This is a genomic window from Endozoicomonas sp. (genome assembly GCF_965196975.1).
Lineage (GTDB): Bacteria > Pseudomonadota > Gammaproteobacteria > Pseudomonadales > Endozoicomonadaceae > Endozoicomonas.
The window spans coordinates 346,027-403,697 of the sequence record NZ_OZ239981.1 but is presented as its reverse complement, the minus strand read 5'-3'; the positions used below and the strand labels follow the sequence as shown (position 1 = coordinate 403,697).

The window sequence follows — 57,671 nt, the reverse complement described above, 5'->3', positions numbered from 1 at the left end:
TAGGCAGCCTGGTTGTTCAGAGTAATGGAGACTATGTTTTCAGGGCACATGACTCCCTGAAAAATAACCCTGACCCAATCGCATTTACTTTTGACTATTCCGTACAAGACAGCAGTGGTGATACTGCTACGGCGACAGCCGTCATCGATATTCTGGATGGTGCTGCCCCAACAGGCGGTAAAGATGCCACTCTGATCATTACTGAAGCCAACCTCAGCCACCCTCCGTTTTACCCGGAGTATAAGACCACTGGCATTTATACCCTGAAAGGTGATGGATCTGATCCCGTCGCTCCCGGTAGCCTTCACTTTGACCTTCCCCATGGTGCGCTGGACAACATTCTCACTTCAACTGGGCTTCCAGTCACCTTTCAACGAGAGAACCATGTACTTAAAGGCATAGTTAGTCCTCCAGGCCTGCAACCGATTCCTGTGATTGATTTCAAAATCGCCTCGGTATCACCTGTTGGTAAAGACCTGCAGGTGCAAATCAAGGGTGAACTCTTTCGACCGCTGGACCATATCAATAAAGCCACAGGCTCAGAGTTCATCGATATTACCGATCATAAAATCACCTTAAAACTTCCCTATTCCTTTAGCGATCATGATGGAACACCTGCCCTGAAGGAAGGTACGTTCACCACCACCATTATTGACGGTTCCCCACCCTTTCTTGCCCATATAGCCACCGTAACGTTGGAAGAGGTGAATTTTCCCGTCAGTCGTACCGGGGAAATGATTACCAGTCCATCGTCTGACACAATTGTTCCATCAAGTTGGCAGTTCCTATCAGCTCAACCAGGCCTTGAAGGGCTTTTTTCAAATGGTCACCCACTGGCATACACAGTCAATGGTAGGGCGATACATATTTTTGAAGAAAATGTGCCCAGTCAGGAAGTATTAACCATTGAGCTGACGAATGAACCCAGCCCAGAGCACATCACAGCACTTTTCTACCGAGTAACACTCAAGCAGGCCATGGATCAGGACAAAGGGACATGGCCTTTGAAAGTGCTGACTGAAGTTCAGGATTATGATGGCGATATCACGCAGCACAACCTGATCGTCAACGTCATTGATAGAGACGATAACCTCAGTATTGATATCGCCCTGGATGATATGGGGCTGATTGAACCTCTCTACCAGGGAGCTCCGGTGAGTGAAAGCAGCCAGGTCAGCATTGATGCGGGCACGGATGCGGTTCGTGAGGTTTACTTCCTGAAGCCTGCAGTAGATACACAGGATTATGCGATTGAAAATGATGGGCAGCAGCTCAAGGCCGATGGCAAACCACTGAAGTATTTTTATGGCCCGGATGGTTCCTGGGAAGCCTGGTCAATGGATTCCGGTACCCAGCATGCAAAAATATTCAAATTATCATCGATTCCTCCCGACAGCACTCCCATCGTCATTGATCCCAATACAACAGGAACCACCCGGCTTCAGATTACCTGGTATCACTACCTTGATCACTTAACAGCGGCCGGTGAAAACAAAGAGCTGATCCCCATAACCTTGACGGTTCAAGCTAAAGACAGTGATGGCACTACGGTAGAAGACCAGTTCACCCTGAAGCTATTTGATGGTGCGCTGCCGTTGCCTGGTGAAATAGTGAACCCACCCCAGGTCATTGATATTAACTGGGGCGAACATAATAGCTCAGAAGGTACTATTTTCTTCACGGCTGGATCAGACAAACCAGTACCAACGTTTGATCTCGATACCATTAAAACAGCCTTTTCAGGCATCCAGTCGGATGCTCAACCTCTGGATAAGTTTGAGCTGATCAATACGCCAGACACTCAGCTAACCATCAGTCGTCAGGACGGACATCCGGTTTTACGCTTTTCCATAAAAAATGTGCAAGCCGACCAGGCAACGGTACTGTTTGAGCAACTGGACAACCTCGACCACCCAAAGGAGCCTGGAGACCAGGATGACCTCATTGAGTTATGCATTCCGATACTTCTGGGAGACAGCGACAAAGAAATTGTCACCAAAAGCATGGACCTGATATTCCGTGTTATTGATACTAACCCAACCGCTCATCCGGATCATTTCTACAAAGGGTATGCCATCGCAGAAGAAGGCACTCTCCTTAATGCTTCACCAGAAAGAAACCTGTTGATTAATGACGAGTTGAAGGCTGACGCTGACCCGGCCCATATTCATGCATTGGAATATAACAACAATATCTTCCCCCTTGGCTGGAGCAATATGGTCACCGTCGATACGGATATCGGAGAGCTGTCACTCCATTTTGATGGTGAATGGTCTCTGCAAACTCTACCCCATATAGATCATAGTCAGGGTGAAAATTTTACGGCGGTTCTCAACGCGGCAATTATTGATGGGGATGGTGATACCTCTAATGCCCCTTTTACCATTACGATCTCAGATCAGCAGGCCCGGTTTGAGAATATCAAAAGTGCAGATGGTCTTGAGGATCCACCGGAGCCTTTGCCTTTCGTCTTTCAGCTGAATCTAGGCGATCTGGATCGTCATGAAAGCATCAGCAAACTATCCATTGACGTCAGTGATCTTCAGGGAGGAACCCTGACACTGAATAGGCTTCCTGTCACGGACACTGCCGGTGAAGTACTGATCCCTCCAGACAGCCTGGAAGTCAAGGATGTCAATGGCGACAGAATCTACACCAGCAGAAATCTGGGCTACATCCCTGCTGAGGATGCCTCTGACTATACCTTCACTGATCACCAGATAACCCTTAACCTGAAGGCTCATATCACCAAGACACCGGGCCCGGATCAAGACCTCAGCTCCCCAGTAGTTATCCATGTTAAAGGCATAGCGGCCCCCCCAATCTGGCCCGAACAGATACCGGCAGTCACCGGCGAAGAGGATCAGAACATTCCACTGGGCAGCAGTATAAAAGCAGAGCTAAAAGACAAGGATGGATCAGAAGTCCTCTCATACGAGATAACGCAATTACCCGATAGCATGAAGCTGTTTTCTCATGGACGGGAAATTGATGCAGGGGCCACGCTGACTCCAGAACAGTTTGAACAGCTGGTTGTTCAATCTGATGAACGAGTGGCAGGCTGGAAATCAAGGTTGACGCCATTGCTACAGAGCAGGGTTATTTTGCGGTTGAAACCGCACGATCACCGGCTACCATTGTCGTCAATGTTCAACCTGTGGCAGACCCTCCAACACTGGTGGTCATGCCTGCCGGTGCAGACCCCGATACGGTTAAGATAACCGGGAATGAAGATGAGCGCATTGCCATTGGCAGCCACATCAAGGCTGCCCTTGTGGATACGGACGGATCTGAAAGCCTTTTCCTGAAAGTCACACCATTGGTTAAACCCGGAGAAGATATTGGCCAACTGTGGGTTCAGCAGGGAAGTATCTGGACAGAAATAAAGCCAGGCCCAACAAATAGTTTTGAAGCAACTGGGCCGGATATTGACCACCTTTATTATCAACCCGGAAAAGATCGAAGCTCAGCAAACTTTGATGATGTCCGTTTGCAGGTTAATGCCATCAGCCGTGAGTCGGCTCAGGATGGTGTTGCACCAGCAGCTGGAAAAGAAGAAGCCCTATCACCAGACCGGTTTATTCAAATAAGTATTAAAGGGGTTCCAGATATTCCAGAAGTGACGCCTAATGATACCTGGACCATGAACCCGGACGATGCCTATGAGTTGATTGGCCATGGCAAAGAAGACCAGCGACTGCCACTGGTATTTGATCTTCACTCAACGGATATCGATGGTTCCGAAAGTCTTAACTCCGTTGTGGCACTGGAAGATAGCCGGTTTCGTCTGGAAGATAACCACGGGCGACAGCCTCCCATTGCTTATGTTGTCAATGGGAAACCGCTGTACCAGATAACGCCAGCCGACCTTATCTCTGGTAAATATCTGCTGAAACCACCGTTGGACTATGCCGGTGAGCTGCTGGTGCCCATGAAGATTCTGGTAACAGAGCTGGACGGAGCCTATGCCATTTTTGACTACCAGCTTCGAGCCATCTTTGAGCCGGTGGTGGATACCCGGGATCAATCCATCGAGCCCATCCAGGGTAATGAAGTTGAACTGAACCGAGCCGGTAAATTTCTCTCGGGTGGTGCACCACTTGCCCTTACTGGGTTCACCCTGGGTGACAGTGATGGCAGTGAGTCCATTACCGATATTACCGGCTTCAATTTGCCTGCCGGCTTCCAACTGATGGTAAATGGCGTATTGATGGACAACCAGTGTGGTTCACTGGCTGAACATCTGGGCGGTCTGGAAGCGCTGAAAAGGACGCTTGCTGAGGGGAGTATCCGCATTGTACCCGTCCATCCCGATGGAACGATTGACAGTGATTACCCAACACCCACCAGCCAGAGTAGCGACTTCAGTTTTACCGTAGAAATCACGGATCAGCAGAATGGATTAACGGCGAAAAAAGAGGTAGCTGTCAGTGGACATATCGACTGGCGGGGTGAAGTTGATGGTGAACAGCCACCAGCTACACCATTCAATCCGGATAAAAACACCCAGGTAACCATCGATAATCCCGGGCCTCTTACAGGAAATGACTTTTCACTGGAAGCATTAAAGCTTGTCTCCACTGATAAAGATGACAGTGAGCGGATAAAAGACGACAAACGACCTCAATATGAGATCGCTGTTTATGATCCAGCGGGAAACAAGGTAACAGGAGACTGGCATCTTCAAACCTCTGGAGGGCAGGAGCTGATCTTTGATAATGACGAGTGGCTGATCCAAAGTGGTGGACTCGATGGCGTATCGGTTCATTTTACCGAGAAGGGCACGTACTTTATCCACACGAAAGTCATTGTTGAAGACATTGGGGACGAAGAAGCTCGCTATGCCCGGATGCAGGTCATTGTCGAAGATAATACGGGTGGCCCAGATGAACCGACGCCACCGGAGAACATCGTTGTCTGCTCAGAACCGGTAGAAGGAAAAGAGGATTACTACTTCTCCATTCCAGACCATTGCATCAACCTGGACCAGACCCACACCTCGACCGAGGAAGAAACCACATTCCGCATAACGGTGGCGGATCTTCACGGATGGAGTCTTAAAGGTTTCACAACGGTGTACTGGAATAACGATGGTGAGGTCACCGAATACATAACCAAGCCGGAAGACGTCGGAAACCTTCAATTCCGCCCACCCAGGGACTTTTCCGGAGAGGACAGCATCACCTATCACATATTGAAGAGAAATATCGATTCCGATCAGACCAGCAAAACAGACTTCAAGATCTCATTCAGGGTACTTCCGGTTGTGGAAAACTCACCGGATGAGCCACCGGAAGATTCGGTATATGACTTGAGAGCCTGGACAGAACCGGCTGCCGAAGCCGATGAGTGGAAGGATGCGGATCATCCCGAGCTCATGCATCTGCAGTTAAGAACCACCGATATTGATGGCTCGGAAACCATCGAAAAAGTTGTTTTTAAACCGCCCGAAAATATCGTCATCAGTGGTAATGGACTTCAACCAGACAACTCGGTCTATCGGCAAGTATCCGAAACAGAAGCGCAGTTTGAGCAACGGATAGCTGGCTTCACCTTCACTCCCGGACCGGGGCTACCCGCCGGAACCTATTCCATGCCACTTGAGGTGGAAGTACTGGATACCGCTCCGGGAACGGGAGATACCGACAGAAAAGTATTTACCAAATCGATCGACCTGATTGTCAAACCGGTCAACCACTGTGCAACCCTGACTGCACAAAATCAGGAAGGTTATGAAGACTCAGATATTCCTATCACCGGGCTGATTGCTGCACTGAACGATAATGATGGTTCTGAGGTCATCTCTGTTGTGCTCTCCGGTGTCCCTGACGGTGCAGTGATCAAGGACAGTTCTGGAACCCCTCTGCCCTTTAACGGCAATGGAAAATGGCAGATTCCAGAATATTTGATGGATAACACCGGCCATATACAGCCACTGTCATTCAGGCCAGTAAAAGACTTCAGTGGTGTTGTTGAACTGACCCTGAACAGCCACAGCCACGAACAGAGTTTGAGTACGGTTTGCAGTAATGAGCAGGCATTTCAGGTTACGGTACAGCCCGTAGGTGACCCAATCACACTGGATCAAATTCCCAAATCGCTGACGGGTGATGAAAACATACCCATCGTCTTTCATCTGAATGCTAAAACTACGGACAGCCATGACCATCCGGAAGGCCTTCAGGCAACGTTTACGATTTTACCAGGTAGCGCTGCCACACTGATGCCTCCAGAGCCGGAGGCCATCAAGCCCAGCCTTATCATTCCAGGCATCACACCCGCAACGTTCTCTCCCAATACCTCAGGTGGTTACACCGCAACCATAGAAACACCAGATGCTACATTACCCAATCTGGAATTTAATCCGGGTGATGGTCATGGAACACTGCTGATGTCTTTAGCCGTACGCTCTGTGGATAAAACCGATGGACTGATAACAGCCTATGGGCCTGAAGTGGTGATGGACAGCACCATTACCATTGCGCCAAAGTCCGACAAACCCTCGCTGCAGATTGATCGCAAAAACATTATCACCGCTGTAGAAACACCGGCACCTCTGTTTATTCAGGCTTCAGTCGTCAATCCAGCTGTGGCTGCCAACAACCTGGTTGGTACTGAGCTCTATACCCTTGTTCAGGGACTTCCCAGCAGTGCATCACTGGTTAATCATGCTGGAACATCAACAGGTACTCCGTCCTCCAGCCCTTCGAGTATTGCTCTGGTCAACAATGAACTTCAAGACCTGTATCTTAAAGATCATCAAACTGGGAGATATATCCTGGATGTGGAAGCCATTTCTGATGTCGGTGATGGAGATAAGCAGAACAGTGATGTCATACCCCTGAACGTTGTGGTGGTTGAAAGAAGCCAAAACATCAGTGGCACACCAAACAACGATATTATTGTCTCCGATGGAACTGCACCGAAGATCTCCGCAGGCAATGGGGATGACCTCATTTCCGGGGGCAGAGGTGAAAACCAGATGCTCCCCGGCCCAGGTAACAATACGGTCTGGGGGGGAGAGTACTCAGGCTCTGGTGATGGCCTACGTGATGCGTTCCTCTTTGAGGCTGGCGATACAGGCACAACTGCTATTCAGGACTTCGAGCCCGGCGTGGATGTGATTGATTTAAGCAAGCTACTTAGCCTCGACAATGTATGGTCCAGCAGCGATCTGGCAAAGCTGGTCACTGTTGATGAAATGGATGGAAAAGCGCGAATTACCGCACTTTCCGAGGTTATTACACTGGATACCATACCACTGGAAACGCTATTGCCGGGTGGAAGCGCAATGGATCCCGCAGAACGTTTAAGCTCGCTGGTTGAACAGGGTCAGCTGATCGTCTCCCATCAGTTTGGCCACGAAGGAAAAGACACCCTGTATGCACCACCAGCTGCTGAACTGAAAGGCGATGGCATTGTGAATGCCGGTGCTGGAGATGATCACCTGTATGCCAACAATGAGGGCAGCAAACTGAGAGGTGGGCCTGGCAACGATATTCTGGAGCTCAGCCCAACCACCCATGCAATGGATACGCTCTACTGGCTGAAAGAAGACGCTGGCAGTGAAGCAACACCCGCTTATGACCGGGTACTTAATTTCCACGATGCAGAGGACGTTATCGATATCACGGGTTTCCTGCCTGCAGAAGCCAGCGCTCAGCCTTATGATTACATGGAGCTGAACGCCAATGGCAGCAGCACTAACCTGAATCTTGCCAGTGCAACAGCCCATCAATGGAGCAATACTATTGAACTCTCGGGTGTTGACTGGTTACAGGGCAGCAGTTCGGAAGATGCTCTGAAATATCAGCTGGAACAGGGTTACCTGATCACCGGGTTTACCATTTAAAGGTTCCAGTAGGGGTAGTTACGGTTACCCTTTCACATATTCAGACTTGCCAAATCACTGCTTCGGGTACGACACTATGCAGTTTTGATCAGCCACTGCAGCCCTCAATGACGACATCCGTACATCAAGAAAGAGCCAACACTGAAGACTTCCTGTCTATTTTTCTTCAGGACATCCCGTTGATGGATGTTCGTGCCCCTGTAGAGTTTGCCAAAGGCAGCTTCCCTACCGCTACGAACGCCCCCATCCTGAACGACCGGCAGCGAGAGCTGATTGGCACCTGCTACAAGAAAGAAGGGCCTGAAGCGGCTGTAGCAATGGGCTATAAGCTGGCTACTGATGATGTTCGGGCACAGCGACTCGAAGACTGGCAATCATTTATTAATAAACATCCAGAGGGCTATCTGTTCTGCTTTCGCGGTGGACAGCGCTCCCATATTACCCAGCAGTGGCTGAAAGAGTCAGGCTACCCTTATCCATTAGTCAAAGGTGGCTATAAAGCGTTGAGGCGCTTTCTGATTGATGAGCTGGAACGCTCCATTAAAGACATTCCGTTCATTATCCTCAGTGGCAAAACCGGTACCGGAAAAACCTACCTTATTCAACAGCTGCCCTACAGCATTGACCTGGAAGGCCTCGCCAACCATAGAGGCTCAAGCTTTGGCCGACGATATGGAGGCCAGCCCAGTCAGATCGATTTCGAAAATCGTCTGTCCATCGCACTGTTAAAGCATCGTCATAAACATCCCGGCATGCCTGTTCTGTTGGAAGACGAAAGTAAACTGATTGGCCGCTGCAGCCTACCACAGGAGATGCGGGACAAAATGCAGCAATCCCCGCTAATTTTGCTCGAAGAGACCATGGAGGAACGGGTGACAATTGGTCTTAAGGAGTATGTTACCGACAATCTTGCTGAGTTTATTGCTGCTTATGGTGAACAACAGGGTTTTGAGCAGTTTGCTGAAGGCCTCTCTGGCAGCCTTTACCGCATTCGCCGCCGACTGGGTGGAGAGCGCTATCAGCAATTAACCGATATTCTGGAAAATGCCATTCAACAACATAAAACGGATGGTGTAATAGAAGGCTATAGCCCTCTGATCAGTGACCTGCTCAGCAATTATTATGACCCCATGTATGACTATCAGCTGGAACAGAAGGAAGGTGACATTATCTTCCGGGGGGATCGAAAGAAGATCCAGGAAAGCTACAGCACTTTGCTGACAAATAACGATACAATAGCGCCAGCCTGAGCGTTGATAACATACTCAGCCTCACAGGGGAGTTTGAGGCTGTGTTTATAAAGCAACACATCTTAATAGAAAAACGACGATAACAGGATAAAGCAGTGAGCATCGATTTCGATAAAGTGGTAGATCGAACCAAGACCTCCAGTCTTAAATGGGGACGCTTCAGCCCTGACGTTCTCCCCATGTGGGTAGCGGATATGGATTTTCAATCAGCACCTGAAATCATCGAAGCACTGCACCAGCGTGTCGACCATGGGGTTTTTGGTTACACCGAGCCCGACAGTGAGCTGGAGCAACTGGTAGTTGAGCGCTGTCGCAACCTTTATCACTGGGATATTGAGCCGGAGTGGATTGTCTGGACACCAGGCCTGGTGTCTGCACTGAATGTCTGCGTTCGTGCTTATGCCGGTAAAAGAGAGGGTGTAATCTCCCCTGTTCCTGTCTATTACCCATTTCTGATGGCACCAAAGCTGGCAGGACGTGAACTTATTGGTGTGGAATGGATTAAAAAGAACGGAGAATGGATTCTTGATCTCGAAAGCCTGGAGCAGAAAATCACGCCGAGCACTAAGCTGCTGATGCTGTGCAACCCTCAGAATCCGAATGGTCGGGTATTTACTCGGGCAGAGCTGGAAAAGCTTGAGCAGCTCTGTAAAACGCATGGCCTTGTCGTCTGCTCAGATGAAGTGCATTGCGACCTGATTCTTGATCGCCATGCCGAACATATTCCCTATGCCTCCATCAGCGAATTTGCCAGAGACAACTCAGTCACCCTGATGTCACCGTCCAAAACCTTCAACTTGGCCGGTTTCGGCTGTGCATTTGCCATTATTCCCAATAATCAGTTACGCCATCAGTTCAACCGGGTTCGTACCGGAATTGTACCGTCAACGGACAGCACTCTGATTGGTTACACTGCAGCAAAAGCGGCCTATCGTCATGGTGAACCCTGGCGGCAGTCATTACTGGATTATCTGCGTAGTAACCATGATTACCTGCTGGAAGCCATCAATAACATCCCGGGCCTTTCCATGGAACCACTGCAGGCAACCTATCTGGCCTGGATTGATGTCAGCGAACTGGGACTGGAAGACCCACACCAATTCTTTGAACAGGCCGGTGTCGGCCTCTCGCCAGGAAAACAGTTTGGTGATGAAAATTACCTGAGGCTGAACTTTGGCTGCAGCCGATCACTGCTGGAAGAAGGCGTTAAGCGAATTGCCAAAGCCGTTGCACAGCTGTAAATAGCTAAAAGACTTTCACCACAAAGGCACAGAGACACAAAGAAAAATGTACTATTGAACTTTGTGTCTCTGTGCCTTTGTGGTTACACAACATTATTGCCAATAGCACTGCCTGGCGTCATTATACCCAGCCCAATAACTTGCCAGACTCACCGTGAAAGAAACCACCACTCAGTCATTCCAGTTTGAACAGATCGGTGTTATTCGCTCCTGTTACCGCCAGAAGTTTGGAATCCCCCGTCAGCCAGGTATTGTCACCGCCGCTGAAGCCACACTGGAGCTTCTACCGCCCTATAATCAGGAAAACCTGGTACGTGGTCTGGATGGTTTTTCACATATCTGGGTTCATTTTATCTTCCATAAGACCATGGATGAAGGCTGGCGTCCGACCATCCGTCCACCAAGGCTGGGCGGCAGACAGCGTATGGGGGTGTTTGCTACCCGCTCAACACATCGCCCCAATCCTATGGGCATGTCCGTGGTTGAACTGCGTAAAATTGAATCAGGAAATGGCAAGTTGAAACTGCACCTTGGGGCTGTAGACCTTCTTGATGGTACTCCGGTTATAGATATCAAACCCTACCTGCCTTATGCCGACGCACTGCCTAATGCCAAGGGGGGCTTTGCTCCCTTACCCATGCAAATGGCCGAAGTGAAGTTCACCGATGAGGCCATGAATCAATGCCTGCGTTATGAACAACGAACTGGCAGACAACTGATTCTGCTGATCGAGCAGGTGCTTGGTCAGGATCCAAGACCAGCCTACCTGAGGGAAACCTCCGAGCGGCGCCATGGCACCGCCTTATGGGATCTGAATGTGGTCTGGGAATACACGAACCATCACTTCCTGGTGAAAGAGCTGGAGCCCCTTAAACTGGATGAGAATACAAAGGAAGGTAATGGGCAATGATTATTCCCCATGAAATGATTGAGCCGGAAACGCTTGAAAGTCTGATCGAAGAGTTTGTCAGCCGGGAAGGAACGGATAACGGCTATGACGAAGCACTCTCAACGCGAGTAGCACAGGTATTATCCCGCTTAAAATCTGGGGAGATGGTGATCGTTTTTGATCAGGAGAGCCAGACACCCAATATTCTGCACAAAGATGTTGCGAAGCAAATCCTGATCGAGCAGGAAGTCTGACCTTCGACGATCACTACCACCTGGCACCATCAATAAACCCTTTGGTGCCTTTCTTCGAAAGGTAGGCCTCCTCCTGTTCAGTATATATTCTTTGTCTCGCCTGGTTTCGATGCGGGAAACGCCCGAACATATACACCATCTGGTAATGCTCAAAACCTTTATTCAGTGCGTTAAGGAACTCATAGGGATGGTCGGGGTGTTCATTCAAAGCTTTAAGATAGTCAAGAGCAACCTGTTGTGAGGCAAGACTTTCATGATGCATCATAGGATAAATGATGAACAGCTTTTGATAGCCCGTAAAATAGTAAGAATAGAACTGCTTTTGCAAATTAGTTCTGGCCGCTTCTCGTGCTAAACCATCATACAAGAAAGCTCTGTCTTGATGACGGAACATATTCCGACTGAACTGATCGATGAGAATGATGTAGGCAAGGTTATCAAAGGGGTTATGATGAATGTCCCAGTTGTGCTTCCCTGAGACAATGGTTTCAAAAAGCGTAATGAATTTCTCTCGAACCTGTCGATCAACCTCTTTGCTGCCTATCACGCCATCTGGACCATGAGGAAACCACTTCTCATTATACCTACCTGCCCCACCCTTCTCGATATCGGCCTCCCATTCTTCAAACCAGAAGTGCAGGACTTCCATTGCCTCGGGATTAGCCCTGGCCAACCAAAATGGACTACTCCGGCCAGAATCAAAAACCTCTTCGGAAACCATCGAACACCCAGTCAAGGGCAGCTGAAAAGCCGTCAGAAGCAGAAAAGGCAGAAAATATCTACGTAAAGGCATCATCAATTCCCTTTGTAATACCTTGATACAAGATAAAGAGTACCGAACAAGTTCGATAAAACAGTTGTTACGTTATCGGCAATAGAAAAGGGTTAATGAAAGAGAAATAAATATCCAGCCTGCTATTTCGAGCAAAATAGGAAAGTCGTACTAGGCCAGGTTATTTTGACCTTCTCTTTCTTATGGCCCATCATGATCAAAAAGGAATGTTCAACGATTGTTACACTCGATGAAGATCGGATCTTCCGGCAAGTCAGCTCAGTTCATGCTTAAAACGCTATCAAATTCCAGAGTACTCTTAATCGCTTCCGTTGCTTCCTTAATTTATTTTGCTAGACCGATACAGGCTTACACGCCAACAAAAGAGCTTTGTGATGGTCTACCTAAGCTTCCTGTTGAGTCAATGCAGGGAACTTGCCTTTCATTGATTGCTCAAAAGTCACCCGATTCCAATTTTGTAAAGCCCCGAAAAGCAGTGGAGGTTCGACCTGGATTTTCGTTGCTGGTGACTGATATGGGGGGGTGGATTGATAAACGAGGAGTCTTATGGCAATTGCAGTTTATGGGAGGAAGCCCCTTTTCTGGCCCAGTTAAGGTTTCAAAAGTTCTCACAGGGCTGAGCCTGCCTCATGGTATAAGAATTGGACCAGATGGGTTTATCTATCTTGGTGAAGCCCACCAGATTACACGATTCAGATTCATAGATGGGCAGGTTGAAGATCATCAAGTTGTTGTTTCCAATTTGCCCTATGAAGAAGGGAGGCACGCCCACCCTCTCACTGAATTTCTTTTCCTTAAAAAGAAGGATTTGCTGATCAATGCCGGTTCTAAAACCGATGACTGCAGACAGGAGCTTAAAACAGGGGGCTGTCATGAAGCTCAACAGACAGGGCTCAGGCAGTATACCTACATACCCGAAAGTAATGCCTGGAGCTCGACCTATAAGATGTATGCAACAGGGCTACGGAACTCAATGGCCATTGCCCAGCATCAAAGTGGAGTCATTTTGCAAGCTGAGAACAGCTCCGATATTCCAGATGCTGATGAGCCTTATGAAGAAATCAATTTGATAAAAGAGAATGGTTTCTACGGTTGGCCCTATTGTTTAAACCGAAAATACAGTTATATAAATGTCGACGATGCGTGCTCAATGGAAAACTATCATGAGCCTTACACCTTGATGCCCCCCCACGTCGCACCGTTGGATATGGCCTATTACACTCATGATTATTTTCCGCAGCTACACAACACACTTCTAGTAAGCTGGCACGGTTACCGTCCAGTTGGCAATCGCCTTGTTGCCTATCAAATTGACGACCAGGGATTACCGAAGCTGACTAAAAAGCCAACATTTATGCTTAACCCAGTTGCTCCAGGCGATGAATTCACCCAGCACATGTTTACTCCAAAGGGGGGTATGAAAAACGGAGAGGAGGAAGCTCAACACGTTGAAATTATCTCAAAATGGAATAAGGTAGCCAATCTTCGCCCCAAAGGAGCACCTGTTGGTATTCTTACGCTCTCGGATGGCAGCCTCCTTATTATTGATGATCGAAATCAAGCAATCTTACGCTTGGCTAAAGGCATTCCTTATCAAGACAAAAAAGCAGCTCCAGAGTTATCTACGGTAAACAAAAAAGTTAACACTGTGGAATTCAGGTTTAGTGGCAAAGTCAAAGAGACGTTACTTTCTCATTGTGCAAACTGTCATACTGAGCTGCATGAAAACCCTCAATCTATATTAAATGCTCAACAAGGCTGGTTGAAACTGGATAACAATACAACACGGTTAGAGCAGCGACTCAAAAGTAAGAGCAGACCAATGCCGCCCAGTGGACCTCTGAATGATGCTTTAATCCAATTGGTTTCAGAGGCCATAAAGACATCACCGGATGTAACTATTCAGCACCCAGCAAAGGCGTATTGTTGTAATTTCGAACCGCTTTAAGAAGCGCCTGAAATATGTTCAACCCCTGCTTTTTAGCAGATGATAAATAGCTTCGGATTCGGGTAAACATGGTACCTCCGTCTTCGCTTCTGAAGCAGCCTGAGATCTTCTGCTTAAGTTTGGCCATCCTGGCATCACGTTCACTGCCATTGTTATCGAAGGGAATTGAAAAGTCCGACATGAAGCGCAACGTTTCAACCTTAAACTCAATAAGCCTTTTGAACAGGTTGTAGGCCTTGGTATTCCTGACCTTCTTACGTCCAAGCACCTGTCGTTGTTTTTCCATATAAGCGGTTTCCTTCGTGAGAGCCCTTTGAAGGATTTGGTCGTATATCGTCTCAATGCGAAGCTGTATTGCACCAGGCATTTGAGTCAGACCGGCTGCTTTGTATTTCTTGCAGAAGTGCCAGGAGAGCGTAAGCAATTTCATCAGCCGCAGAGCCAGCTTATTCGCATCCCTATCGACAACTCCCTGAAGCTCTCTCAGATGATGGGCATTACAAAGCACATGCACTGCCGCATAGGCAAAGTAGGACTTCCAATGATCGTGAACCAGAATGCCTGCAAAAGTCAGCAGGATGCCCATTGCATCCATTGCTTCACAACCTCGCCTTTCTGAGAGGTAGTAAAGCGTCCATTGGTCATCTCGCATAATGTGTAACCACCACAGTGAACCGTCAACCCGCATGCCAGTTTCATCCGCTCCTGCAACCGGACTTTCTTGTAAAGCATCGCGGATACTCTGCTCAGTAGAGGCCAGGTTCTCATGGGTATAGGCAACAAAATTGGCAACAGAGCCTGCGCTGACACTCATGCAATAAATAGTATTGAAATACTCAGACACCCGGTGATATGGGATGAAGTGATACTGGTTTAAATGAACAGCCATTGCCTGAGTCACTTCTCCGTATTGAGCAGCGGCTTTCACTCCTTGGGGAAACTCAGCGGTGTTCCGTTTACCACAAGGACATACTTTAACGTCTGCCCAGTACGCGGTAACTTCAAATTCTCCGGGTCTACCTGGATCAAAAACCTGTCGCTCAATGTATTTGGTGGGTTTAATATCGATAAGCGAAGACTGGCAACAGCAACATTTTTCAACCTTCAGATGCCTGACATAATCGGGTAAGGCGACACGTCTCAAACAAGAGCCTTGATGACCTTTCTGGCCACCTGGTTTATTGCCTGAAGATGGTCTAAGGCTTTTGGGGTTCGGTGTTTCCTGTGAGGAGCAGGGGGCTTCTTTGGAAGATGTATCACCTTTATCACTCCCTTTTTTACTGGGCTTTTGATAACCATCTGACGATGGTGGCTTACTACTGTTGTAACTATTCAGCACCCAGCAAAGGCGTATTGTTGTAATTTCGAACCGCTTTAAGAAGCGCCTGAAATATGTTCAACCCCTGCTTTTTAGCAGATGATAAATAGCTTCGGATTCGGGTAAACATGGTACCTCCGTCTTCGCTTCTGAAGCAGCCTGAGATCTTCTGCTTAAGTTTGGCCATCCTGGCATCACGTTCACTGCCATTGTTATCGAAGGGAATTGAAAAGTCCGACATGAAGCGCAACGTTTCAACCTTAAACTCAATAAGCCTTTTGAACAGGTTGTAGGCCTTGGTATTCCTGACCTTCTTACGTCCAAGCACCTGTCGTTGTTTTTCCATATAAGCGGTTTCCTTCGTGAGAGCCCTTTGAAGGATTTGGTCGTATATCGTCTCAATGCGAAGCTGTATTGCACCAGGCATTTGAGTCAGACCGGCTGCTTTGTATTTCTTGCAGAAGTGCCAGGAGAGCGTAAGCAATTTCATCAGCCGCAGAGCCAGCTTATTCGCATCCCTATCGACAACTCCCTGAAGCTCTCTCAGATGATGGGCATTACAAAGCACATGCACTGCCGCATAGGCAAAGTAGGACTTCCAATGATCGTGAACCAGAATGCCTGCAAAAGTCAGCAGGATGCCCATTGCATCCATTGCTTCACAACCTCGCCTTTCTGAGAGGTAGTAAAGCGTCCATTGGTCATCTCGCATAATGTGTAACCACCACAGTGAACCGTCAACCCGCATGCCAGTTTCATCCGCTCCTGCAACCGGACTTTCTTGTAAAGCATCGCGGATACTCTGCTCAGTAGAGGCCAGGTTCTCATGGGTATAGGCAACAAAATTGGCAACAGAGCCTGCGCTGACACTCATGCAATAAATAGTATTGAAATACTCAGACACCCGGTGATATGGGATGAAGTGATACTGGTTTAAATGAACAGCCATTGCCTGAGTCACTTCTCCGTATTGAGCAGCGGCTTTCACTCCTTGGGGAAACTCAGCGGTGTTCCGTTTACCACAAGGACATACTTTAACGTCTGCCCAGTACGCGGTAACTTCAAATTCTCCGGGTCTACCTGGATCAAAAACCTGTCGCTCAATGTATTTGGTGGGTTTAATATCGATAAGCGAAGACTGGCAACAGCAACATTTTTCAACCTTCAGATGCCTGACATAATCGGGTAAGGCGACACGTCTCAAACAAGAGCCTTGATGACCTTTCTGGCCACCTGGTTTATTGCCTGAAGATGGTCTAAGGCTTTTGGGGTTCGGTGTTTCCTGTGAGGAGCAGGGGGCTTCTTTGGAAGATGTATCACCTTTATCACTCCCTTTTTTACTGGGCTTTTGATAACCATCTGACGATGGTGGCTTACTACTGTTTTGACTGTTTTTATTAACCCTTTCTTCCAGTTCGCTGCAACGTTCCCGTAAAAGCGCATTCTCGGTCCGAAGCTCTTCATTCTCTTTAAGGAGAGCTTCGGTAAACGGAGTAGCTGGGAAGTCTGGTTCCATACTGGAGATTTGTTAGAAAAATTGAGTATAAGATGATGGTCGAAAAATCAGAAAATTCCAGATTTATATGAAGGGTGCTGAATAGTTACGTTTTTATTAACCCTTTCTTCCAGTTCGCTGCAACGTTCCCGTAAAAGCGCATTCTCGGTCCGAAGCTCTTCATTCTCTTTAAGGAGAGCTTCGGTAAACGGAGTAGCTGGGAAGTCTGGTTCCATACTGGAGATTTGTTAGAAAAATTGAGTATAAGATGATGGTCGAAAAATCAGAAAATTCCAGATTTATATGAAGGGTGCTGAATAGTTACCACCGGATTAAGCTTTAAACAATCAATTTCACTAATGGCTTTACAGTCCACACCGACGCAACTGCTCACCATAGTCACTGGCTCTTCGTTTAACCGTACCGGCAGTATTCAGCAGCCATTTCTTTTTCTTGTGAGTTCCCTTGCGATAACCATACCAGCCTTCATGGTAATTCAGGTACTGATGGTCCGCTGCCCAGAGTGAAGTTCCATTAATCTTGCGGGACTTGTGGGTATACCAGCCAATAAAGTCGATAGAGTCGCCAAAATCTTTTCGGCTGGAGAAAAAACCTCCGGCTTCTCTGACGTATTGATCCCAGGTGCCATCCTGTGCCTGCGAGTAACCATAGGCGGAAGAGTCACGAGGTAATGGAATGAAAAGAAACCATGGACGTGGAGGCTGAGCATCGTGCCGATAGGATGACTCCTGATACATAATGGCCATCATGATCTGAATGGGGGTACCCCAGCGCTGGTTGGATTTTTTGGCGTCTTTATACCAACTGCGTTTTTCTTTGAACACACTGCAAAGATTGTGGGGTTTCTGTGGTGGTGCCTTGGTGGCACAGCCTGCCAGTACTGCAGACACGATCAAAACAAACAGCTTTCGGCTCAGGTTTGACATTCAGCTGCCATCCTCCTAATTTCAACCACTGAGATCACAAAGCACACAGAGAAAAGATAAGCTTTATTCCACTTGATCAATTCCGACTTTCAGGAGTGTCTATCGGAACTTTGTGAACTCCGGGGTTCAACTCAAATCAAACTGCCGCAGGCAGGCACTACACGCCCCACTCCTGCCGCATCTGCATAAAATCATCTTCAGTGACGATACGCACTCCCAGTTTCTCTGCCTTAGCCAGTTTTGAGCCCGCTTTTTCACCAGCCAGCAGCGCCGATGTTTTTGCAGAGACAGAACCGGTCACCTTGGCACCCAGCTTTTGCAGGATGGCTTTGCCTTCATCGCGGGTCATTGTGTTTAAGGTCCCTGTCAGAACCCAGATTTCACCAGCAAGCGGTTGATCTCCCTCTTCCACAATGTGAGATTCGGTTTCCCAGGCAACGCCTTTCGCCAGAAGCGCATCAATCACTTCACAGTTATGCTCCTGACGGAAAAACTTCTCAATATGACCAGCGACAATGGGGCCAACATCATCAACGGTTTGCAAATCTTCAACGGAGGCAGCCATCAACTTATTCAAATCTCGGTAGTGACCTGCCAGTCCCTGTGCGGTTGCCTCGCCCACTTCCCTGATCCCCAGAGAATAAATAAAACGGGAGAGCGTGGTTTTTCTGGATTGATCAAGGGCATTGATCAGGTTTTCAGCCGATTTTTTACCCATACGTTCAAGGCCGGAAACTTCCAGGGCAGAAAGGCTGAATAGATCAGCAACCGTTTCTATCAATTTACGATCGACCAGCTGTTCAACGAGTTTATCCCCAAGGCCATCAATGTCCATTGCCTTGCGGGAGGCAAAATGCTTAATGGCCTCTTTGCGCTGAGCAGAACAGAACAGCCCGCCAGAACAGCGCAAGATGGCTTCTTCCCGTTCCAGTTCAGAATCACACACCGGGCAGCGATCAGGAAACTTGATATCCCGGACATCATCAGGACGCATGGAATGGATAACCCGGTCCACCTTGGGAATAACGTCACCAGCCCGGAGGATAACAACACTGTCACCTATTTTGATATCCAGACGCTCAATTTCATCCATGTTGTGCAGGGTCGCATTACTGACCGTCACCCCTCCAACAAACACAGGATGCAAACGGGCGACCGGAGTAATAGCACCGGTTCTTCCTACCTGAAACTCGACATCCTTAAGCGTAGTGATTGCTTCCTGTGCCGGAAACTTACGGGCGATAGCCCAGCGGGGAGCCCGGGCAACAAATCCCAAAGCCTGCTGCTGAGCAATGGAGTTAACTTTATACACAATACCATCAATCTCGTAAGGAAGCCCCTCACGCTTTTCAGCCATGGCTTGATAGTAGCCTTCACAGGCCTGAACACCTTTGACGACCTTTAATTCGGGGCTGACCCGTAATCCCCATTTTTTGAAGCAGGCAAGAATCTCACCATGCGTATCCGGCAGCACTCCACCATCCACAACACCTGCACTGTAGCAATAGATCGTCAGTGGACGTTTGGCCGTTATGCGTGAGTCCAGCTGGCGCAAGCTGCCAGCAGCGGCATTTCTCGGGTTTACAAACGTCTTTTCACCTTTAGCACTGGCCCGCCGGTTTAACTGCTCGAAACCGGCTTTCGGCATATACACCTCTCCACGGACTTCAAGGCGCTTAGGCCAATCATTTCCCATCAGCTTCAGTGGAATGGACTCAATCGTGCGAATATTCTGGGTAATATCTTCCCCGGTAGTGCCGTCACCACGAGTAGCCGCCCTGACCAGAAGACCATTTTCGTATAACAGGCTAACAGCGATACCATCGAGCTTGGGTTCGCAGGCGTATTCAATATCCTCAGTGGTGCCCAGACGCTCTTTAACCCGGCGATTAAAATCTGCCTGATCTTCTTCATCAAAAGCGTTATCCAGAGAGAGCATTGGCAGTTCATGGCGAATCTGGCCAAACGCTTTTAATGGGGTCCCACCAACCCGCTGCGTAGGAGAATCTTCAGTTATCAGTTGTGGGTACTCAGATTCAAGCGATTTCAGGCGGATAAACAGCTTATCGTATTCACTATCCGGAATTTCCGGCTCATCCAGAACATAGTAACGATAGTTGTGCTCACTGATCTGCTGACGCAGCTGAAGTATCTCTTGTTCTGCAAGCTCAGGGGAAAAAAGATCTGAAGAAGTCATGCTCATGGAGATTATCAAATGCAAGCGGGTTCTCTATAAGAGAACCCGCTGAAGAAAACATCAGGCCGCTGGCTTCACCCTGAATGGCTATAGCCCGCCCACAGGAGTATCAATGCACCGGCTGTTTCGCCAGCTGCTTGCGTTCATATTCACGAATACGCTGACGACAGTGTTCAAGGGTCTGCTGAGTCATCACGCTGAACTGTTCATCTTTCAGTTCTCCACCCAGATCAAGGGCAAGACGACGTGCAGTCTCTTCCATCAGGGCAAATGCCTGCATGGGTTTTTCTGGCCCCGGCAGACTCATGAACAGGCTCAACGCCGGCGTTTCAGTGGCTTCCAGATTATCGATGGTAAAGGTGCCTGGCTTAACACCGTTTGCCATACTGAATAAAATCTTTCCGGTACCATCGGCATTCGCATATCGATGGAAGATCGACATATCACCAAAGCGCATGCCTGACGACAGCATGGACTGCATCAGCTGTTCACCCGCGAAAATACCACCTCCTTTTGACAGCACATTGATGACAATCACTTCACTGGCAGGTGGACGGTCTTTTAACTTCTCGGCTTTTTCACGCCCTCCCAGGTTGAGTTCTTTCTGCGGGTTCGAACTCTCTCTGGCCGAAACGTCACGCTCCTGAATTGGGGCCTTACCCTGGCTGGCTGCCACTCTTGGGCGACCGACAATTTCTTCCGGCTCAGCATCCAGTCTGGACGCTTCACGTGAGCGAACAGATCGGTCTGATCCTTCCGCTTGTGAGAAGTCTTCAGCTGGCAACTTATCCCCAGCGGATGAAAAGCGTTTGCTTCTTGAGGGTTGCTGAGACTCATCCAGATTCATGAGTACCGGCACAGGCTCATCCAGATCAAGCGCCCTTTGGGTCCTCACTTTTTCCCCAGAAGTAGAGTCCCTGACTGAGCTTTCCTCAGCGTGTAATTCATCTTCTTCGGTTGTGTGATGGTGACGCTGTCTCAACGATTCAGGATAAACGGGCACTTCTTCAACAGGCTCTTCTGAGTAGCCATCGGAATAATCCCCCCCTGAAAACCCGGGTTCAACACGAGTTCTGGCGGGATCCTTTTTGGCAAACCCTTCTTTCAGAAGAGCTTCCTTCAGAGAGCTGGGCCGGGCACCACCATTGGGCAGTTCACTGGAAAAATCATCGTCATAGCCTTTGACCTCCTCCAGACCAAAGCTGATTTCCGATGACCTTTTTCTGGCCAGTCGCATCCTGCGATAACCGTCAACCAAAACGCCGGCGATTACCAGTATTCCTATGAGTATTAGCCATTCTCGCAAACTCATGTCCTTGCTGCCCTGTAGACCTTGAAACAACGCCCGAATTACAGTCTGCTTCCCTGTGATAACACTATATGACAATAACCATTATAAAAAATAGACCACTGTCATTTATCACATCTGCATTAATTACTGCTGCAATCGGCCAACGTTGCAATATTACAATAAAAAAATAACAAATTAAGCTATGAACACTTACTTTACGCGCTTTATAGACTGCGTAATGTCAAAGTCATAGCTTATTTATCCAACTCTTAAGCATCCCACTATGGGTACTTACAACTCAGCCATTGCCGCGGCCTGCTCAATATCCACCGATACTGGTCTGGACACCCCGGGCTCATGCATGGTAACACCTACCAGCTGGCTGGCGGCCTGCATGGCGATTTTGTTGTGAGTGATGTAAACAAACTGCACTTTATCACTCATTTCAGAAACCATTTTGGCATACCGCCCAACGTTGGCATCGTCCAAAGGGGCGTCAACCTCATCCAGCATACAGAAGGGCGACGGATTCAACTGGAAGATGGCAAATACCAGTGCGATAGCCGTCAGCGCCTTTTCACCCCCGGAAAGCAGGTGAATGGTGCTGTTTTTCTTTCCGGGCGGCTGGGCCATTATAGCGACCCCAGTATCCAGCAGATCTTCACCGGTTAACGCCAGATACGCCTGACCACCACCAAAGACCCTAGGGAACAACTCCTGAAGCCCCGTATTGACCTTATCGAAAGTCATCTTAAATCGTTGACGAGTCTCCTTGTCAATCTTGCGAATGGCATTTTCCAGCGTATTGAGAGCAGACTCCAGATCGTCATTCTGGGCATCCAGATACTGCTTTCGCTCCGACTGGGTTTCGTACTCTTCAATAGCTGCCAGGTTGATGGCACCCAAGCGCTCAATTCGTGCAGCGATCCGCTCAAGTTCCTGCTCCCATTGCTGCTCGGAAGCATCATCCGGAAGGTTCTCAAGCACTGTTTCCAGATCAAACTGATCTTCTTTCAATTGTTCAGCCAATGTTGTTCGACGAACCTGCATCCCCTGCCAGTCCATCCTCAGTTTTTCCAGTTGCTCCCGAACTTTCTGAGCTTGCTGTTCTGCACTGTGGCGAACCTTCTCTCCGGCTCGAATTCGCTGTTCCACCTCTTCAAGCGCCATCCGCGCCTGCTGCATCGCTTCTTCTTCCTCAAGGCGTCTGGCCAGCATTTCCTCCAGCTGTTCCCGCAGATCACCTTCTGGAGAGTTGGATTCTGACATGGACTCCCTGATAAACTCCCGTCGCTCCCGGAGCTTGGTAGACTGCTGGCTTAAACGCTCAATCGCTGCCTTCAAAGAAGCAATCTGGGTATTGATGGATTGCTGGCGCAGAGCAAGCTGATGAGCCCGCTCTTTATCAAAACGAGCCTGATGACGCACCTCCTCAAGACGGGTCTGCAGCTTCTCACGCTGCTCCTGCATCGCTTCCCGACGACCAATGTCTTCTTCCATATGGTCCAGCGCTTCCTGCAGGCGCATTCGGGACTCACCAATCACTTCCTGTTCCAGCTCATATTGTTCCCTGACTTCCTGCAGCTCATGCTCAAGGCGTCGACGACGCTCAGAGAACTGTTCAAGCCTGACCTTTCGAGCGCCGAGGTCAGCCCGAACCTCACCTTGGTTCCTATTTAAATCGGACAGTTGCTTCTGCAGCTGTTCCCTCTGGGACTCGTGCTGTTCAAGCTTTCCTCTTGCGCTCTCAAGCTGCTCTTTCAATAGCTGACTGTTTTCTTCCAGAGTGATCAGCTTTTCACCCAGAGCATCCATTTCCTTCTGGCGCTCCAGAACACCGGCATTATTATCAACACCTCGGTTAACCCGCAGCCAGCCGGAAGAGAGCCAAATTCCATCCGACGTGATGATCGATTCACCCGACTGGAGTTTTGAACGAAGGGAAAGCGCTGCTTCCAGTGAATCCGCAGCATAGATGCCTGCCAACAGGGGCAGAGCTTCCTGACCATTGATCACTTTGTCTGTCAGCAGTGGCAGCTCACTTAACGAAGGAGAATACCGATGGTTGGTACCTGCCTCCAACAGGACCAGAGATCCCTGTTCTAACGCACCCAGCGCATCAGCCACTGGATCAAGGCTATCCAGACAGACTGCCTGCAGACTGTCGCCCAGTACAGTTTCGACTGAACGTTCCCAGCCAGTATCTACCTGAAGCTTATCCATCAAGCGGGTATGTTCATTAAGCTGATGCTGCTCAAGCCACTCAATGGTTCCTGTATCCTGATGCAGTGATGCCTGATGCAAGGCTTCCAGAGATGCGTGTCGACCACGCACCATGCTGAGTTCATCCCGGTTGTTTTCCAGCTCAGCCGTCAGGTTCTGTACCTGATCACGCTGCTGCTCAACCGCTTCGACACACTCTTCAATACGCAGCTCAACGGTTTCTGCCGTCAACTCAAGTTCGGTCAGCTTTTCCGACAGAAGGGTCATCTCCTCCTGATCTTCAGTGCCACCCAGAGCGGCTGACTCTTCTTTCAGACGCCCTTCCCGTTCCTGCAAACGCCCCATCACCTGCTCGGCATGATTGATACGGGACTGTTCAACTTCAGCGGTTCGTTTTGGCTCATGGGATCGCTGATTGAAATTATCCCACTCCTGCTGCCATCGCTGCATGGCCTCTTCTGCCTGAGTCAGAACATCACCGGAGTCCGACTCCTGATCCTGCAGCATGGCCAGCTCCGGCTCCAGCTCAATCAGCTCTTCCTGAAACGCTTCCAGCTGCTGTTGATCATCCGCCAGCTGTTCACGGGCTTCTTCCCAGCTATGCTCCACCTGTTCAAGGTCGCGACTCAACTCTCTGGAGCGTTCTTCCCGATGCTGCAGGGTCTGTTCAATACGGGTAACTTCATTACCCGTACCGTAATAGCTGGATTGAGCTTCATGAAAACGATCGCTCAGCTCCATCTGCTGGACACGATCGTCTTCCATGGCGGCATCCGCCGAACGCTGTTGACTGATCGCCGCTTCCAGCTGGACCTCAAACTCGCGGATAGCCTGTTCCTGGGACTGAGCTCCAGTATTGATGGTTTGCCATTTCAACGCCTGGAGCTGAGCCTTTTTAAGCCGCTCCTCAGCTTTGTACTCTTTGTACTTTTCCGCCGCCTGAGCCTGACGTTGCAGATGGCCAAGCTGACGCCCCAGTTCTTCCCGCAGGTCTGTCAGTCGCTCAAGGTTTTCATTGGTTCGGCGGATACGGTTTTCCGTCTCACGACGGCGCTCTTTGTAGCGGGAAATACCAGCCGCTTCTTCAATAAAGACTCGAAGTTCATCCGGTTTCGACTCTACCAGGTTGGAAATAATGCCCTGACTGATAATGGCATAGCTTCTGGGTCCAAGCCCGGTGCCCAGGAATATATCCATAACGTCTTTGCGCCGGCATTTGCTGCCATTGAGGTAATAGGTGTTTTTGGCATCCGAATTAAGGGTGCGCTTGACAGAAATTTCGCGATAGGCGGCAAATTCACCGGTAACCCGCCCCTCATTATTATCAAAAATCAACTCTACCATCGCCTGATTCGCAGGCTTTCGGCTATTGGAACCTTTGAAAATAACGTCGGTCATGGATTCGCCACGCAGGTGCTTGGCAGAAGACTCCCCCATTACCCAGCGGACGGCATCGATAACATTGGATTTTCCACAACCATTGGGGCCTACAACACCGCACATATTGGAGGGAAAGTGAACCGTTGTTGGGTCCACAAAAGATTTGAATCCGGCCAGTTTGATGGATTTTAAACGCATCGTTTCCTTTAGCTCTTCACTGTCGGGGCCCGGCTCTGTATAGAATATACAAGCCTGAATACTGACCAATAGTTCACGCTATGGGGCTTTATGCTCCGGTAAAACCACCATTCATAGCATGTTGCTTTGGGCTCCGGTTCCTTGTCATAGCGAATCGTTTATTTGAAAGAGTTTATATTTCTTTCAATCCAGATCTTACACATTAACACAGTAAATAGAAAAGTCGCCTTTTCCGAAATGTAAAAGGCGACTTCCATTATTTTTAATAATTTAAGACTGCTTTGCAGCGCTTTAGTTCAAATGCTTACAGGCTACCCCGCCGGCGTAAAGGTAAGCCTGACCGGCTCGGTTGCCGTGGTTTTCACCCCTTTAGCCTGAACCTGATAATCAGGGGACATCACATTGCCTGTAAGGCTGATCCGCGCCGTGATATCGAGACTGTCGATTGATGACAACAGCTGTCCGCCCATCATCATGGCACTGTTATCATCAAGCACGACTTCACGGGGAAGGTCTCTAACACTCAGCGGAACAGCAACCACGGGAGGCTGTTTGACATCACCGGCTGGGCGGGCAAAGACCACCACTCGCGCATCATCCGGTAGCTCCCCCATCTCAGGGTCCAGATCAATCATGACACGAAGGGCAACCACGGTATCACCCAGCATTGAGCGAGCCTGATTAATACCCGCACTTAGCGACTGCCGGGCTGTCGGATCGACTTCATAGGTCAACGCCAGCTGCCAGGCGGCAATCGCTTCCTGGTAGTTACCATTGGAAAAGGCATCAATCCCCTTCAATCCTAGTGCCGTGGTATTCTGACTCTCCTTCAGCAGTGTCTGCTCATAAAGCTCCCGGATTTCAGGTGTCACCACATTATCGCTGCTTAAAAACAATACCTGAGCCAGCTCTGCGGTTACCTGTGGATGCCCATTACTGATACTGGCAAGGTGTCGATAGGTTTCAACCGCTTCATCCAGCTTGCCTGCTCTCAGGTAATGGCTGCCCAGCATGAACAGCGCCTGATTATTCTCAGGTCGTTTGGCCACCCAGTCTTTAAGGACGGTTTCTACCTGTTCGCTATTGAGGTGGCCATTTTTCATGGCGTTGACTACCGCAATCTCAGTGGTTGCACCCAGCTTAAAATAAAGGAGTACAGCGGACACAGGCACAATCAGTGCAATGAGCAGTGCAAACCCCGGCTTTTTCAACAGGGAATACGCACTGGCTGGCGGTTCATTCCCTATCTCATCAGCCAGTTTTTTCTTTAATTCAAGCTTCAGCTTTTCCGCCTCTTCTGCTGACACCAGCCCCTGCTGGAGCTGCCAGTCGAGATCTGCCATCTGATCACGAAAACTGGCAACGTTGGCAGACTCTTCAGATTCACACTCATCCGGAGCCGACACTGCTGGTTTTATTAATGGCCAGACAGAAACCAGAACAGCAATGGCAATCAGCAATGCGGCAACTAACCAGAATTCCATCATTACTCCTTACCATCCGTTTCTTTATCTTCTGATGAACGCTCGCTCAACGAGTCTGCCAGAAATCTATTCAGCTTTTGATCCAGCAACGCTTCCTCTTCGACGCCCTGTCCGTCAGAAACAGCCGGTGAGGATTCTGCAACAGCCGCTTTATGCTTGCGAACGACAACAACAAGCACTGTCAGACCTGCCAGCAGCAGCAACAGAGGCCCAAGCCAGAGCACAAGGTTCACCCCTGAAAGACGGGGTTTGTAAAGCACAAAGTCACCGTAGCGCGCGAGCATAAAATCGACAACGGTCTGGTTGTCTGCCCCTTCATTTAACAGGCGGTGTACTTCTCGCCGAAGATCCTGGGCAATGGGGGCATTAGAATCGGCTATGGACTGGTTTTGACACTTTGGACAACGCAGCTCATTGGTCAGTTCGAAGAAGCGCTGCTCCTGCTCAGGTGTCGAAAATTCATAGGAGTCGATAACACCATAAGCCATCCCCATAAACAAAATGGTCGACAGCGCAATGATCAACCGGGAGGTTAAGCGCTTCATCACTTGGCCTCCCCTTCATGATTATTTGCGGATGCTTTGAGCGCCTTCTCTTTCAGATGCCTGAACCTGGGCTCAAGGTCATTTTTCCAGACATTGGCATCAACAATGCCGACATGCTTATACCGAATAACGCCTTGATGATCGATTAAATAGGTTTCCGGTGCGCCATAAACGCCCAGATCTATGCCCAGAGAACCGCTCTTATCGTTGATGCTGAAGCGATAAGGGTCATGCAGCGTCTTCAGCCACTTTCTGGCTTCAGGCTGATCATCCTTGTAGTTCACACCATAAATCGGAATGCCTTTATTGGCCAGATCCACGAGATATGGATGCTCTACACGACAGGCAGGGCACCAGGTGGCCCAGACGTTGATCAGGGCGACTTCACCCAGCAGGCTCTCTCTGGTCACTGTTCTGTCAGGATTCTTAACCGTTGCCAGTTCAAATGTCGGTAAGGGCTGATCCAGCAAGGCGGATGGCAGCTCTCCCGGGTTATCCCGGAATAGCGCCACATAAAACATCAGGCAAAGCCCGAGAAAAATCGCCAGCGGCAAAAACAGCTGCAAACGTCGCTTCATGCGCTGGCTACTCCCTCATTTCCAGACGGCCTCAATGCGCTCACTTTCTGACGCACTTTCATTCTGTATCGCCGGTCTGAGATCGCCACAACACCACCAAGCCCCATAAATATGGAGCCCAGCCAGATCCAGCGGACAAAAGGCTTAATATGCAGTCTCAGGGCCCAGCTACCGTCATCACCCAATGGCTCCCCCAGCGCAACATAAATATCACGGGTTAGTCCGGGGTCAATGGAGGCTTCTGTCATGGGCATCTGCTGCGCGGTATAGACTCGCTTCTCAGGGTGCAGCACCGCTATTTGACGACCATTTTCGTATACAGTCACTGAACCGTATTCGGATGTATAGTTAGGGCCGGGTTGCAACCTGACACCATCAAAACGGAACTGATACTCACCGAGGGTTACCCGGTCACCGGGAGCCATACGCAAGTCACGCTGACTGCTGTAACCACTGGTGATTGCGACACCAACAATAGTGACGGCCAAGCCCAGGTGCGCCAGATGCATCCCGTAATACGCGGGTTTCAGTCGCGTTAATGCCTCCATCAGTCCGTTTTTAGCCCGGGTGTTTCGGGTTTTATTCAGAATATCCCGGACCATGGTGAGCACGATCCAAAGCACCAGTGCCATGGCCAGCACTTCACTGATCAGGAAGCTTTCACCGTAGAACAGGCTGAACCCTAAACCACCTATGATGGATACCAGCAAAATCCATCGAGTCTGGCTGATCAGCCATTTAACGGAACCGTTCTTCCAGTTGAGCAGAACACCAAAACCCAGGGCAAAGGCCAGCATCATGGCCATTGGGACAAACACAAAATTAAAATAAGGAGGCCCAACTGAAATCATGCCCATATCGAGTGATTCCAGAAGCAGCGGGAATAAAGTTCCGAGAAGCACCGTCGCAGCGCTGGCGGTCAGCAAAATATTATTGACCAGCAGCAGTGTTTCCCTGGATGCCATGGAAAAACTGATTCGACTGCGTACCTCAGGCGCCCGGAGGGCAAACAGCGTCAACGATGCACCAACGACAATCATCAGGTAAAAAAGGATAAAGACACCTCTTTCCGGATCATTGGCGAAAGCATGGACCGATGTGAGTACACCGGAGCGAACCAGGAATGTACCCAGCAGACTCAATGAGAAGGTAAAGATGGCCAGCAGCAGCGTCCAGCTCTTAAACAGTCCGCGTTTTTCTGTTACTGCTAGAGAGTGAATCAGTGCCGTTCCCACCAGCCAGGGCATCAGAGAAGCATTTTCCACCGGATCCCAGAACCACCAGCCACCCCAGCCAAGCTCGTAATATGCCCACCAGCTACCCAGTGAAATTCCCAGGGTCAGAAAAACCCAGGCCACTGTCGTCCATGGTCTGGCCCAGCGAGCCCAGGCAGTATCAAGCTGTCCACCCAGAAGTGCGGCAATGGCAAAGGCAAAGGCAACGGCAAAACCAACGTAGCCCATGTAAAGCATAGGCGGATGAACGATAAGGCCAAAATCCTGAAGCAGAGGGTTCAGGTCTGCACCATCTTCCGGAGGAAAAGGCAAGATTCGGTTAAACGGGTTTGACGTCAGCAGAGTAAACAGCAAAAAGCCAACGGTAATCATCCCCATGACAGAGAGTACCCTGGCGGACAGTTCAGGAGGCAGGCGGTAGCTTTTCAATGCGACCATCGCCATCCAGCCGACAAGAATCAGGACCCACAACAGAAGCGATCCCTCGTGCCCACCCCAGGTAGCACTCACTTTATACTGTACAGGCAACAGACTGTTTGAGTGTCTGGCGACATAATCCACAGAAAAATCGTCAGTAATAAATGCCCAGACCAGGCATAAAAAAGAAAAGCCGACAAAGGCAAACAGCCCCCAGGACAGGGAGCGGGCCTGATTCATCAAGCGGATATTACCGGTGTAACTGCCCACCAGAGGGAAGATACTGAGCAAAAGACTCAGACACAGTGCAATAATCAGAGCCAGCAGGCCAGCTTCAGCTACCATCTTGCAGACTCCTCAGCTCACTTTGAGCAGTGGTTTGTGCAGCCGGCTTTGAGTAACCCGACTTTGGATGTGCGTCATCAATGGCTTTCTGCACTTCCGGGGGCATATAGTTCTCATCATGCTTGGCCAACACTTCTGACGCTTCAAAAACGCCGTCATTACTGAGTTTCCCCAGGGCAACGACGCCAGAACCTTCAACAAACAGATCTGGCAGAATACCCTCATAACGGACAGTCACTTCTCCAGCACCATCACTGATGCGAAAGCTCACCTTCAGGCTGTCGGTATCACGCTCAACTGAGCCCGGAACCACCAGACCACCACCACGCATCCGCTGACCAACCGGAGCTTCACCAGCAGCCATCTGAGCGGGAGAGAAGTAGTGATTAATGTTCTCACGAAGCGCAAACAACATCAGAGCCACAGCCAAACCAACGCCTGCCAGCAGCAGTAATACGAGTATTAATCTCTGTTTGCGAACTGCATTCATTGGGCGCTCCTCTCTACAGACTCAGGGCTTTCTTCCTGTCGCTCAGCGCGATGTTTTTGTTGTGTGCTTCCAGGGTTGGCAAAGCGTGGTTCCATGTCATCACCACTATCTGTAGTGACCTTGAAGTCATTTACGATGACTTTTCTTTTGACCAATCGTTCCTGTCGTCTCACTTGCGCAACAACCTGCCGTTTTGCCATAAACGGTGAAATCAGGTTGTAAGCAATCACTATCACAGCAACGGCGTAGGCACTCCAGACATAAAGCCCATGCCCCTCCATGGCCAGAAAACCATTCCAACTGTCAAAATACATAGACATCAACTCACCAGCTCTTTTACCCAGCGGGTCTTTCGTTCACGACTCAGAATTTCTATACGAAGACGAAGCACCATCACCAGCGTAAAGAACAGATAAAATCCGAGAATGGCCAATAGCAGGGGCCACAGCATTTCAGGTGCCATGGATGGTTTTTCAGTCAGCTTCAGTGTGGCTCCCTGGTGGAGGGTATTCCACCAATCCACAGAAAACTTGATGATCGGAATATTCACAACCCCTACCAGACTGAGGATCGCACAGGCTTTAGCTGCAGCTTCCGTTGTATGGATTGCACCGCGCAGAGCAATAATGCCGATGTACAGGAAAAGCAGAATCAACATAGAAGTCAGGCGCGCATCCCATACCCACCAGGTACCCCAGGTCGGCTGCCCCCAGATGGCTCCGGTAGCCAGAGACAGTATGCAGAAAGAAGCCCCAATGGGCGCCATGACTTTCAGTGCCATATCGGCCAGTTTGATTTTCCAGATCAAAGTCACTGCCGCTGCCGTTGCCATCATCATATAGACCGCCTGGGCAAGAAATGAGGCAGGCACGTGAATAAAGATGATTCGGTAGCTGTTGCCCTGCAGATAATCCGGTGGAGTAAACGCCAGTCCCCAGACAAGCGCCACCAATATCAGCACCAGGGACGACACCTGAAGCCAGGGCAGCCACTTCCCGCTGATATCATAAAACCACTTGGGAGAGCCTAACTTATGAAAAAACGTCCAGTTCATGATCTTGTTCTACTTACTGAGGCCGCCACCAATGCGACCTGATTTTGCAGGGACACAATGCTGGAAATCTCTTCATTTTTCAAGAAATTGCCTGAATAAAGACAAGACTCTTTACCATATCCTGAAAAACATTCATTACTCATTAATCACCCTTAATGCCCCGGCAATCGCCAGCGGTGCCAGACATATCCCAAGTATCAGGAAAACAGACAGCCAGAGAATATGGCCTGAATACGGCATGTTTTGCATTGCAGCATTAACGGCCCCCGTGGCAAAAATCAGCACCGGTATGTAAAGCGGTAGGGAAAGCAGAGTCAGCAACACTCCACCACGCTGTACTTTTACCGTTAATGCAGCTCCAATGGCCCCTGCCAGACTGAGGACAGGTGTTCCCAATAAAAGCGTCACCATAAGAGCGGAAAAGGCCTCTATTGGCAGGTGCAGCATGATGGCCAGCAATGGCGCCATCAGTGTTAAACAAAAACCACTGGTCAACCAGTGACTGAACACTTTTGCCAATACCAGTAAGGGCAGCGGGTGTGGTGACATTAATAATTGGTCCAAAGCCCCATCGTCCTGGTCACTTTTGAACAGTGAGTCAAGCGACAGCAAAACAGCTAATAAAGCACCAATCCAGATAACTCCAGCCGCCAGTTCTGAAAGCACTTCCCGGTCTGGTGCAATACCAAGGGGAAATAAAGTAGCCACCATCAAAAAGAACGCCATGGGATTAACAGCCTGACCAGGTGACCGAAATGTAAGCGTCAGGTCTCGGCGAATCAGGGCAAGACAGGCTGAAAAACCATGCATGGATTGCTTATCAAAGTTCGACATCCAGGGCCTCCCTGTCATCAGCAGCTCTTTCTTCTGCACCTCTCTGTAAGGCAAAGCGTTCCAAATTCAACTTGCGCAGTTTTCCCTGACGATCATTTAATGGTTGATGGCTGGTTATCAGCACCATACCGCCGTGTTGGGTGTGCTCATCAAAGAGTCTCTCCAGCCAGGAGACACCTTCAATATCAATCGCAGTGAATGGCTCATCGAGAATCCAGAGTCGTGCCCGGCTGGCAATCAGACCAGCAAAAGCCACCCGTCTTAACTGTCCGGCCGATAGATGGCTACAGGGAATGTCTTCATAACCAGCAAGCTGCACCCGATCAAGAGCCGAGAGCAACACTTCTCGATTGATTACTGTATTGGCCAGTTTGGCTCGCCAGGTAAGGTTTTCCAGGGGGGTCAGGTCAAGTTTCAGCCCAGGTTTATGACCAAGAAAGAAGCAGTCAAGGCGAAAGTCAGCATAAAACTTCGATAAAGGCTGGTCGTTCCAGAAGATATTCCCATCGAGACTGGATGAAAAGCCAGCAATAATACGAAGCAGCGATGTTTTTCCTGCACCGTTTCGCCCTTCAATCTGGAGAATTTCGCCACGACCAAGCTGAAAGGACAAGTTACTGAAGAGCAGCCTGTCGTCCCGCTCACAGCTTAATTTTACTACCTCTAACAACAAGCATCCCCTTATATAGTGTCTCACCCCTATCCATACCACCACATAATAATGCGGCGATATAAGTTAGAAAACTGTCGGGGACGAGATTATATCAGTAAGGAACTAAAATGTTCGATGAAAGAAGCTTGCAAGCTCCATCAATGATCTGCATAAACAGCAAAGGATTAACTAGAATATCTTCATACACTTATTTTCATAAGTATTTTCAGGCCTTATAACTCAATTCCTACTTGAGGAGATAGTAGCAGCGAGCACAGGCAATTTTGATCACGACCTAAACCATTTTTTAGCGCTAAAAGCTAATGATGGGAATGTCTGAAACAGTTCTATTAAAGCTCTCTTCACTGCAAGCCTCAGTGACAAGCTCTTTAATGACTTCAAATGCTTCTAGAGCAGGCTTGAACATCAACAGATGCTGCTCAACATCCTTAAAGCTATCACAGGACTTATACAGAGCCTCTACAAACTTGATTGCCTTTGGTGTCAAGTCATCTAGAGAGCACTTTGCGTTGTTAAAGTCTTTCAAACAAGCTCGAACTCTTTGTAAATGATCACGCACCTTATTGGGAGTTTTAGAGGATCGTATCGTCTGTTTGAGATGGTCAACAGCACTTTTTAACTGGAGGCTTTTATCTGTACTGTTTTTTCCTGGAAAGCCAGAGCTCTCTGAGCGGGACAACAGAATCAACTGACTTGATAGAAATTCAGCCTTCCTATTCAAATCATCTATTCGATTATGCAGACGAATAGAAATTTTATGCAAAAGGTTAGGATCAGTGACCAATAATGCATCATCTGTTTTTGTATAGTAATCAGCACCCCCATGGCGAAGCGTATTTAAAATCACTCCTGAGCATGAATCATCAGGACTGACAAGACCATAAAACGCTTTTTCATCTTGAGCATCTCTATAACGCTGCCTTGCAAAATTCTCCATTTTAAATTCATTGAGGCCAAACAGTGTAAATGTTGCTCGATTGCCCTCAATCTCAGTATTAGGGCCAATAAGCGGCACATATACCTTGTCTGCTTGCATTCCCCATAACCTAGTGTCGCGAAGCGGCACTTGGCGGGGTCTGGGTTGAATTGGAGAAACCTTAGCCTCCTCTATGACTGCATCAGAAAAATAGTCATATCCTTTCAGATCATCATGATTACCTGCAGGGTTCTCTCTCAATTTGATAACTGACTCATAGGTTAGCTTCAACCTTTCCAGTCATGAACTCAGACCAAAGTTGTTCCCAGCGCCCCTTACTCTGGATCAGTGCTCTTGTTGTCAAAAGCACTTCCGCTCCTGTTGCTTTCCACCTCATTCCAGAACCACATAATCGTTGCTTTACCAGAGTCTTACAAGCCGCTTCAGTAACTCCTGAACCTATTGGCCAATGGCGTTTAAGCGCCTGATGATAATTCATTAACTGGTGATTGTTTGTAAAATAGCTCACAGCTTTGTAGCGCTTCTCTGTCAGTGCGATTGTCTTTTTCGGGAGCTCGGCTGATTCAATTTCCTGAAGGATTTTTTTGGCTGCTCCACGCTTGTTTTTCAAACTATGTAGCCTGTCTTCAAGCCACTGGTGTCGCTTCGCCTTACTGGTTGGAAACAGTGCTTCCGCTGCTCCAGCTAAATATTCAGATGCATGATAAAAATCGAGTATCTGCCCAGAGGTATGTTGTTTCAAATAACTCCAGTTTTCTCTAGCCCCGTCAGCTACCCCGATGTATGTGGCATTTGGGTAGAGTCGTTTTAGATCTGCAATCTCCTCGTCGAGCTTGCTCATAAAGCTTTGTTTACCATACTCTGGCGAACTGGCTGTATATATCGTGTGGAGCCTGTCTCCATCTGCAGAATATAGGCTCAATGTCCCACACATGGCTTCCCTCCAGCCTTCTTCACAAAGCAGCATGCAGGTTCCATCCAGACCAATGGCTATTGTTTCAACAGGCTCTTTTAGTGGAGGAAGGTGGTAGTGAGTGTCTTGCTGGTCTTCAATTAATGCACCTACTCTGTCCGATAAATGCTTGATATAAGAATTTGAAAGCGTCCTTTGATGGTTGGTCTCAAAATCTTCTTTTACCGCAGGCGCTGGCATCTGGCTGTATTTCCAGGCGATAGACTTGGCAAATTTGGGGGTAGCTGAACCAATAATACCGGCACGAAGATCAAGTGCTGCCAGAGTACTGCCACCTCTGACACCCTGATATACGGAGCGCTCCAAAGGTATACGACCGTATAAGGTTTCATAGTGCTTAAGAACCTTTCCTTTGTAGTTCCACTTCTGCTGATTAACGACGATAGGTTCTTTATTGGGTGATTCAAATAGCCCCAATAACTCTTTTGTTCCAAGCTGCCCGGCTTCATTGAGTGCACGCTGTAAACTATCTTCAAGATTCAGCATGTTGCCTGAATCTATAGAAACTTCAATTTGCAAAACGATGCTTTTGGTAGAGCTGGAAATAACAGAAGCGGGCATGACAGTTAACTATTATGAGTGGTGTTCCCATAGTAGCTGTGAAAATAGAGCACTATTGTTTCAATCATTCAGAGAGAGCACCCTACCTGCACCTGAAACCAGTCGGGCTTGCGTCCTTGCACTTATTTCTTCACGCTTATCCATTTTATACGAACTATTTGTACCAGCCACTTTTACACTTAAGTCACCCATATTGATCCGTTTTAGAAAGCTATTGAACTTAGATTTAATTTTTTTCGCGGGCCACCAACTGAGATAAACATGCTTTGGACGTTCTCTGCTAGAAGAAGAGTCTTTGATTGATAAAGACGCATGACCAGGGTGTTTTAAACTTTTATATGGCCAGGTCCGGATAACCGTCTGTCTTGTATAGCTTTGAGCGTCCCCCCTTTTTCTTATAGGATCAACACCAGCTGTAGTAGTAACCTTTCTAATATTTTTGTTACGAATATCACCAGTCAGTTTTTTGGTAAGGTGCTGTAGCTCAGGCTTTTTTAAACTTTCTGAAGCTATCGTTACTTGCCGACTAAAAAATGCTTTGGCGGCACAAACAACATGTTTTAAATTCGACTTTTTATTTTCTTGAAAATCAAGGTCATATGCTAATTTTGCGGCCTGAATCCTGCCACCTTGCTTAAACTGAAAGCAATATGTAAGTCCATCTTCTACATGCATATTATAAACCTTACATACAATCCCAACTTATATACATCGGTAGGGCTGAAGATTTTCAAGAGCCTATTCAATAGCCAAATCAGGGGGAGGTATAAATCAACACCTTATCAGGCCATCTCATTTTTCAAAAATAAAGCAACCATTAATTTATTGGTAACTATTCAGCACCCAGCAAAGGCGTATTGTTGTAATTTCGAACCGCTTTAAGAAGCGCCTGAAATATGTTCAACCCCTGCTTTTTAGCAGATGATAAATAGCTTCGGATTCGGGTAAACATGGTACCTCCGTCTTCGCTTCTGAAGCAGCCTGAGATCTTCTGCTTAAGTTTGGCCATCCTGGCATCACGTTCACTGCCATTGTTATCGAAGGGAATTGAAAAGTCCGACATGAAGCGCAACGTTTCAACCTTAAACTCAATAAGCCTTTTGAACAGGTTGTAGGCCTTGGTATTCCTGACCTTCTTACGTCCAAGCACCTGTCGTTGTTTTTCCATATAAGCGGTTTCCTTCGTGAGAGCCCTTTGAAGGATTTGGTCGTATATCGTCTCAATGCGAAGCTGTATTGCACCAGGCATTTGAGTCAGACCGGCTGCTTTGTATTTCTTGCAGAAGTGCCAGGAGAGCGTAAGCAATTTCATCAGCCGCAGAGCCAGCTTATTCGCATCCCTATCGACAACTCCCTGAAGCTCTCTCAGATGATGGGCATTACAAAGCACATGCACTGCCGCATAGGCAAAGTAGGACTTCCAATGATCGTGAACCAGAATGCCTGCAAAAGTCAGCAGGATGCCCATTGCATCCATTGCTTCACAACCTCGCCTTTCTGAGAGGTAGTAAAGCGTCCATTGGTCATCTCGCATAATGTGTAACCACCACAGTGAACCGTCAACCCGCATGCCAGTTTCATCCGCTCCTGCAACCGGACTTTCTTGTAAAGCATCGCGGATACTCTGCTCAGTAGAGGCCAGGTTCTCATGGGTATAGGCAACAAAATTGGCAACAGAGCCTGCGCTGACACTCATGCAATAAATAGTATTGAAATACTCAGACACCCGGTGATATGGGATGAAGTGATACTGGTTTAAATGAACAGCCATTGCCTGAGTCACTTCTCCGTATTGAGCAGCGGCTTTCACTCCTTGGGGAAACTCAGCGGTGTTCCGTTTACCACAAGGACATACTTTAACGTCTGCCCAGTACGCGGTAACTTCAAATTCTCCGGGTCTACCTGGATCAAAAACCTGTCGCTCAATGTATTTGGTGGGTTTAATATCGATAAGCGAAGACTGGCAACAGCAACATTTTTCAACCTTCAGATGCCTGACATAATCGGGTAAGGCGACACGTCTCAAACAAGAGCCTTGATGACCTTTCTGGCCACCTGGTTTATTGCCTGAAGATGGTCTAAGGCTTTTGGGGTTCGGTGTTTCCTGTGAGGAGCAGGGGGCTTCTTTGGAAGATGTATCACCTTTATCACTCCCTTTTTTACTGGGCTTTTGATAACCATCTGACGATGGTGGCTTACTACTGTTTTGACTGTTTTTATTAACCCTTTCTTCCAGTTCGCTGCAACGTTCCCGTAAAAGCGCATTCTCGGTCCGAAGCTCTTCATTCTCTTTAAGGAGAGCTTCGGTAAACGGAGTAGCTGGGAAGTCTGGTTCCATACTGGAGATTTGTTAGAAAAATTGAGTATAAGATGATGGTCGAAAAATCAGAAAATTCCAGATTTATATGAAGGGTGCTGAATAGTTACAATTTATTTATATTTATGATAGAATGTATAAAAAAGCTGTTTTATCCCTAACTCTTTAATGGCATTATTTGTAAAATCAGCCCACCCGTAATTAATAGTGTTTTTTTTGTAGCTCAATCCTGAATAGATATAATTTACTCCTTATTCAACACCCATTTTGACTGAGTAGGCTTGATCGCTCGAATCAGATTTCAATGTAACCGGATAATCCAGCGCCAACCAGGAGTAATAACCATCTCTGAGGAAAAACACGCGCTCATAACCCCATAATGCCGCCAGGTAACTGCCAATAGCCCCCCTCATATGGTATGTGCTGTTACCATAGATCACGATAGGGGTCTCTTTTTCCAGAACCCCAGGAACCAGTAGCTGACGAAAACCACCTCTGAGATCAAGACTGTGTGATCCATCTACATGCCCATATTGCCATTGTTGATAAGGGCGCACATCAATAAAAAGTGCGCCAATATCATGAAGGCGTTTAGCCTGATGAATATTGATGGTTATAACACCGTTGATCTCTTCTGGTGCTTCTTCCTGAGCAGGAAGCATAAAGGAAAGCGCCGACAACAGGATGGCAGCCGGGATAGAAGTCCATTTCATATAATGCAGGTCCGTTATTAAACAACTTTATAAAAGAAGTATATGGAGCTAAGACCCACTCACTTGGAACAATAAGAAACTAAAAAAAAAATGTTCAAAGCAATCCAGCATATAACCGGCATATATTTCTGAAAACAGATCAACTCAACTGAACTTTGTCAAAATTAAAAAATAAAATAACCAGTTTCCCAAAGCTTGACGGTATTTTGTCACCTCCCTTTTAGAGTGGAGTGGCTGAGACATTAACTCAGCCAGTTTTGAAGACGTGATCTTAAGCGAAGGGCAGCCTGAGAATGAATCTGACTTACTCTTGATTCACTAACTCCCAATACTTTACCGATCTCTTTCAAATTCATTTCTTCATCATAATAAAGCATCAATACCAGCTTTTCTCTTTCCGGCAACTTATCAATGGCTTCTATCAAAGCTGTTTTAAATTTTTCTTCCTGAATATCTGCAGATGGCCCCCTGTCTCCTGATCGTGCCTGCATTCTTGATTCTTCACTATCGAACAGCTCTTCATAACTGAAAAGACGACACCCTCTTAAATCACTCAAAATGGTGTAATACTCATCAATTTTTACATCCAGTTCTTTTGCTACTTCAGCATCTCTGGCATCTCTTCCCAGCTTGGCTTCGACAACCTGAACGGCTTCAGTAATACGACGACTATTTCGATAAACCGATCTTGGCCCCCAGTCACCTTTTCGAATTTCATCCAGCATTGCTCCACGGATTCGAATACCTGCAAACGTTTCGAAGCTCGCACCTTTGGATGCATCATATTTTGAAGCGGCTTCAAGCAAGCCAATCATTCCTGATTGGACCAGGTCATCGATCTGTACACTGGCTGGCATTCTTGCGGCAAGATGATTAGCAATTCTTTTTACCAATGAGCGATGTTTTACAACCATCTCTTCCATGCTCAATGTCTTTTTCTGCACTTCCTGTGCGGTCTCTGTCATGATTAGATCCTCTCCTTGATCCTACCAGGCAAAAAGAATTCTATACGACCTTTTGGCTCAGGCACCGGTAATTTAGATAACTGATGTCCAATTCTGTGAAATGCTCTTGCAGCCCGACAATCGTTACTTACAGTCAAAAGTGCCGACTGCTTTAATACAGCTTCACTTACAGCCTTATCATGTGGAATTGCCCCCAGATAGCTTAAAACTATCTGTTTGTCGTCTTTCAGATACTCCTGTAACTTCTCAAATTGTTTAGCACCGCCTCTTCTGCTGCTTACCAGGTTAACAACTATATAAAACTGGTGAACATTGAAAACCCGATACAGAAGCCTTATCTGTCGAACAGCATCAATAACAGATACGTCTTCCTGGCTGATAACAACGACGACCTCTGTTGCAGCCTGAATGAGAGTTACATTATCCGGAGCCAAGCCCGGAGCCGTATCAATAATCAAAGTATCCAGATCCGATGCAAGATCATCCATGTCCTGAATCAGTTCCACTGCCTGAACAATTTGAATACTGTCTTTCCAGTCCCCTTGAGCTGTCGGTGTAAATACTCTGACACCTGAAGGACCATCCAACAGTCCTTTCTGCTGATGGCTAGAACCCCCATTTACTAACTCGCCTTCATCAGAAGATGAAAAAACCAGATTAGACGACGACTGACAATTTAAACCATCTTTATTCATCCCAAGGGTGAACTCAACATCTGGTACAGAAAGGTTGCCATCCATCAAAACGACACGCTGGCCCAACTTTGCCAGAGCCAGAGCAAGATTTACTGCAACTACGGTTTTACCAACACCTCCTTTACACCCTGAAACCGCAATCACTCTTTTCTTTGCTTGTGCCATTGTTCTCACTTTAATTTTTCAATTGCTCAAGAAATGCATATAAAAAAACGACAAAATATACCTATCAATGAGCGTGCCAACTTTGATTTGAAAAATAAAAACAACTGTCAAACCCCAAAAAAACCAATAAAGAAAAACAAAAAAATGCAACTCTATGTTTTTAAACGCTTTTATAAAGCGTCGCTATTAAGAATTCGCTATTTTTTTGACATAGAATAATTTTCGGTTGATTTGAAAATATCTTGAACACTTTTTTGAATCATCTAAAAAGATAGTTATTTGACAGTGTCACTTTATAGTGACGCAAAAATGGCAGCATTCAATCAATAGTAGGGAGAAAAAATAGAAAGCAGATCATCAAATAATTCCAAGCACTTTATTCATTGAACAATAAAATCAAAAACTGCCCCCCCCCGACTTCGGTCATTCGACACTAAACCATATAACTTGAGAATAAAAACCTCATCTTCAGGAAAATCGAATAAAACTGAAAAGTAAAATGCGATACACATCCAACCATATGCTGAGAGAACTATGGATTAATCATTTAGGAGCTATCAAAACACAAATACAGACCATACAAGAATCAATCAGCAAGAATGATTCAATATGTAAGATCGAAAGACGCAGAATGAGTTCGAACGACAATAGAACAACACAGAAACAAACATATGGAGTGTTGGCTAACTTAAAAAATATAAAAATACTACTTCATCATTGTAGATAGCTACTACCTACTCAAAAAAATGGCTACATGAGTATGTAGCCATTTTTTTGTATCATTGAATATCAGGTTTTAACAGAATCTTCATACCTTTGAAGACCATATTTGCGCATTTTTTCCACTAGAGTCGTTCGCCGTATCTGTAGCTTATCTGCAGCTCTAGCGACAACACTGTTGCAGTCACTCAGCGCCTGCTGAATCAAACTCTTTTCCAGCCGGGTTAGATATTCTTTAAGGTTTAATCCCCCTACAGGCAATACAGCAAGGTCTTCCGAAGTAGCAGCACCTGCTGGCTGAATACTGTCGGGAAACAAATCAGCAACACCATCATCTTCCTGGCTGATCAAGTCGAGGTGACAGAAACTTTCTGGCAGATCCTGAACACCAATAACCCCATAGGGATACATGATCGCAAGGCGCTCGAGCAGATTGGCCATTTCCCGGACATTTCCTGGCCAGTCATGCCGGCAAAGCGATAATATTGCGGCTGAGCTGAGTCGAATGGATCCTCTGCCCTGCTTCTCCATATTGTGAGTCAGCTCATTGATCATCAGCGGAATATCTTCAGGCCGCTCTTTGAGAGAAGGCATCTCGATGGGGAATACATTTAACCGGTAATAAAGATCCTCCCGGAAACTTCCTTCAGTGATCATGCCTTCAAGATTTTTGTGGGTGGCAGCAATAATCCGAACATCCACCTCAATTGGCTCTGTTCCCCCCACCCGTTCGAACGTTCTTTCCTGCAGAACCCTGAGCAACTTAACCTGCATGTGCAGAGGCATATCGCCTATTTCGTCAAGAAACAGTGTTCCCCCCTGCGCCAGCTCGAACCGTCCCTTTCGAGTGGTCACAGCACCTGTGAAAGCACCCTTTTCATGACCAAAGAGCTCACTTTCCAACAGGTCTGTGGGGATTGCACCACAATTAACGGGAACAAAAGGCGCGCTCCTGCGGTAGGAATGTTCATGAAGATTACGGGCAACCACTTCTTTACCCGTTCCAGACTCACCCGTGATCAAAACATTGACGTCCCGATCCGCCACCTGAGCCATGGCTGCCCGCACTTTCCGAATACGCTCACTCTTACCAACCAGTCCACGGAACAGTTGTACCTGTTGGTTATAGCCAGTCTGATGAGCCTGGCGCCACTGCTCACGGTAGACCTGACCATAATGAAGGCTGGATAAAAGTTGAGGTTTGCTGCATGGCCAGTCAACCCGGGCAATAATCTGCCTGGCAAGTGCTATTGGCAAGTTATCCGGCAGTGACTCAGAAATCCGAATGACTGGAACTCCACCACACCAGCCCTGAACTCTGGAAAGCATTCCCTGCAGGGAACTTTCTGCCTGTAAAAAATCACCCAGGAATAAGGCACTGAAGGTTTCCGGAGGAAAAGCACTGACGGCATCTTCCCAGTAGGCGGCACCAATAGCCACTGTGTGATAACCCATGAACTGCAGAATGGTGCTGAAGTCATGCCGACGCTGTTCCGCGTCTTCAATGATAAGTACCTGCTCAGCTGTTTCCATAAGACGACGATCCTTGTCATCCGGTTAATTTATACAGCGTAGATACAAATTTTCGAAATTAAATTACCTCTTATTATTTCAGTAAAGAACCAAAAAACAGATTCGTCAAATTTTTGTTTGTTTTTTATTTCAAAAAATCATAAAAGAAAATTATTTAGTCTTTAAAGACGCAAAAAGCCCTGATGGATATCAGGACTTAAAATCACCATTTCACTCAGAATACATACTGAATTCTACCAACAATCGCGGCCCCCTTATCCTCTGCATTGGTTACTCCCTCAATATCTACGTGATTATCCAGCTGGCCTGTCACATAGTTCAGACTGGTTCGAATATTTGAGGTTGGGAAGTAATTCACCCCTACGGTATAGCTGGAAGCGTCTACATCCATACCATTAATACCTTTTGATACAGCACTCTGGGCATCAACATTCATTGCTGTGTATCGAGCAAAGGCTTCCCACTTACCCCCTTTTGGCTTGCTGAAGCTTCCTTTTTTGTAGGATCGCTTACCACCACCCAACATATAAGAAAGTTCTCCATAGTAACCATTCAGCTTAACATCAGAATTCGCAACGCCAGATTTGATATTCCTTTGCAGATATTCGCCCTGCAACTTAAAAGACTGCATTTGAAAGGCTGCTTCAACTGCGTATTCACGATCGCTGGTCACATTACTGACACTGCTGAACAGGGTACTCTCCTGACCTTTCTTGATTCCCAGCCGGGTGTCACCATCAACAGTAACACTGTCGGGATTACCATCAAAGATACTGAGGCCAAGATGTAACAGCATATTGTCATTCATAATAGGAACATAAGTACCCCGGAATGAATAACCGATACTGTCTTTACTGGCGTTATTGCTTTCGCTGTTACCGGTATTAACAAGTGCCAACTGTGCGGTGTAGTTTTTTGCTGAGCTGGATGCCTTCACGCCATAATCATTACCACCGGCACCATTCATCATATTAAAGACAAAAGGCCTTTCAATGCCGGTAATCCATGAAGAACTGGTAGAGTCTTCCAAACCAAAATCCATATCCCAGCGACCGACAGCAATCTCAACCGGTTTAAAACCGGTATAACCAATAGTGGCATCATCCAAATCGACGGAATCATCACTGTTTGTTTTCAGTTTAAGTCCGTATTTCCAGAGATCATAGGCTTTGCCACTGACCTTGATTTCACCCCGACGAATATAAGAGGTTAAGCCATCTTTTGGATTTGCTATATTCGCAGTGTCCTGTCCATAAAGATCGTCATAGCTGGCAATATCCCACTGGAGGTTGCCGCTGACCTTAAAAGAGAAATCACCACTTTCTGTTTTTAACTGAAGACCGCCATTTTTGGTGCTGACAATAATATCGTCACCTTCCGTCTTAACCACGCCTGCGTTTGCCTGCAGAAAAACACTCATCCCCAGAAAAAGTGCAATTGGCTTAAGTTTCATTCCCAGATACTCTCACTTAGTATTTTTTGTTGTCCTTAAGTGCCAAAACGATTCTGATTGGTAACAGCTATTAAGAGTGTCACTAATTTAATCATTTTCCCCTGGCACTTTTTGATTACTGCGGAAGGTATCTTGGAGGTGGGATATTTCAGGCAGGTTAACGTCAAATGAAACTTTTATTTCAACAACAAAACAGCCTCCCTCCATAACGTCAGAGTCATAGAGGGAAAGCGCTGAGGATTTAAATCTCTTCCACTTCTTCCCACAACTTTCGAAGTCGTTTATCCGACACCGGAAAGCGAGTGCCCAGTTGCTGGGCAAACAGAGATACCCGGTACTCTTCAATCATCCAATAGAACTGCTGAAGGTTGGGGTCAATCACCTTATGCTGACTGTGAGCCTCCCGGCGCTTCTCATATTTCTGCTGAAGAGAGGTCAGTTCTTCCGTCCAGGCACGATCACGGTTTACCTGGGCTGCCAGCTTCTCCAGCCTGACCTCAATCGACTTGAAATAACGAGGATAATGACTAAGCCATTCCATACCTGCTGACGTCATAAACCCCGGTTGTAACAGCCTTTGAACATGCTGCTTTATATCAGCCAGCGCCAGAGCTCGATCAAAACTGATCTTACCTTTCAGCTGACGACTAATCCCCTGAGCGATACGAAAGACATCATTAATAATAGGATCAACTTTTTCGGCAAAAGGCACAATGTCACCTTTATGCTTCTCAAGTAACTCCAGAAATGACTCCCGGTTTCTGGGTAACTCGTTGTCATTATTCAGATAGACGCCACTGATAATCAGACTCTGCAAATCATCTTCAAGCTGATTCTGATTCATCAAATTGGTTGCCAGCAACTTGGTTTCTTTCAATCTGGCCATCTTACTCAGAGCAAACTTAAGCTGGGTGGACAGCCTTATCCTGAGCAGCCGGGTCAACCCTTTGCGGTTTTCAAAGTCAGCCATGGCGGGGCTTTCAAACAACTGAATGGCTACTGAATCACGCTGATCAACCAAAGCAGGGTATGACTTTAATACCAGCCCCCCAGCTTTTCGGGTAATTTCATGGGGCAACTCACCACAGGTCCAATCCAGCAAACCTTCTTGTTCTAAATGGCTTTTGGCGAGCTTACGGATCGTATCCTGGACATGATCAGAGAACTGCTGTCTGAGCTGGTTCAAATCACGCCCCTGCCCAATGATCTCACCATCCTCATTCACCACCCGAATATTCATCAGCAAATGCGCATCCAGACTCTCTGTGCTCCAGTGCTCTTCGAGAATTCGCACACCAGACATACGGGTCAGCTGCCGTCCAAGCATCTCTGTCAGAGGCTCATCGCAGGCAGAAAGAGATTCCATGGCACCATTCACAAAATCAGGTACAGGCACAAAGTTCTTGCGCACCGGTTTAGGCATGGATCGAACCAGTGCCACACACTTGTCGAAGAGCATACCGGGCACCAGCCATTCCAAACGGTTTCTGGGCAACAGCCTTAGTGCCTCTACAGGCACTGTCAGGGTTACACCATCATCAGGCTCACCTGGGGCAAAGTGATAACTCAGGGGCAACTCCAACCCTTCCCAACGCAAGCGATCCGGGTACCTGTTGACAGTGACATGTTCTGCATCATGCTGCATCAGGTAGTCTTTGGTGAGGTGAAGCAAATCAGGTTGCTGTCGTTCAGCACCTTTGCGCCACTTTTCAAAACCCGCACCATTACAGATATCAGCAGGAATCAGTTCATCGTAAAAGTGATAGAGCGTTTCACTGTCCACAAGAATATCCCGACGTCGGGACTTCGCTTCCAGCTCATCCACCTCTTCAATCAATGCCAGATTATGCTTTTGAAACGCACCTTTGGAATCAAAGTGCCCTTCAACCAGGGCTTCACGGATAAAGATCTCCCGGGCAACGACAGGATCTATTGGGCCGTAGTTTATCCGACGACGACCAACCACAATCAATCCATACAGGGTAACCTGCTCAAACGCTACCACCTGGGCACGCTTTTTCTCCCAGTGCGGCTCAAAATAATTCCGCTTAACCAAATGCGTTGCCAGTGGCTCAATCCACTGAGGCTCCAGCTTGGCATTGGTTCGGGCAAAAAGCCTGGAAGTTTCCACCAACTCCGCCGCCATAATCCATTTTGGCTTTCGTTTATACAGCGTTGATGCCGGAAACAGATAGAAGCGCCGGTTTCTGGCCCCCATGTAATCCGCTTCGTCATCTTTACTGCCCAACTGCGACAAAAGGCCCGATAGCAGTGACTTATGAACATCGCCATAGCTGGCAGGACTGTCATTCAACCGGAATTGCAGATCTTTACAGGCCAATGTCAGCTGTCGATGGAGATCGCGCCACTCCCGCATGCGCATAAAAGACAGGAACTGCTTATTGCAGTATTTTCGCAGCTGATTCTGTGACAGTGCCTGCCGCTGCTCTTCATAGGCTTCCCAGAGATTCACATAGGTCATGAAATCCGAGTCTTCGTGATAAAACTCGCGGTGTCTCTGGTCTGCGGCCTGCTGCTTATCCTGTGGGCGCTCCCTTGGATCCTGTACTGCCAGGGCACTGACAATAATCAACACTTCATGCAATGCATTATTTTTATTCGCTTCAATCAGCATCCGTCCAAGACGTGGATCGACAGGCAGCTGCCCCAGCTGTCGGCCAGCCGGGGTAATCCGCCGGTCTTTGCCCACCGCCACCAGCTCCTGGAGCAGCTTGAAGCCGTCATTAATCGCTTTGCCATCCGGTGGATCAACAAATGGAAACGCAGCAATATCACCAAGCCCCATCCGCAGCATCTGCAAAATAACCGCAGCAAGGTTGGTTCTGAGAATCTCTGGATCGGTAAACTCCGGGCGGGCAAGAAAATCCTCCTCAGAGTAAAGGCGAATACAGATACCTTCGGCGACACGACCACATCGCCCTTTACGCTGATTGGCCGATGCCTGTGACACAGCCTCTACCGGCAGTCGCTGAACTTTTGAACGGACACTGTATCGGCTGATACGCGCAGTCCCCGGGTCAATCACATAGCGAATACCTGGAACCGTTAACGAGGTTTCTGCGACGTTGGTCGACAGAATAACACGACGACCGGAGTGCTCCTGGAAGATGCGGTTCTGCTCTGCAGCAGAAAGACGGGCATACAGGGGCAGAATTTCAGTATGCGGCAGTTTTGCATCCCGCAGGAACTGGTGAGTTTCGCGGATATCCCGTTCACCGCTGAGAAAGACCAGCACATCCCCCAGTCGTTTACCCTTTCCTGAGCGTTCAATGTGATCAATTTCTTCCAGTGCTGCAAGAATCCCCTGCTGTAATCGCTGGTCAGCATCCCGACCTTCTAGCTCAAGATCTTCCAGTGGACGATATATAGTCTCTACCGGATAGGTTCTGCCAGAGACTTCGATCACCGGCGCATTATCAAAGTGTTTTGAAAAGCGTTCAACGTCAATGGTGGCCGAAGTGATGATCACTTTCAGGTCAGGGCGTTTAGGCAGAATCAGCTTTATATAGCCCAGAAGAAAGTCGATATTCAGGCTGCGCTCATGGGCTTCATCAATGATCAGGGTATCATAGCGGTTAAGAAAACGGTCATTCTGAATCTCAGCCAGCAGAATCCCGTCGGTCATCAACTTGATCAGGGTAGTTTCTGTGGAGTGATCGGTGAAACGCACCTGGTAGCCGACCTGCTCCCCCAACGTTCCTCCAAGCTCTTCAGCTATGCGATTGGCAACGGAACGAGCGGCCAGTCGGCGAGGCTGAGTATGGGCAATCGTTCCAAAGATTCCACGACCAGCCTCAAGGCAGATTTTTGGCAACTGGGTTGTCTTACCGGACCCAGTTTCACCAGCAATCACCACCACCTGATGGTTTCGGATAGCCTTTGCTATATCCGCTTTCCGGTCAACAACCGGTAGCTCCTGCTCATAGCGGATCTCAGGAAGAGAGGCTTGTCTCTGTTCAACCAGCGATAGAGAGGACTCTATTTTTTTCTGGATCCGGTCCAGACCTGTCTCATCATCCCGCTTAAGCCGACGCAATTGCCCCCGCAAGCGGTAACGATCACGTATCATGCATTGATTGATGGACTGGCGCAGTTGCTTATCGGAAAAGCCGGACACCCAGGTACTCCCGTTTATATGGAATCAGTAGCTGATTATACAGGTTTGGAAAAGCGGCCTGAATGGCTGCCTGACAGGAATTCTAACCGTTCATTAAATTCTCCGGGCAACTGTCATCACCCGGAGTCAGCGGAGCTTTACGTTACTGACTGCTCCGCGCAGCCAGCTCTTCGTCACGCAAATGACGACGGAGAATCTTACCCACATTGGTCGTGGGCAGCTCATCTCTGAATTCAACCAATTTTGGTACTTTATAACCAGTCAGGTTCTGACGAAAGAAGTGAATCACTTCTTCTTTGGTCAACCCCGGGTTACTGGACACCACAAACACCTTGATCGCCTCACCGGAACGTTTATCGGGAACACCGATCACGGCACATTGAGTAACATCAGGATGGGCGGAGAGTACTTCTTCCAGTTCGTTCGGGTAAACGTTGAAACCGGAAATACAGATCATGTCCTTTTTACGGTCCACAATGGTGACATAACCTTCCTCATCGATTCGGGCGATATCTCCGGTCCGCAGCCAGCCGTCCAGCATGGCTTCTTCAGTGGCCCGCTCACTCTGCCAGTACCCCTTCATCACTTGGGGACCTTTTATGCAGAGTTCACCCACCTCACCAATGGGCAGGTCATTATCGTCACTATCAACCACTTTTAATTCACAGGACGGCACGGGAAGACCAATGGTACCCAGTTTGATCTTACCCAGCGGGTTAATCGTTACGACCGGCGAAGTTTCCGTCATACCATAACCTTCACAGATACGGCTGCCTGTCAGGTTCTCCCATCGCTCCGCCGTATCCAGTTGCAGTGCCATCCCCCCGGAAATGGTGTTTTTCAGATAGGAGAAATCAAGGCGACGGAAGGCTTCCTGATTCATCAGACCAACAAACAGGGTATTCAGGCCAATAAACATGCTGAAGGGCTTACCGGTCAGATCCTTAATAAAGGATTTCATATCCCGTGGGTTGGTAATGAGCATATTGTGCTCACCCAGCAAAATAGCAACCATGCAATGTACGGTAAAAGCAAAAATATGATAAAGCGGCAGTGGCGCAATAATCAGCTCCTCACCTTCCCGAAGGTTACCCCCAACAAGCGCTTTTACCTGGAACATATTGCTGAGAATGTTTCGGTGAGTCAGCATGGCACCTTTCGCGACACCCGTTGTACCACCGGTATATTGCAAAATGGCAACATCGTCATTCTCCCTGCGAACATCCGCGCAATGGTGAAGAGCTCCTCGACTGAGAACCGTAGTAAACGATACGGCTGATGGCAGCGAATAATCAGGCACCATCTTCTTGACGTGTTTAACGACAAGATTTACCAGTGTGCGCTTGAATGTCGGCAGCATATCACCGACCTGAGTCACCACAACATGCTTGATCGCGGTTTTGGGAATAACCTTCTCAGCCATATTGGCCATGTTGGCCATGTTGGCCAGCACAACGAGTGCCTTGGCGCCGGAATCACGAAACTGATGCTCCATCTCACGCTCGGTATAGAGCGGATTGGTGTTCACAACAATCAACCCAGCACGCAATGCACCAAAAACCGCCACAGGAAACTGCATGACGTTGGGCAACATAATCGCTATGCGATCGCCAGGACGCAAATCGGTGTGATTCTGCAGATAGCTGCAGAAATGGCCGCTGAGCTCATAAAGACGAGAATAACTCAGCTCATGCCCCATGTTGCTGAATGCTGGCTTACTGGCAAACTTGCGGGTACTGTATTCCAGTACATCAATAATCGAGCGATACTGCCCAACATCAATCGTTGCAGGAATGCCTTCCGGGTACTTGTCTTTCCAGAAACCGGTGGTCATGGGGTAAGCCTCCCGCATCCATGATGAAGCTGTATAGAATAAAAACTGGCTCGCAAACTGTTCAACCTGTCTTGCAAACTAAGGATCTTGCCGAACGTCGCAGCAGATAGTCTTGAACGGCATAACACCGCAGTGGTGTTGCCGCACTGGTCTGAACCAATAACGTTGAGCCTTATAGCCTCAGATAGCATCATGGTTAACAGAAGACAGAATGCTGCTTTTTATCGCATTGAAAAATTTTTTGAGATTATCAGTTTTCCTCTGTTCCTGATAGACGACTTACGGAAAATACCTTCATAACAAAATACATCAGAGTGACTTTAAGGACAGCCATATGCCGTACCCAAAACCTGTATTTTTCCTGGAAAACCACATAGATAAACACAGCATCCCCGTATACCACTGGAAGCCAGTAGAAGCAGCAAAAGCCATCATACACATCAGTCATGGTATGGCAGAACACGGAGCCCGCTATCACGAGCTGGCCGAACAGCTTACAGCACAGGGTTATATTGTCTATTCCCATGACCACCGTGGACACGGAGCAACAATAAACGATTCAGAAAACGGTTCGACTCAAGGACATTTTGCAGACCAGGGCGGATGGAACAGTGTTGTTCTGGATCTGAAAATGGTTGCTGATCATATCCATGCCCAACACGCTTCGCTGCCCTGCTTTCTCATGGGCCATAGCATGGGAAGCTATATACTCCAAAGCTATCTGAGCAGATATAACCCAACGATATCCGGTGCCATTCTTTCAGGATCAAACTATGTTGCAAAGCCATTGCTGATACTGGGAAGTTTAGTGGCCAAAATTGAAACCCTACGTCAGGGACGCATGGGATACAGCCCTATCATCCACCAACTGACGTTTGCTGGTTACAACAATAATTTTAAGCCCAATACGACAGAGTTTGACTGGTTAAGCCGCAACCCTGAATCGGTGAATCGATACGTTACAGACCCTCTTTGCGGTTTTCGCTGCAGCAACCAGCTCTGGTATGACCTTTTTGGTGGTCTGCAGGAAATATGTTCTGAAAACAGGTTGAAGAAGATTAGTGGCCAGCTGCCAGTATTGATTTTGGGGGGAGACCAAGATCCCGTCAGTGCACCAAATGGCTTAGAGAGACTGCATAAGGCATTTATCCGTTCTGGCCATAGCAACACAACATTAATGCTATACCCGGATGCAAGGCACGAATTATTTCATGAAACAAACAGTCCGGAAGTTATTGATCAACTTTGCACCTGGCTTAAGAAACATTCTTAAAGCAATATAAAACCGCACAATCACCAAAATATAAATGGTCATTGTGCATTTCCCCTATCCCAGTAGTTAACTCTACCGCTGTTTTCGAAAAGCGCTCAACGGTTAAGAATTCATTAAGGTTCACTGTGCATAATGGCATCACCAACAGGGACAGAGTGAATTGAAAACAATTGAGCAATCGATGTTTATTAAACATCACTGTTTTAACTTCCACTCTGAACAACCCGGATAATCAATTAACTTTCTGTTCGCTAACAGTATTCGAATCAGCACAGATTTATCTTCAAGGTAGTAAAGAATGTTAAAGCATATCGCATCTGCAGCCATCGCCGCTTCTGTATTAATGAGTTCTTCAGCCGTTATGGCGAATGACTGGTTTGTGGGTGCAACCGTCGGTAGCGCCAATCATGGGTTCAAAGCAGATGAAGATGGTGATAAGCCAAAATTCAAAGATACATACACTGGCCTGAGAGCAGGGACATTCATTAATGACAATATCCGTGTGTATGCAAACTTGGGACAGGTGAAAGGAACTGATAAAGAAAGCATCGGTCCGGTTAGCCTGACTGGCAAGATCAAAAATCAGGAATTGAGCGTCTCTGCAGATTATGTAGACAACCTTCTGCAACTTGAAAACACCAAATACTTTGTTGGTGGTACGCTTGGCTACAATCGTATGAAGCTGGACCTTGATATCGAAGAAGGAAACGACAAGCTGAGTGCATCAGGTAAAGACAATGCGGCATTATATGGTGTGCAATTTGGTCTGATTCAGGAATTCACACCAAGCATTTCTGCAGAGCTGGGCTACCGCTACTCACGCATGAACAATAAGGTCAATCTGAACAATCCTGATTTTGATGAGCCAGTTGAGTTCAAACAGAAAGATCAGAAGCTGGCATATATTAACGTCTCTTACCGTTTCTAAATTTTTAAACAGGCATAAGTACTATAATCAGCAACATGTCAGATTTATCCGGCATGTTGCTTTTTTATTAACTCACCCACTGGCAGCATCAATGAAAAAAGTGGGTGCTCTCTCTGAATGATTGAAACAATAGTGCTCTATTTTCACAGCTACTATGGGAACACCACTCATAATAGTTAACTGTCATGCCCGCTTCTGTTATTTCCAGCTCTACCAAAAGCATCGTTTTGCAAATTGAAGTTTCTATAGATTCAGGCAACATGCTGAATCTTGAAGATAGTTTACAGCGTGCACTCAATGAAGCCGGGCAGCTTGGAACAAAAGAGTTATTGGGGCTATTTGAATCACCCAATAAAGAACCTATCGTCGTTAATCAGCAGAAGTGGAACTACAAAGGAAAGGTTCTTAAGCACTATGAAACCTTATACGGTCGTATACCTTTGGAGCGCTCCGTATATCAGGGTGTCAGAGGTGGCAGTACTCTGGCAGCACTTGATCTTCGTGCCGGTATTATTGGTTCAGCTACCCCCAAATTTGCCAAGTCTATCGCCTGGAAATACAGCCAGATGCCAGCGCCTGCGGTAAAAGAAGATTTTGAGACCAACCATCAAAGGACGCTTTCAAATTCTTATATCAAGCATTTATCGGACAGAGTAGGTGCATTAATTGAAGACCAGCAAGACACTCACTACCACCTTCCTCCACTAAAAGAGCCTGTTGAAACAATAGCCATTGGTCTGGATGGAACCTGCATGCTGCTTTGTGAAGAAGGCTGGAGGGAAGCCATGTGTGGGACATTGAGCCTATATTCTGCAGATGGAGACAGGCTCCACACGATATATACAGCCAGTTCGCCAGAGTATGGTAAACAAAGCTTTATGAGCAAGCTCGACGAGGAGATTGCAGATCTAAAACGACTCTACCCAAATGCCACATACATCGGGGTAGCTGACGGGGCTAGAGAAAACTGGAGTTATTTGAAACAACATACCTCTGGGCAGATACTCGATTTTTATCATGCATCTGAATATTTAGCTGGAGCAGCGGAAGCACTGTTTCCAACCAGTAAGGCGAAGCGACACCAGTGGCTTGAAGACAGGCTACATAGTTTGAAAAACAAGCGTGGAGCAGCCAAAAAAATCCTTCAGGAAATTGAATCAGCCGAGCTCCCGAAAAAGACAATCGCACTGACAGAGAAGCGCTACAAAGCTGTGAGCTATTTTACAAACAATCACCAGTTAATGAATTATCATCAGGCGCTTAAACGCCATTGGCCAATAGGTTCAGGAGTTACTGAAGCGGCTTGTAAGACTCTGGTAAAGCAACGATTATGTGGTTCTGGAATGAGGTGGAAAGCAACAGGAGCGGAAGTGCTTTTGACAACAAGAGCACTGATCCAGAGTAAGGGGCGCTGGGAACAACTTTGGTCTGAGTTCATGACTGGAAAGGTTGAAGCTAACCTATGAGTCAGTTATCAAATTGAGAGAGCACCCAAAAAAGTCACCTGTTTTCTTCTATTCTTCGCATTTCTGTCCGGTTGTTCTCAAATGACCACCACCACCCGCCAGACGGAGAGTGGAAAAGAGATAGCCATCGGTCAGTTCGCACCTAAGCCCGAATCAGAATGTACAATGGTTCATAATGAAGAGCTGACCCAAAGTTTGCTTCAGCGTTATACCGATGAAGGAGCTCTATTGGGATTCTATGCCGACTCAGAAAAAACACTCGCGATTGCTGAAGCCAAATCCGCTAATTATGTCCATATTTATCTCCCCCCAAAAAAGATGCTGTTTGGTATTGTTGACCTGAATTACAACGACAAACCAAGAGCCACTTACTATCAGTGCAAACACATTCCTTTCCAGTAAGGGAGGAAGAAATCAATGAACGTTCTTCTGGTAGAAGACGAAGCGCTTTTACTCCACCACCTGAGTTACCAGCTCGAAGAGGCGGGACATAAAACCCTTGAAGCTTCCGATGGGAAAAAGGGGTGGGCATTTTTTCAAAACTATACACCTGATATTGCTATCATTGATCTTGGACTACCTGACTTTGATGGGCTTGAGTTAATCAGAAAGGCTCGACATGAAGGCATTGCCACCCCCATCCTGGTTTTAACCGCCAGAGACAACTGGCGCGATAAGGTAAACAGCTTGAACGCAGGTGCGGATGACTACCTTGTCAAACCCTTCGAGCTTGAAGAACTCAAGGCCCGCCTGAATGCACTCCTGCGCCGCAGCGTTGGATATGCACAGCCAGCCATGAGTTGCGGCCCCTTTACCCTGGATAGCATCACAGGGAAATTTACCATTAACGATGAGCCGGTTGTTCTTACCAGTTATGAAAGCACCGTAATGGAATCATTTCTGAGAAACTACAGTAAGGTTCTTTCCCGCTCACTGCTTGAAGATCAATTATACGGCAGCAATCATAGCCCAGACAGCAATGTGCTTGAGGTATTGATCAACCGTCTGCGGAAAAAACTGAAAAAACACAGTGGGCTTAACCCTATTGCTACTGTACGTGGTCGTGGTTACCGGTTTGAGTTGCCGTGCAGCTGATACGCTCTCTTAAAGGCAGGGTAACGGCGGCAGTTGCTATTGTCCTCACCCTGACGTTCAGTCTGGTACTTATCTCTGTACTGAGTTCATTCAATGACACCGTCGAGCAGGCAGCCCGTGAGCAGATGGCATCCAATGCCAACACCATGCTTGCTGCTGCTGCCAAAGAGGAAAATGGGGCTCTTGTTATGCCTGATACTCTGGCGGACCGACGCTTTAATACGCCAGGGGAAAGTACGCTTCGCGGTTATATATTTGATGCCACTGGAAAACTGATCTGGCAATCCATTTCGACAGATAATAAACCCATCGTTTATACACCCAATTTTGATCTCGAGCAGCGGGTCACGTTGAGTGTTCTTGAGCTGGAAGGAAAGTCTTTTCTGGCGTACGAGGTGGACGCATTATTAAACAGACACTCCCCCGGTTACAGTTTTGTCACCATTGTGCCCGCAAAACGCTATCTGGATATTATCAATGTCTTTATCAATAACCTGTACATATCCATCAGTCTTATCTCCATCCTGATATTGGGATTTTTCTGGCTGGCTCTCTGGTGGACCCTGAAACCTTTTAGGCAGGTATCCAGACAACTGAATGAAATTGAGTCAGGTCAGCGGAGCTATCTTGAAGGTTCCTTTCCCAGTGAAGTACAGCGATTAACCGACAGCATCAATACTCTATTGAATTCCGAGCAGAAACAGAGGGAAAAATACCGCACCACCATGGATGACCTGACTCACAGTCTGAAAACGCCCCTCGTGGTACTGCAAAGCTTCAGCAACACACTCAAGATTCAAAGTGAAACACCAGATAAAGGCGTAATTCTTGACTTGTGCAGTAACCTCAATACCCAGATAAACAAGATGAATCAAATCATTGGTTATCATTTGCACAAATCAATTACTGGTCAGCACGGCCTGACCCGCCAGATCATTTCTGTTCAACCAATCATTGAAGATCTTCGGGACACACTGAATAAAGTGTATCTCGAAAAGCAGGTCTCCATGAGGATTGAGCTTGACCCCTCCTGCCTTTTTCACGGTGATGAAGGGGACTTTCTGGAGATGATGGGCAACTTACTGGAAAATGCATTCAAGTTCTGCGAGCGAGAGGTGTTACTGACAGGGTTTATCCAGGCAGAAAACCGAAAGCAGGCCAGCGAACTTATTCTTATCATCGAAGATGATGGTCCAGGCATAGCTGCAGATGAACGGGACCTGGTTTTCCAAAGAGGTGCAAGGGCTGACTGCCAGAAGCCCGGGCAGGGCATTGGACTGGCTATTGTCCGGGATCTGGTAGAAGGCTATCAGGGCAGCATCACAATTGAAACATCCGACCTTGGAGGGGCCAGAGTTGTCATTAGCCTGCCCTGTTAACCCAAAGTTCAAAACGATGAACCAGGCTGCTTCAAAAACTCGAGTTCTTCTGCCGTGGAAGCCCGGCCAAGAATGTCATTTCGATGAGGGTAGCGACCAAACCGATCGATAATCTCTTTATGCTTTTGTTCCCAATGCAGGTCTAAACCATATTGCTTACGCAACCTGACAGCCTCTCCATGAACAATTCTGGACTCACTGTGCATATAAGGCATTAAGATCAGGTTTTGCTGAAACTCACCCAGATGATCCAGTGATCCAGCCCTGACAGCTTCCTGAGCCAGCACCAGAGCAATACCATCATAAGCAAAAGACTCAGGCGAATCACGAAACATGTTCCTACTGAACTGGTCAAGAATGATCAATTCAGCCACACGACCCTCCGGAGTCGCACGCCAGTGAAACAGCTCACCAGCAACAGCCATAGTGTGTAGATCACCAAAACGTTCAACAATCTGCTGATCCAACGCAGGGCTTTTTTCATACCACTGCGCAGGCTTCAACTCTTTAAACCAGAAGTCCAGAACAGCCTGAGGTTCTTTCATCATTCGCTCCTCCCCCTTTAAATACATACTTAGCGTTAACGCAATTGATGGTAAAATCAAGCGGTAACAAACAGTCATATTGGCTCTCCCAATAATGTAATGAAGTTCGCAGGCAACATAACCTCTCAGTGTCTGGCTGTTAACTATGCTGGAAAGCCGCCGATTTCTGCAATATGGATGGATCTTCAGGAGTTGGCGGCCCTGGGCAGAGTCACTATATTTCCACTCTCGGCTCCTCTAGTGCCTCAAACAGCAAACAAACCACAGCACAAACCCGGGGTTTGAGAGCTACCCCTGAGAAAGCGCCTCCCCAAAAAGGACTTCATGAGCGCTCAATAGTACCAAAAGAGCCAACCTCCTATCTTGGCTGGCTAACAACCCCAGCCAAAGAGGTTGCCCGAGCTGCAGCTTTATTTTCTTACGACCTTGCCAACACCACCTACCAAACCCTCACCGAGGGCTGGTCATCCATTGGCCAGGGGGTATCCGAAGTTTCAAAATTTGGTCTTGGAACACTTGGTCTGGCCGCCTCTTTGGCCCAGGCAGGACTTGCCGCTGCTGGAGAGCTGGCAGATACAAAGGGTATGGCCATAGCCGACAGCAGAGTTGATATGGTTGGCTGGGCTCTTGCCAAAGCTGGAATTAAAACGGTTGGAGTACCAAAGTCAGAATTGCGCCAGCTCGGCATGTCACTGGCCAGGCTCCATGTTGGCCTACAACAGGATATTCATATTACGCAGGGAAAGCTCGAGTTAACCTCCAACGGTGATAGCTCAGGAGGACTGAAATGGGCCAGAAGCTATACTCCAAATGACCATACCCATCGCCCCCTTCATACTCAACCCATTGAAACGTCAACGCAAAAGGTAACTATTCAGCACCCAGCAAAGGCGTATTGTTGTAATTTCGAACCGCTTTAAGAAGCGCCTGAAATATGTTCAACCCCTGCTTTTTAGCAGATGATAAATAGCTTCGGATTCGGGTAAACATGGTACCTCCGTCTTCGCTTCTGAAGCAGCCTGAGATCTTCTGCTTAAGTTTGGCCATCCT

At 47.6% G+C, this 57,671-nt stretch carries 44 protein-coding genes (2 of these 44 only partly in view); 14 read left to right on the top strand and 30 right to left on the bottom strand.

Annotation, left to right across the window (positions count from 1 at the left end):
* The 6 genes from ACOCLE_RS01885 to ACOCLE_RS01860 form a co-directional block, all read left to right on the top strand.
* A protein-coding gene (locus ACOCLE_RS01885) for an Ig-like domain-containing protein (RefSeq protein ID WP_419535281.1) crosses the window boundary here: on the top strand, positions 1-3,221 show its 3' portion. The gene continues 2,131 nt to the left of window position 1, outside the view; the window shows 3,221 of its 5,352 coding nt (coding positions 2,132-5,352); its start codon lies off the left edge, out of view; its stop codon occupies positions 3,219-3,221.
* The gene (locus ACOCLE_RS01880) at positions 3,158-7,852 is read left to right on the top strand and encodes a type I secretion C-terminal target domain-containing protein (protein ID WP_419535280.1); all 4,695 of its coding nucleotides are present in this window, start codon (positions 3,158-3,160) and stop codon (positions 7,850-7,852) included. Before ACOCLE_RS01885 ends, ACOCLE_RS01880 begins: the two co-directional genes overlap by 64 nt.
* A 107-nt stretch (positions 7,853-7,959) precedes the next feature.
* Positions 7,960-9,102 (top strand): tRNA 2-selenouridine(34) synthase MnmH, encoded by a 1,143-nt coding sequence (gene mnmH, locus ACOCLE_RS01875; RefSeq protein WP_419535279.1) that lies wholly within the window; start codon positions 7,960-7,962, stop codon positions 9,100-9,102.
* Between the two features lie 95 nt (positions 9,103-9,197).
* Positions 9,198-10,343 carry a MalY/PatB family protein gene (locus ACOCLE_RS01870; RefSeq protein ID WP_419535278.1) on the top strand — a complete coding sequence of 382 codons (1,146 nt, stop codon included), beginning with the start codon at positions 9,198-9,200 and terminating at the stop codon, positions 10,341-10,343.
* Between the two features lie 154 nt (positions 10,344-10,497).
* Positions 10,498-11,253, top strand: coding sequence for a tRNA (N6-threonylcarbamoyladenosine(37)-N6)-methyltransferase TrmO (tsaA, locus tag ACOCLE_RS01865; protein ID WP_419535277.1), 756 nt, complete (start codon positions 10,498-10,500; stop codon positions 11,251-11,253).
* Positions 11,250-11,486: a YheU family protein gene (locus ACOCLE_RS01860; RefSeq protein WP_419535276.1), complete on the top strand. Its 237-nt coding sequence runs from the start codon at positions 11,250-11,252 to the stop codon at positions 11,484-11,486. The genes tsaA and ACOCLE_RS01860 overlap by 4 nt, the downstream gene beginning before the upstream one ends.
* Before the next feature lie 13 nt (positions 11,487-11,499).
* Here the strand turns inward: ACOCLE_RS01860 and ACOCLE_RS01855 are convergent, their stop codons facing one another.
* Entirely contained in the window at positions 11,500-12,282 is a 783-nt protein-coding gene (locus ACOCLE_RS01855; RefSeq protein WP_419535275.1) for a DUF924 family protein, read from the bottom strand.
* Positions 12,283-12,508: 226 nt separating this feature from the next.
* Between ACOCLE_RS01855 and ACOCLE_RS01850 the strand changes: the two genes are divergently transcribed.
* Positions 12,509-14,227, top strand: coding sequence for a PQQ-dependent sugar dehydrogenase (locus ACOCLE_RS01850; protein WP_419535274.1), 1,719 nt, complete (start codon positions 12,509-12,511; stop codon positions 14,225-14,227).
* Here the strand turns inward: ACOCLE_RS01850 and tnpC (ACOCLE_RS01845) are convergent.
* The 27 genes from tnpC (ACOCLE_RS01845) to ACOCLE_RS01715 form a co-directional block, all read right to left on the bottom strand.
* The gene (tnpC, locus tag ACOCLE_RS01845; protein WP_419535273.1) at positions 14,178-15,566 is read right to left on the bottom strand and encodes an IS66 family transposase; all 1,389 of its coding nucleotides are present in this window, start codon (positions 15,564-15,566) and stop codon (positions 14,178-14,180) included. The genes ACOCLE_RS01850 and tnpC (ACOCLE_RS01845) overlap by 50 nt on opposite strands.
* Positions 15,556-17,061: an IS66 family transposase gene (gene tnpC, locus ACOCLE_RS01840; RefSeq protein WP_419532963.1), complete on the bottom strand. Its 1,506-nt coding sequence runs from the start codon at positions 17,059-17,061 to the stop codon at positions 15,556-15,558. Before tnpC (ACOCLE_RS01840) ends, tnpC (ACOCLE_RS01845) begins: the two co-directional genes overlap by 11 nt.
* A 47-nt stretch (positions 17,062-17,108) precedes the next feature.
* Positions 17,109-17,276, bottom strand: a complete 168-nt coding sequence (locus ACOCLE_RS01835) for a hypothetical protein (RefSeq protein WP_419535272.1) — start codon at positions 17,274-17,276, stop codon at positions 17,109-17,111.
* A gap of 129 nt (positions 17,277-17,405) precedes the next feature.
* Positions 17,406-17,987 (bottom strand): hypothetical protein, encoded by a 582-nt coding sequence (locus tag ACOCLE_RS01830; RefSeq protein WP_419535271.1) that lies wholly within the window; start codon positions 17,985-17,987, stop codon positions 17,406-17,408.
* A gap of 157 nt (positions 17,988-18,144) precedes the next feature.
* Entirely contained in the window at positions 18,145-20,190 is a 2,046-nt protein-coding gene (gene ligA / locus ACOCLE_RS01825) for an NAD-dependent DNA ligase LigA (protein WP_419535270.1), read from the bottom strand.
* 103 nt (positions 20,191-20,293) lie between these two features.
* Positions 20,294-21,496 carry a cell division protein ZipA gene (zipA, locus tag ACOCLE_RS01820; RefSeq protein ID WP_419535269.1) on the bottom strand — a complete coding sequence of 401 codons (1,203 nt, stop codon included), beginning with the start codon at positions 21,494-21,496 and terminating at the stop codon, positions 20,294-20,296.
* Positions 21,497-21,766: 270 nt separating this feature from the next.
* On the bottom strand, positions 21,767-25,276 hold the full coding sequence (gene smc / locus ACOCLE_RS01815; RefSeq protein ID WP_419535268.1) for a chromosome segregation protein SMC: 3,510 nt from the start codon (positions 25,274-25,276) through the stop codon (positions 21,767-21,769).
* Positions 25,277-25,587: 311 nt separating this feature from the next.
* Entirely contained in the window at positions 25,588-26,760 is a 1,173-nt protein-coding gene (gene ccmI, locus ACOCLE_RS01810) for a c-type cytochrome biogenesis protein CcmI (protein ID WP_419535267.1), read from the bottom strand.
* Positions 26,761-26,762: 2 nt separating this feature from the next.
* The gene (locus ACOCLE_RS01805) at positions 26,763-27,305 is read right to left on the bottom strand and encodes a cytochrome c-type biogenesis protein (RefSeq protein WP_419535266.1); all 543 of its coding nucleotides are present in this window, start codon (positions 27,303-27,305) and stop codon (positions 26,763-26,765) included.
* Positions 27,305-27,883 (bottom strand): DsbE family thiol:disulfide interchange protein, encoded by a 579-nt coding sequence (locus tag ACOCLE_RS01800; protein ID WP_419535265.1) that lies wholly within the window; start codon positions 27,881-27,883, stop codon positions 27,305-27,307. The genes ACOCLE_RS01805 and ACOCLE_RS01800 overlap by 1 nt, the downstream gene beginning before the upstream one ends.
* Entirely contained in the window at positions 27,880-29,880 is a 2,001-nt protein-coding gene (locus tag ACOCLE_RS01795) for a heme lyase CcmF/NrfE family subunit (RefSeq protein ID WP_419535264.1), read from the bottom strand. The genes ACOCLE_RS01800 and ACOCLE_RS01795 overlap by 4 nt, the downstream gene beginning before the upstream one ends.
* A complete protein-coding gene (gene ccmE, locus ACOCLE_RS01790; protein WP_419535263.1) occupies positions 29,870-30,370 on the bottom strand; it encodes a cytochrome c maturation protein CcmE in 501 nt (166 codons plus the stop codon). Before ccmE ends, ACOCLE_RS01795 begins: the two co-directional genes overlap by 11 nt.
* Positions 30,367-30,684, bottom strand: a complete 318-nt coding sequence (gene ccmD / locus ACOCLE_RS01785; RefSeq protein WP_419535262.1) for a heme exporter protein CcmD — start codon at positions 30,682-30,684, stop codon at positions 30,367-30,369. The genes ccmE and ccmD overlap by 4 nt, the downstream gene beginning before the upstream one ends.
* Positions 30,685-30,689: 5 nt before the next feature.
* The gene (locus ACOCLE_RS01780) at positions 30,690-31,424 is read right to left on the bottom strand and encodes a heme ABC transporter permease (protein WP_066013721.1); all 735 of its coding nucleotides are present in this window, start codon (positions 31,422-31,424) and stop codon (positions 30,690-30,692) included.
* A 135-nt stretch (positions 31,425-31,559) separates the two neighbouring features.
* Positions 31,560-32,258 (bottom strand): heme exporter protein CcmB, encoded by a 699-nt coding sequence (gene ccmB / locus ACOCLE_RS01775; RefSeq protein WP_419535261.1) that lies wholly within the window; start codon positions 32,256-32,258, stop codon positions 31,560-31,562.
* On the bottom strand, positions 32,245-32,928 hold the full coding sequence (ccmA, locus tag ACOCLE_RS01770) for a cytochrome c biogenesis heme-transporting ATPase CcmA (RefSeq protein ID WP_419535260.1): 684 nt from the start codon (positions 32,926-32,928) through the stop codon (positions 32,245-32,247). Before ccmA ends, ccmB begins: the two co-directional genes overlap by 14 nt.
* Positions 32,929-33,223: 295 nt before the next feature.
* Positions 33,224-34,138, bottom strand: coding sequence for a hypothetical protein (locus ACOCLE_RS01765; protein ID WP_419535259.1), 915 nt, complete (start codon positions 34,136-34,138; stop codon positions 33,224-33,226).
* The gene (locus ACOCLE_RS01760) at positions 34,122-35,402 is read right to left on the bottom strand and encodes an ISKra4 family transposase (RefSeq protein ID WP_419532972.1); all 1,281 of its coding nucleotides are present in this window, start codon (positions 35,400-35,402) and stop codon (positions 34,122-34,124) included. The genes ACOCLE_RS01765 and ACOCLE_RS01760 overlap by 17 nt, the downstream gene beginning before the upstream one ends.
* Positions 35,403-35,462: 60 nt before the next feature.
* Positions 35,463-36,077 carry a hypothetical protein gene (locus ACOCLE_RS01755; protein ID WP_419535258.1) on the bottom strand — a complete coding sequence of 205 codons (615 nt, stop codon included), beginning with the start codon at positions 36,075-36,077 and terminating at the stop codon, positions 35,463-35,465.
* 157 nt (positions 36,078-36,234) lie between these two features.
* Positions 36,235-37,740 (bottom strand): IS66 family transposase, encoded by a 1,506-nt coding sequence (gene tnpC, locus ACOCLE_RS01750; RefSeq protein ID WP_419532963.1) that lies wholly within the window; start codon positions 37,738-37,740, stop codon positions 36,235-36,237.
* 230 nt (positions 37,741-37,970) lie between these two features.
* Positions 37,971-38,432, bottom strand: coding sequence for a rhodanese-like domain-containing protein (locus ACOCLE_RS01745; RefSeq protein WP_419535257.1), 462 nt, complete (start codon positions 38,430-38,432; stop codon positions 37,971-37,973).
* Positions 38,433-38,674: 242 nt separating this feature from the next.
* Entirely contained in the window at positions 38,675-39,355 is a 681-nt protein-coding gene (locus ACOCLE_RS01740) for an RNA polymerase sigma factor FliA (protein WP_373691120.1), read from the bottom strand.
* A gap of 44 nt (positions 39,356-39,399) precedes the next feature.
* Complete coding sequence (locus tag ACOCLE_RS01735; protein ID WP_419535256.1) at positions 39,400-40,257, bottom strand: P-loop NTPase; 858 nt, start codon at positions 40,255-40,257, stop codon at positions 39,400-39,402.
* 789 nt (positions 40,258-41,046) lie between these two features.
* A complete protein-coding gene (locus ACOCLE_RS01730) occupies positions 41,047-42,510 on the bottom strand; it encodes a sigma-54 dependent transcriptional regulator (protein WP_419535255.1) in 1,464 nt (487 codons plus the stop codon).
* 214 nt (positions 42,511-42,724) lie between these two features.
* Positions 42,725-43,963: an OprO/OprP family phosphate-selective porin gene (locus ACOCLE_RS01725; protein ID WP_419535254.1), complete on the bottom strand. Its 1,239-nt coding sequence runs from the start codon at positions 43,961-43,963 to the stop codon at positions 42,725-42,727.
* Between the two features lie 241 nt (positions 43,964-44,204).
* A complete protein-coding gene (gene hrpA / locus ACOCLE_RS01720) occupies positions 44,205-48,101 on the bottom strand; it encodes an ATP-dependent RNA helicase HrpA (protein ID WP_419535253.1) in 3,897 nt (1,298 codons plus the stop codon).
* A 142-nt stretch (positions 48,102-48,243) separates the two neighbouring features.
* Positions 48,244-49,935, bottom strand: a complete 1,692-nt coding sequence (locus tag ACOCLE_RS01715) for an AMP-binding protein (RefSeq protein WP_419535252.1) — start codon at positions 49,933-49,935, stop codon at positions 48,244-48,246.
* A 334-nt stretch (positions 49,936-50,269) separates the two neighbouring features.
* Here ACOCLE_RS01715 and ACOCLE_RS01710 point away from each other — a divergent pair, with 334 nt between their 5' ends.
* The 6 genes from ACOCLE_RS01710 to ACOCLE_RS01685 all read left to right on the top strand — a co-directional run bounded on the left by ACOCLE_RS01710 (position 50,270) and on the right by ACOCLE_RS01685 (position 56,076).
* Positions 50,270-51,208: an alpha/beta hydrolase gene (locus ACOCLE_RS01710; protein ID WP_419535251.1), complete on the top strand. Its 939-nt coding sequence runs from the start codon at positions 50,270-50,272 to the stop codon at positions 51,206-51,208.
* A 298-nt stretch (positions 51,209-51,506) separates the two neighbouring features.
* The gene (locus ACOCLE_RS01705) at positions 51,507-52,136 is read left to right on the top strand and encodes an outer membrane beta-barrel protein (RefSeq protein ID WP_419535250.1); all 630 of its coding nucleotides are present in this window, start codon (positions 51,507-51,509) and stop codon (positions 52,134-52,136) included.
* Positions 52,137-52,321: 185 nt separating this feature from the next.
* A complete protein-coding gene (locus ACOCLE_RS01700) occupies positions 52,322-53,602 on the top strand; it encodes an ISKra4 family transposase (protein WP_419532972.1) in 1,281 nt (426 codons plus the stop codon).
* Between the two features lie 81 nt (positions 53,603-53,683).
* A complete protein-coding gene (locus ACOCLE_RS01695) occupies positions 53,684-54,004 on the top strand; it encodes a hypothetical protein (RefSeq protein WP_419535249.1) in 321 nt (106 codons plus the stop codon).
* 15 nt (positions 54,005-54,019) lie between these two features.
* Complete coding sequence (locus ACOCLE_RS01690; RefSeq protein WP_020581354.1) at positions 54,020-54,697, top strand: response regulator; 678 nt, start codon at positions 54,020-54,022, stop codon at positions 54,695-54,697.
* Entirely contained in the window at positions 54,688-56,076 is a 1,389-nt protein-coding gene (locus tag ACOCLE_RS01685) for an ATP-binding protein (protein WP_419535248.1), read from the top strand. Before ACOCLE_RS01690 ends, ACOCLE_RS01685 begins: the two co-directional genes overlap by 10 nt.
* Before the next feature lie 8 nt (positions 56,077-56,084).
* Here the strand turns inward: ACOCLE_RS01685 and ACOCLE_RS01680 are convergent, their stop codons facing one another.
* The gene (locus ACOCLE_RS01680; RefSeq protein WP_419535247.1) at positions 56,085-56,624 is read right to left on the bottom strand and encodes a DUF924 family protein; all 540 of its coding nucleotides are present in this window, start codon (positions 56,622-56,624) and stop codon (positions 56,085-56,087) included.
* Between the two features lie 170 nt (positions 56,625-56,794).
* On the opposite strand from ACOCLE_RS01680, the gene ACOCLE_RS01675 reads away from it, so the two are divergent.
* Positions 56,795-57,541, top strand: a complete 747-nt coding sequence (locus tag ACOCLE_RS01675; protein ID WP_419535246.1) for a hypothetical protein — start codon at positions 56,795-56,797, stop codon at positions 57,539-57,541.
* Here the strand turns inward: ACOCLE_RS01675 and tnpC (ACOCLE_RS01670) are convergent.
* A protein-coding gene (gene tnpC, locus ACOCLE_RS01670; protein WP_419532963.1) for an IS66 family transposase crosses the window boundary here: on the bottom strand, positions 57,492-57,671 show its 3' end. The gene runs 1,326 nt beyond the window's last position; 180 of the gene's 1,506 nt are visible here — the last part of the coding sequence; the start codon falls outside the window, past its right edge; it ends in the stop codon at positions 57,492-57,494. The two genes, ACOCLE_RS01675 and tnpC (ACOCLE_RS01670), sit on opposite strands and share 50 nt — an antisense overlap.

What these genes read in the sequence shown, in the direction of transcription:
- ACOCLE_RS01850 (WP_419535274.1), top strand. Translation starts at nt 12,509, where the DNA reads ATGAAGATCGGATCTTCCGGCAAGTCAGCTCAGTTCATGCTTAAAACG.
- ACOCLE_RS01740 (WP_373691120.1), bottom strand. Translation starts at nt 39,355, where the DNA reads ATGGAAGAGATGGTTGTAAAACATCGCTCATTGGTAAAAAGAATTGCT.
- ACOCLE_RS01715 (WP_419535252.1), bottom strand. Translation starts at nt 49,935, where the DNA reads ATGACCACCGGTTTCTGGAAAGACAAGTACCCGGAAGGCATTCCTGCA.
- ccmI (WP_419535267.1), bottom strand. Translation starts at nt 26,760, where the DNA reads ATGGAATTCTGGTTAGTTGCCGCATTGCTGATTGCCATTGCTGTTCTG.
- ACOCLE_RS01725 (WP_419535254.1), bottom strand. Translation starts at nt 43,963, where the DNA reads ATGAAACTTAAGCCAATTGCACTTTTTCTGGGGATGAGTGTTTTTCTG.
- ACOCLE_RS01755 (WP_419535258.1), bottom strand. Translation starts at nt 36,077, where the DNA reads ATGCATGTAGAAGATGGACTTACATATTGCTTTCAGTTTAAGCAAGGT.
- ACOCLE_RS01710 (WP_419535251.1), top strand. Translation starts at nt 50,270, where the DNA reads ATGCCGTACCCAAAACCTGTATTTTTCCTGGAAAACCACATAGATAAA.
- ACOCLE_RS01805 (WP_419535266.1), bottom strand. Translation starts at nt 27,305, where the DNA reads ATGAAGCGCTTAACCTCCCGGTTGATCATTGCGCTGTCGACCATTTTG.
- ACOCLE_RS01835 (WP_419535272.1), bottom strand. Translation starts at nt 17,276, where the DNA reads ATGGAACCAGACTTCCCAGCTACTCCGTTTACCGAAGCTCTCCTTAAA.
- ACOCLE_RS01680 (WP_419535247.1), bottom strand. Translation starts at nt 56,624, where the DNA reads ATGATGAAAGAACCTCAGGCTGTTCTGGACTTCTGGTTTAAAGAGTTG.
- ACOCLE_RS01730 (WP_419535255.1), bottom strand. Translation starts at nt 42,510, where the DNA reads ATGGAAACAGCTGAGCAGGTACTTATCATTGAAGACGCGGAACAGCGT.
- ACOCLE_RS01690 (WP_020581354.1), top strand. Translation starts at nt 54,020, where the DNA reads ATGAACGTTCTTCTGGTAGAAGACGAAGCGCTTTTACTCCACCACCTG.
- ACOCLE_RS01695 (WP_419535249.1), top strand. Translation starts at nt 53,684, where the DNA reads ATGACCACCACCACCCGCCAGACGGAGAGTGGAAAAGAGATAGCCATC.
- ACOCLE_RS01735 (WP_419535256.1), bottom strand. Translation starts at nt 40,257, where the DNA reads ATGGCACAAGCAAAGAAAAGAGTGATTGCGGTTTCAGGGTGTAAAGGA.
- ACOCLE_RS01860 (WP_419535276.1), top strand. Translation starts at nt 11,250, where the DNA reads ATGATTATTCCCCATGAAATGATTGAGCCGGAAACGCTTGAAAGTCTG.
- tnpC (WP_419532963.1), bottom strand. Translation starts at nt 17,061, where the DNA reads ATGGAACCAGACTTCCCAGCTACTCCGTTTACCGAAGCTCTCCTTAAA.
- mnmH (WP_419535279.1), top strand. Translation starts at nt 7,960, where the DNA reads ATGACGACATCCGTACATCAAGAAAGAGCCAACACTGAAGACTTCCTG.
- ligA (WP_419535270.1), bottom strand. Translation starts at nt 20,190, where the DNA reads ATGAGCATGACTTCTTCAGATCTTTTTTCCCCTGAGCTTGCAGAACAA.
- ACOCLE_RS01745 (WP_419535257.1), bottom strand. Translation starts at nt 38,432, where the DNA reads ATGAAATGGACTTCTATCCCGGCTGCCATCCTGTTGTCGGCGCTTTCC.
- ccmD (WP_419535262.1), bottom strand. Translation starts at nt 30,684, where the DNA reads ATGTATTTTGACAGTTGGAATGGTTTTCTGGCCATGGAGGGGCATGGG.
- ACOCLE_RS01780 (WP_066013721.1), bottom strand. Translation starts at nt 31,424, where the DNA reads ATGAACTGGACGTTTTTTCATAAGTTAGGCTCTCCCAAGTGGTTTTAT.
- ACOCLE_RS01700 (WP_419532972.1), top strand. Translation starts at nt 52,322, where the DNA reads ATGCCCGCTTCTGTTATTTCCAGCTCTACCAAAAGCATCGTTTTGCAA.
- ACOCLE_RS01675 (WP_419535246.1), top strand. Translation starts at nt 56,795, where the DNA reads ATGGATGGATCTTCAGGAGTTGGCGGCCCTGGGCAGAGTCACTATATT.
- ACOCLE_RS01830 (WP_419535271.1), bottom strand. Translation starts at nt 17,987, where the DNA reads ATGTCAAACCTGAGCCGAAAGCTGTTTGTTTTGATCGTGTCTGCAGTA.
- zipA (WP_419535269.1), bottom strand. Translation starts at nt 21,496, where the DNA reads ATGAGTTTGCGAGAATGGCTAATACTCATAGGAATACTGGTAATCGCC.
- tnpC (WP_419532963.1), bottom strand. Translation starts at nt 37,740, where the DNA reads ATGGAACCAGACTTCCCAGCTACTCCGTTTACCGAAGCTCTCCTTAAA.
- ACOCLE_RS01795 (WP_419535264.1), bottom strand. Translation starts at nt 29,880, where the DNA reads ATGGTAGCTGAAGCTGGCCTGCTGGCTCTGATTATTGCACTGTGTCTG.
- ACOCLE_RS01855 (WP_419535275.1), bottom strand. Translation starts at nt 12,282, where the DNA reads ATGATGCCTTTACGTAGATATTTTCTGCCTTTTCTGCTTCTGACGGCT.
- smc (WP_419535268.1), bottom strand. Translation starts at nt 25,276, where the DNA reads ATGCGTTTAAAATCCATCAAACTGGCCGGATTCAAATCTTTTGTGGAC.
- ACOCLE_RS01760 (WP_419532972.1), bottom strand. Translation starts at nt 35,402, where the DNA reads ATGCCCGCTTCTGTTATTTCCAGCTCTACCAAAAGCATCGTTTTGCAA.
- ccmE (WP_419535263.1), bottom strand. Translation starts at nt 30,370, where the DNA reads ATGAATGCAGTTCGCAAACAGAGATTAATACTCGTATTACTGCTGCTG.
- ACOCLE_RS01705 (WP_419535250.1), top strand. Translation starts at nt 51,507, where the DNA reads ATGTTAAAGCATATCGCATCTGCAGCCATCGCCGCTTCTGTATTAATG.
- ccmB (WP_419535261.1), bottom strand. Translation starts at nt 32,258, where the DNA reads ATGTCGAACTTTGATAAGCAATCCATGCATGGTTTTTCAGCCTGTCTT.
- ACOCLE_RS01800 (WP_419535265.1), bottom strand. Translation starts at nt 27,883, where the DNA reads ATGAAGCGACGTTTGCAGCTGTTTTTGCCGCTGGCGATTTTTCTCGGG.